Source organism: Marinobacter sp. EVN1 (assembly GCF_000475375.1).
GTDB classification, from domain to species: domain Bacteria; phylum Pseudomonadota; class Gammaproteobacteria; order Pseudomonadales; family Oleiphilaceae; genus Marinobacter; species Marinobacter nauticus.
Genome location: NZ_AXCB01000070.1, coordinates 225570 through 282572 on the forward strand (window position 1 = coordinate 225570; position 57003 = coordinate 282572).

Below are 57003 nucleotides of genomic sequence, written 5' to 3' on the forward strand. Positions count from 1 at the left end.
CTTTATCCACAACGTGTTGTACGAAAACTATCTGAAGGACCATCCTGCTCCGGAAGACTGTGAGTTCTACATGTGTGGACCCCCAATCATGAACGCGTCTGTGATCAAGATGTTGAAAGATCTTGGTGTAGAGGACGAGAACATCATGCTGGATGACTTCGGAGGTTAATCAGACCGCATGACATCCCGCATGTTTCGACCCGCCAGGGTAGCCGTGGTCAGCGTCTTTATGGCGCTGGCTCTGGCCACCCTGGCGGGTTGTTCGTTTCAGGAAGAAGAAAAAGTCTGGGAGATCTCTGGCGGGATTTTCGGGACGACCTATCACATTAACGTCGTATTGCCAGAAGATGAGCAACGGCTTCAGACTCTGGCCAAGGGCATCGAGAGCACGCTGGATCAGGTGGACAATGCCATGTCGACCTGGAAGCCGGATTCCGAGCTGTCTCAACTGAACAGTCTGCGGGACCAGTCGGAGTGGATTGAGCTTTCGCCGGCATTGTTCGAGGTTATCCGGCGGTCAGTCGAGATTGCTGAACTGACGGGTGGGGCGTTCGACGTGACCATTGGCCCGGTAGTGAATCTCTGGGGGTTTGGGCCCAAGGCGCGGCCTGAACAGATACCCTCCGACGATGAACTGAACACCGTACTTGGTGGCACCGGTTGGGAGCACCTGGAGTTCGATGAATTGGCCAGTGCCATTCGCAGCGAGAAACCCCAGTACATTGATCTGTCGGGTATTGCCAAGGGCTATGGCGTGGATGCGGTGGCCCGTTACCTCGACAGTGAAGGTGTTGGCGCTTACCTTGTGGAAGTGGGCGGCGAAGTGCGTACCAATGGACGCAAGCCGGACGGTACCGCCTGGCGTCTGGCTATTGAGCAACCGATAGAGCAGGGCCGGGAAGTAAATAGTGTGGTGGCGCTGGATGCTCAGGCCATGGCCACGTCCGGCGATTATCGTAACTATTACGAATCGAACGGCCAGCGGTACTCCCATACAATAGACCCTGAGACGGGAAAGCCGATTGGTCATCGACTGGCATCGGTTACGGTTATTGCAGATGACTGTATGACGGCAGATGCTCTGGCAACCGGCTTTAATGTGATGGGTTTTGACAAGGCCATGGGCCTGGCAACCCGTGAAAACATTCCCGCATTTTTTATTGTGAGGGGAGACAACGGCTTTGAAACCCATCAAACACCGGCGTTCTCGTCTTACCTTGTCCAGTAAAGGAGGGCAGTAATGGGTACCTTTCTTTTGGTGTTGTTTATTGTGGTGCTGCTGATTGCCGGTATGTCGATCGGTGTGATTTTCGGTCGAAAGCCGATCAGCGGAACCTGCGGTGGTATTGGCGCTCTGGGAATCAGTACTTCCTGTGAGATTTGCGGGGGCAATACCCAGAAATGCGAAGAGAGCCGGAGCGGCTCGGATGAGCCAGTAAAAGCGGAAGACCTGGCATACGATGCCACCAAGGCCGACAAATAACCGCTCCAGGCCAACAATACATTAATAACTATAGCTACGCTTTCAGAGTGTAGATAAGGAGTCAGTGCGCGCATGGCAGAGCATCATTACGACGTGGTGGTTATTGGCGCCGGTCCTTCGGGAGAAGGGGCGGCAATGAATGCGGCGAAGCACAACAGGCGCGTCGCCATCATTGAAGACAAGCCTACGGTTGGCGGTAACTGCACCCACTGGGGCACCATTCCGTCCAAGGCACTGCGTCACTCGGTCAAGCAGATCATCACCTTCAACACCAACCAGATGTTCCGGGACATTGGTGAACCGCGCTGGTTCTCTTTTCCGCGGGTATTGCAGAACGCCCAGAAGGTGATTGGCAAACAGGTGAAGCTGCGCACTCAGTTCTATTCCCGTAACCGGGTAGACCTTATCAACGGCCGTGCCGCATTTGTCGACAAGCACCGGTTGGAAATCCGTGGCAACAAGTCTGTGGAAACCATCCATTTCAAGCAGGCCATCATTGCCACCGGTTCCCGCCCGTACCTGCCGCCCGATGTCGACTTCCGTCATCATCGGATCTACAACTCAGACTCCATTCTGAATCTGTCCCACACCCCGCGTACCCTGATTATCTACGGTGCCGGTGTCATTGGTTCGGAATACGCCTCCATCTTTGCTGGACTGGGTGTGAAGGTAGACCTGATCAACCCGGGCAGTCGCTTGCTGTCGTTCCTGGATGATGAAATTTCCGATGCCCTGAGTTACCACCTGCGTAACAACGGTGTATTGGTTCGCCACAATGAGCAGTATGAATCCGTGAAAGGTGACGATCACGGCGTTGTACTGTCACTGCAATCCGGCAAGAAGATTCGGGCCGATGCCTTCCTGTGGTGTAATGGCCGTAGCGGCAATACCGAGAATCTGGGGCTTGAGAACGTGGGCCTGACACCGAACAGCCGGGGCCAGCTGGCGGTAGACGAGCATTACCGTACGGAAGTCGAGCATATCTATGCTGCCGGCGATGTGATTGGCTGGCCAAGCCTGGCCAGTGCCGCTTACGACCAGGGGAGGGCGGCCTCGTCTGACATTACCCAGGACGAGTATTTCCGCTTTGTGGACGACGTGCCTACCGGCATTTATACCATTCCGGAAATCAGCTCAGTTGGTAAAACCGAGCGCGAACTGACCGAAGCCAAAGTGCCATACGATGTCGGCCAGGCGTTCTTCAAGGATCTGGCGCGGGCGCAGATTACCGGCGAAGCTGTGGGCATGCTGAAGATTCTGTTCCACCGGGAAACCCGGGAAATTCTGGGGATACACTGCTTTGGTGACCAGGCCGCTGAGATCGTTCACATCGGCCAGGCCATTATGAACCAGGAAGGGGAAGCCAATTCCCTGAACTACTTCATCAATACCACCTTCAACTATCCGACCATGGCGGAAGCCTATCGGGTAGCTGCCCTGAACGGCCTGAACCGTATCTTCTGATCAGACCGTTGCCCACCAGAGCCCTGCATCAGGCGGGTTCTGGTGAGGTTTCCCGGATCGGCAGGTTCAACACCGCCTTGGCCCGGTTGTCGAAAAACATACGGGTGCTGGTGGGGTAATCGGTGATAATACTGTCGACCCCCATCTCTTCCAGAAGCAGCATGTCGTGGATACGGTTAACCGTCCAGGTAGAGACATGCATGTTCCGCCGATGTGCCGTCTCGACCATGCCTTTGGTCAGTATTTTCCAGTTCACGCAGAAATATTCGCAGCCCAGCCGGGTGGCCAGGTTCAGTGGCTTGGGAAACTTGCGCTCGGCCACCAGGCCGATGCGTATGTTTTTGTCGCGCCGCCGGATTTCTCGCAGAAACCAGGGATCGGACGAGGTGATGGCGGCCGTCTGGTACAAATCCCGGCGCTGGATGATCTCGGTCAGGCGATTGCACAGGATGTTCAGCCTGTGCCGTGCATCCTTTTTCACTTCCAGTTGAAGGTGCTCAATGTCATCAAACTGATCGAGCAGATTCTCCAGCGAGGGAATGCCGGTTTTCCGGGACCATGAGCTGGTATTGCGGCGCGCATCCATCTCGGCCAGTTCGGCGGCGGTATACTTGCCGACACTGCCTTTCTGGCCGGTGGTGCGGTCCACGGTCAGATCGTGCACCAGTACCGGGATGCCGTCTTTAGACAGCACCAGATCCAGCTCAAAATGCCGGATACCATGCCGGTGGGCATGGATGAAGCCAGGCATGGTGTTTTCCGGAGCCTCTCCTTTGGCTCCACGGTGACCATAAACGATCATTCTGCTGTAGTTTCCCTGAGGCGTTGGTAGATGGCCTGGCGTTTCTTCCAGGTCTCGTGGCACAGGCGAATATCTTCCAGGTAGGCTGGCAGTTCGCTCATCAAAAGCGCCTGCGGGCCGTCTACCAGAGCTTTCTCCGGTTTCGGGTGGAAGTCCACCAATACCATGTTTGCACCGGCAATGACGCCCTGTGCAGTTGCGTGCATCACATCAAGAATACCATCCGGTGACTGGTCCCGGCTGCCCACGGAGTGTGATGGGTCCACACACACCGGCATGCGGGTCAGGCGTTTTACCGCAGGCACATGGGCAAAATCCACCATATTGCGGTGGGGCAGGCCGGCCTCGGTTTTCATACCGCGTAAACAGAAGATGACGTTGGCGTTGCCCTCGCTGGCCAGATACTCGGCTGCGTTCAGGGATTCATTCAGGGTGATACCGAAACCACGCTTGAGGAGCACCGGGTAGGTGCTCTGCCGGCCAATGGCCTTGAGCAGTTCGAAGTTCTGGGTGTTGCGGGTGCCTACCTGCAGCATCACGCCGGTTGGCCGCCCGAGTTTTTCCAGGCAGGTGTCGATTTCCTCGATATGGCTTTCATGGGTGATTTCCATGGCAATCACCTTGATGCCATGCTTGCCTGCTTTCTCGAACACCCAGGGCAGGCAGCCCTTGCCGTGGCCCTGGAAGGAGTAGGGGTTGGTGCGCGGCTTGTAGGCACCCATTCGGGTACATACCTCACCGTTGTCTTCCAGCGCCTGCAGCATCATTTCCACATGCTCGGGTACGTCCACCGCGCAAAGGCCGGCGAAAATGTTCAGGTTGTTCTGGCTGAACTCCACGCCGTTATAAGTAAACCCACTCTGGCGTTGGTCATCCTTGTGGCGCCCAAGAATCCGGTAATCCTCGGAAATCCGGATGGCGCGCTCCACCGCCGGCAGGGCTTCAATTTCTGCTTTTTCCAGGGATTTGGTGTCGCCCAGCAGGTAGATTTCGGTCAGTCGCTGGCTGGCACCCTGAATTTCGTGTACCCGGATACTGACGCCCGGAAGGTTTTCCAGGTATTCCATGGTCTGGCGATAGGCTTCACTATCGAGCGCGGTGTTGGGGTGAAGAATGGCTAACATGGAATCTCCTTGAATCAGGATGCGGATTCTTCCGCCCGGTGCCGGGCCTGCATGAACTCGCGATGATTAAGATGCAGCAGGTCTGCCATGCGGCGAATAAGGTGTTCCTCGTATTTGTCGATACGGCCGTCGGCAAAGGCAACCCGCCAGATACTCTCCAACAGGGACTGCTTCTGTTGCTGATCCAGATGATCGTTAATCTGCCCGGTAAACTGATACAACGATGTGGCGTCTTCGGCGTGGGCGAGGGCATCGTGCAGGATTTCCTCAGCCTCTTCCCGGGTAATCTGGTGAGCCTTCACCGCACAGTCGACAATGGTCTTCAGTTCCCGCTCATCTTCCTGGTTATCGACCCGTGACAGTTGCACCATCAGGGCGGTGGCTGCCACGGCCAGTTGATGTGTATCCGGCTCGACCGGTTCTGACTCGGCAACGGAAAACAGTTTCTTCAGGCGTTCGATCATGGTCAGTTACTTCGTTTCAACAAATGTCAGGCCGCCTGCGCAAGCTGGCGGACCCGGTGCTCCAGTTCGATCTGGTCTGCCGCAAAACGGCGAATGCCATCAGCCAGCTTTTCGGTGGCCATGGCGTCTTCGTTGGATTCCCATCGGAACTGCTTCTCGTTAATCTGGCCCGGCTTGTCGGGCGAGGAAGCCGTCTCCGGGTTGAGTTTCCTGGCCAGAGTGCCCTGATCATCCTTCAGCTCCTGCAGCAGTGCCGGACTAATGGTGAGCCGGTCGCAGCCGGCCAGCATTTCGATTTCGCCGGTGTTGCGGAAGCTGGCACCCATCACTACGGTATTGAAGCCATTGGCCTTGTAGTAATTGTAGATGCGTGAAACCGAAAGTACGCCAGGATCTTCCTCGGCCGGATAGCTGTCGCGCCCGGAGCTGGCCAGGTGCCAGTCGAGGATACGGCCCACGAACGGTGAGATCAGATGGGCGCCGGCCTGGGCACACGCCACTGCTTGCACAAAAGAGAAAAGCAGCGTCAGGTTGCAACGGATGCCTTCCTTCTCAAGCTGCTCTGCTGCGCGGATACCCTCCCAGGTGGAGGCAATCTTGATCAGAACACGACTGGTATCCACACCCTGGCGGTCGTAAAAATCCACCAGCCGGCGGGCACGTTCCAGAGTGGCTGAGGTGTCGAAGGACAACCGGGCATCTACCTCGGTGGAGACCACGCCCGGAATCAGCCCGAGAATTTCCTTGCCGGCCAGCACCGCCAACATGTCTGTTGCGACCGTCAGCTGTTCGGCATCCGAGCCACCGTGTTGTGCAGCATGGGCCACGGCCTTTTCCAGCATGGGCCGATACGCCTCAGAGGCCGCGGCCTTCAGCAACAGAGAAGGGTTGGTGGTGGCGTCTTCCGGGCGCCACTGCCGGATAGCGTCGATATCGCCGGTGTCGGCCACAACCGTGGTCATGGTTTTAAGCTGTTCGAGTTTGCTGTTCATTCGTCCTGTCATCCCGATGGTTCGGTGTTATTCGGGCATTCATCCACAATGCCCTTTTAACTCCTACAATAACGGCAGCTTACGACAGTAACAAGACAACAAAAGGTATGGTGGCGATCAGGTTTCCAAACTGGGTTCCGGTTCTCTGACTTTCGCCAGCGCCTGTTCGACCACTTCCAGCCCGGAGCCGGGTTTGTTGGCATTCTCGCTCAGGTGACGGCGGAATTGCCGGCCGCCCGGCTGCCCGAGGAACAGGCCCATGATATGGCGGGTAATGTGGGTGAGGTACACGCCCCGGTCCAGCTCCTGCTGAATGAACGGGAACATGGCCCGGAGCGCCTCATGGCGACTGGTAACGGCCGGTGGCTCGCCGAAAAGCTCAGCGTCTACCTCGGCCAGCAGCCAGGGATTGTGGTAGGCCTCTCGCCCCAGCATCACACCATCGGTGTGGGCCAGGTGCTCGTGGCATTCCCCGAAGGTTTTGATGCCGCCGTTGATGATGATTTCCAGGTGCGGATAGGCCTGTTTCAGACGATACACCCAGTCGTATTTGAGCGGTGGAATATCGCGGTTCTCCTTCGGGCTCAAGCCTTCAAGAACGGCGATGCGGGCATGCACAATGAACGTTTTGCAGCCGGCTGCTGACACGGTTTCAATAAACTCGCACAGCTCCTCCCAGGATTCCCGGCCGTTAATGCCGATGCGGTGCTTTACCGTAACCGGAAGGTCGGTGGCCTCAATCATTGCGGCCACGCCCTCTGCTACCTTGTCTGGATGACCCATCAGGCAGGCGCCGATCATGTTGTTCTGCACCCGGTCGCTGGGGCAACCCACGTTCAGGTTAACCTCGCTGAATCCGAACTGTTGCGCCAGCCGCGCGCAATGGGCCAACTCGTTAGCGTCGCTGCCGCCGAGCTGAAGCGCCAGCGGATACTCTGAAACATCGTGGCGCAGAAAACGCTCGGTATCGCCATGGATGAGCGCACCTGTGGTGACCATTTCCGTATAAAGCAGCGCCCGCTTGCTGAGGATGCGGGCCAGGTAACGAAAGTGCGGGGTGGTCCAGTCCATCATGGGGGCAACGCAGAAGCGACGGGACAGGGCCTTGGTGGTGGCTTGTTCAGAAGTCATCGTATTCCGGATACAGAAAAATTCGGAGTGGAGTCTAACACGAAATATTATCAGCCCTGCCTCCGTAGTATCCTAAATCCGGCTCTCTATACCTGCATGGAGTAATCCAATTTATCGGAACGACTGGATGATACTGCCACCGCCAAGATCCCCAGCCAGCTTCTTTCGGGCCCTCTGGTTCTGTTTGGTTGCTGTGGTGGCTGGTACCCTGACACTCTCTCAGGCAAATGCCACGCCATGGACGTTCTCGCTCCAGCAAGGTCGGATGGACCTGGCGCTGCCTGACTATGAAATCGCCGGCTGGACAGCGACGGGCATTCACGCAGATATCGTCAATTCCGTTGAAGCAAGTAACAAGCAGGTCGGCGTTACCTTCCGCCCGGGGTCCCGGCTGACAATAGCCCGCATTGCCCGGCAATCCGGAAGCACCCCCGCAGAGTTAATTGATGTCCAGCTGAATCTCGCGGATACCGAGGTAACCGTTGATCTTGGCGCCCCGGGTGCTATGCCGGAACGCACCCGCATCTCCGGAAATGTGCGCATCGACGTAGCGGAAGTCCGCCACCCGAGCCTGAAGCCCCAACGCTGGTGGTTTCAGGGCAAGGCGAGCGGAACGCTGGCAGATCTGGAACTTGAAGGGACGCTGAATGCCAGCTCCGGCCTGACAGCCAATCTCGTCTTGCGTAGCGGGTCGGAGAGCAACTTTACAGCCGACATCCGCACGACCATGGCTGCGCAGAAAGCCGGAGAGGCGCTTGCGGCCACGCTCCTGAACTGGCCGGAATTGCTCTCGCTGGACAACGGTGAACTGACACTTCAGGCAAATCTCAGGGTGGAGTCCAATCAACCACTGGCGGCGGATGCCTGGTTGGATTTTAAGGATGTGTCCGGGGTAATGGACCGTACGGCGCTCACCAACCTGAGTGGGCGCCTGTTGTTTGCCCTGGAAGCGGACACATTAACCGCCGCCCTGCGAGACATCCGGATAGGCGAAGTCGATTCCGGAATCGGCATTGGGCCGATTCAGCTCCTGGCGGATTACGAAGCGAACCTGGCTGCGCCGCTCAGGGGGCAGCTTGCCGTTCAGCAGGCGACAGCCGAGTTTCTGGGTGGCCGGCTTCGCGTAGCGCCGCGCACTGTGGACCTCTCGAATCGTCCCTGGCATGTTCCCATTGATGTCTACGATCTTTCGCTGGAGCGACTGCTGCAGGCGTATCCGGCAGAGGGCTTCTCAGGCACTGGCACCTTGACAGGCCGCATTCCGGTAGCGGTGACCGACGCTGGTGTGCGAGTAGACGAGGGCGCACTAAGGGCGGTATCGCCCGGTGGCAAACTCATCATGCCGGCCGAGCGACTGCAGGCCATGTTGGGTAGCAGCGATGCCATGGATCTGGTGGTGCAAGCTTTGCAAAACTTTCACTATTCGGTGCTGGAGAGCACGATAGACTACGATGAAGAGGGAAAATTGGCGCTCGGTCTGAGGCTGGAAGGTGAGAATCCGGATCTTCGTGGCGGGCAGCCGGTTGTGCTCAACATCAATCTTGAAGAGGATATCCCCGCCCTGTTAACCAGCCTTCAGCTGAGTGGCAGAGTGAACGAAGCCGTGACCGAAAGGGTTCGGGAACGGTTACAACAATCCGGGCAGGAGGCAGTGCCATGACAAATCTATGGCGTTGGTGCCGGCCACTGGCGGCCAGAACATTGCTGGTTTTAATGTTGCCGCTGGCGCTATTTGCGTGCACACCCACTGTGCAGATGGCGGCACCAAAAGAACCGATTACCGTCAACCTGAACGTAAAGATTCAGCACGAGATCTACGTGAAGGTGGACAAAGAAGTAGACGAACTGTTCAGCGAACAGGGGCTGTTCTGAGTAACACCGGACAATGCCAACGGCTGACCAAGGGGTTGAGTATGAAACGACTGATACAACTGGGCGCCTTTGTGTTGGCGCTCGCCGTAGCAATACCGGCGCTGGCCATGGGGCTGGAAGAAGCGAAACAGAAACTGGACACGGCTAAACAGCAGGGCCTGGTGGGGGAAACGCCAACCGGCTACCTGGACGTAGTGCGCGCAGAAGGCGATGCCCAGGCTGTGGTGAAAGCCATTAACCAGGCCCGCAGGGGCGAATACACCCGCATTGCCGAAAAACACGACATTCCGGTGACTCAGGTAGAGACGGTGGCCGGTCAGAAAGCCATTGAAAGAACGCCTGCAGGCCAGTTTGTGTTGATCAACGGCAAATGGGTGAAGAAGTAAGTCTCAATCGGCCGCTGGTGCCTGTTGCCGAATGGGAGTGGAACCGGTGCTGGCCGACCAGAGTGGATAGGGAATACCTGCCAGCCGATTCATCACAAAGGCATGGACCAACAGCAACGCCACCCCCGCCATGAGCACTGGCAACTGCGCCGGATTGGGCATCAGGCCCAGGGAAACGATCAGTGCCGTGGCACCGGCCGGGGGGTGAGCAACCCGAAACACCACCATCAGGCAGCTGGTAAGTCCCAGCGACAATGCCGCCGCACCCACCCTGGGCAGATCAACGCCGGTCATGAATGCCGAAGCCTGACCCTGCAGCCCGAAAATATACAGAGCCAGCAAGCCCATCAGAGCGCCGATCAGGTGCCCGCAGAGTGTGTTTCTGGGAGACGCCGGTTGCGCCATGGGCACATAGAACAGAATAAAAGCCGTGGCACCGAGGGAGGGGAAAATGAAAGCCTCCTGCGTAACCAGCGCCACAAACGACACCAAAGCAATACTGAACCCGCCATTAACCAGGTTGAACACCGCCATCACCGTGGTACGGCTGTACGTGCTCGCCAGGCGCTCCAGGTGCAGCGCCTGAACCAGGCCTTTGGCCAGTTGCCAGCGGAGTTGCTCGTTCCTGCGTCCCATACTGCCTGTTCATGCCCTTATTTGGTGCGTTAAAGGGGGCGGGATGATAGGCAGTGACGGATATCAAGGCAAACAGGGATTTTCGATAATGGTTAAGAGCTTGATGAATAACCCGAGCTTTTATCAGAAAGAAAACGCATAAAAATACCGGGTTCCCTTTCCGCTAATAACACCGTATTTTCTGGGAAACCGTTGAACAAAGAGTGCGGCATGGGAAGCAACTGGCTGATAGGCATCGATCTGGGGGGCACCAAAACCGAAGTCATCCTGATGGACCGGCATAGCCAGGAGCATTATCGCCAACGCTTACCGACCAGCGTCGGCAACTATCAAGCCACCCTGCAAACCATCCACGCCCTGGTACAAAAGGCCGAAGCCCACGCCGGCACCACCGGAATACCCGTGGGCATAGGCATACCCGGCAGCGTTTCGGGCAAAACCGGCCGCATTAAAAACGCCAACTCCACCTGGCTGAACGGCCAGCCCATGCAGCAACACCTTCGTGAACTCCTGCAACGGCCCGTAACCCTGACCAACGATGCTAACTGCCTGGCGCTTTCCGAAGCCACAGACGGAGCAGGGCGCAACCACCACACGGTATTCGCCGCCATACTAGGCACGGGCTGTGGCGCAGGCATCACCGTGAACGGCCAGCTGCTGACCGGCCCCAACGGCGTAGCCGGCGAATGGGGCCATAACCCGTTACCCTGGACACCGGAAGCTGAACTGCAACAGCGCCCCTGCTTTTGTGGCCGGTATGGCTGCAACGAAACCTTTCTTTCCGGAACCGGGTTGTCACTCACTCACAAACTGCACACGGGACAGCAACTGCCCGCCCACACCATTGTTGCAAACGCACGAAATAGCGACCCGCAAGCCACCGAAACCCTGAAGCAATATCTGGAGCACCTGGCCCGGGGCCTGGCCGCCGTTATCAACGTGCTGGATCCGGACATCGTCGTGCTGGGTGGCGGCATGAGTAATGCGGAACAGATCTATCGGAGACTGCCGGAAAAGCTTTCGAGCTATGTGTTTGGGGGTGAGTGTGATACGTCGATTGTGAAAGCCGCCCATGGAGATTCCAGTGGGGTGAGGGGGGCGGCTTGGTTGTCCGATTTGCTATAGGCTATCGCAACCTGCAGAGGAAATTGGCGGCATCCATATGGCAATGATCGCTGATTGAACCCTTCAATGAGAATAGCTTGGGAGATCTCCGAAATTCGAAAAGGCGGTATAGCTGAAACTGGCTTTGGAAGTCGGACGAAAACGAAACTTCATTGCGAGATGCATAAAACGGAGTTTCTTTCGCAAATGCCGTAGTTTTGACCTCAATGAATCGTTCTTTCCCAGATGTTTCGAACGATAGGATATCGTAACCCAGTCCGTCTCCCTTAGATTGAGAAGCGTGTTCTATACGATTTGCTAAAGTGATTTCGCCCGCAGATCTGAGGCGATACTCTTCGTATTCAAGTACCAGTAACTCGCCCGCGTTTCCTAGAGCTGAGTTTCTGGCCTCCTGCGCAACATAGTCTCTTCGGGAGGCTGCGCGCTGTGGATGGTACGCGGATGATGGCTCCCTGATTTCTGCAGATGTCGACGGTGCCTCAACGACAAGTCTAGAAAACTCTACTGAGCTCGGAACGGTTGCTGGCTGTTCGACAGCTGCTTGGGAGATACGATCGAATTCTGGATGTGAAGCAATCCAGTCCTCAACGTAAATCGCGAGCGCTTCTTGATAGTTACTTCTGGGTTTGTAGCCAGGTATCCAAAAGCAATTCAAATCCCGGAGTACTGCGCTAATGTTCTGGTGCTTCAGCTCAACAGCAGCATTGCTGCGATTATTGAGGTTCTCTAGTAGCTTTCGGCGGTGGGCACTTTTGTTATACAGCTGACCTGCAAGCTCGAGGGTCAACATCTTCATGTAATCTGCCACTGTAAGTGCTATTTCTTCGTTGCTCCAACGATCTGCCCTTGGCATAAAGAATCCTCTAAGACTGCAAGCTCAAGTAGGTGGAGCTATCTTGACCGAGTAATATTCATATGACAATTCGCGAAATAAAACGCTCTCAGTTATTCCAAGCCAAGCTGCTTTCTCATTGAGTCGACCGCGGAGGTCGCGTTAATGACCGTTGTTACATACAACATAAACGCCCAAAAATTCTTCACCCAATACCAGTCCCTGACCTTCGAACAGGTCCATAGCCACTGGCTCCCTCATTTGGATAATGTAACCGGCCTCGCGCTGGATGTGGGCGCCGGCAGTGGCCGCGATGCGCTGGCATTGGCGGAGCTTGGCTGGGACGTGGTGGCGGTGGAACCCGCTGTAGAGTTGCGCCGGCTGGGCGAGTCGGCAACGGCTCACCGCAGTATCCAGTGGGTGGATGATGCCCTGCCGGATCTGAGCGAGATCCGCAAACTCAGTTACCGGTTTGATCTGGTGCTAGTGTCTGCCGTTTGGATGCACCTGCCCCCCATACACCGGGAGCGGGCGTTCTGGATTCTGACTGAGCTGCTGGCGCCGTCCGGCATGCTGGTGATCACCCTGCGCCATGGGCCGGGGGATGGTGAACGGCAGTTTTATGAAGTCACCAAGGCCGAGCTGGACAGCTTTGCTCTTCGTCGCGCGGTTATGTCGGTGCCTTTGGCGGATTCACCTCGGGCCGATCAGTTAAACCGTTCCGATGTGTGGTGGGAGACCGCCGTTTACCTGGCTGCAGACAAACCTTCCAGTTAAAGCATAAGCTGTTTCACCAACTCCCCCGCCGAAACCTCCCTGCACCCACTTACATTCTGTCCGCTCCATAACGGTGAAAAATCACCGGATCCTGCGGCTTCAGCCGCTGCCCTGAGTGGTGCGATGGCGTTGGTTGCCAGTGGAAATGCCGGTGCGAGCTCTGATATTGGCCCGAGTTCTCGCATTACCCGGTTAACAATGCCCCGTGCAGGGCCTCCGGAAAACAGGTTTGTCAGGGCGGTATGCCTGGCCTGCGGGCTTTTGAGTGCCTGCCGGTGCAGGGGGCGGGTGGTTGCCTCGGGACACAGCATAAACGCCGTGCCAATCTGCGCTGCCGCTGCGCCAAGCTTCAACGCGGCCTGTACTCCCTCTGCAGTTGCAATGCCACCGGCCGCGATAACGGGAATGTTCACGGCGTCCACAATCTGAGGCAACAGGGCGAAGGTGCCCATTTGTGTGGTCATGTCCTTCGTAAGAAAAATCCCTCGATGACCGCCCGCTTCCAACCCTTGGGCGATAATTGCGTCTGCGCCGTGTTGTTGCAGCCAGATGGCTTCCTCCACAGTCGTGGCGGTAGAGAATATCTTTGCCCCGGCTTGCCGGACTCTATCCAGCAATGCCGGCTCTGGTAGCCCGAAGTGGAAGCTCACCACTGCCGGGCGGGAGGCTTCAACAATAGCTGCGGATTCTTCGTTGAAAGGCATGCGGCCGGGGCCGTTGCTGATGGTGGCTGGATCTATCTCGAATTCTTGGTAATAGGGCGCCAGTGCCTGCCTCCATCCGGCCTCCTGCGAGTCATTCGGGGCGTGCGGTGTATGGGCGAAAAAATTGAGGTTATAGGGGCCACCCTGGGTGGCTTCATTCAGTGCCTGAAGTTCTGTTTTCAGTGCATCGGGGCCGAGCATGGCGCAGGGCAGAGAACCGAGGCCGCCGGCGTTGGTAACCGCGGCTGCCAGGCGGTAATCCTGAACGCCAGCCATGGGGGCCTGGATGATGGGTTTTTCTACGTGCAGTATGTCCAACAGTGGATGCGGCCATGATCGGGGCATAATGTGGGATCCTTAAAGGCGGTTTTCCGATGCTCAGTCAGCTTTTGCTGTGTTGATGTCGACGGAGGGACTCCAGTACTTCGGCTTTGATTCCTTCGCGTTCAAGTTGTTCGAGCACCTTGGCGAGTTGATCAGCGAGCACAGCATGTCGCTGGTTAAGGTAGTGGTAGAACGTAAAAGTCGTCACGGGCTTTCGGATCGGCTTTAGCCGATGCCAATGTTCGTTTGTCAGCGGTGATATGCCCTCAACATCCGAGACGAAAGCCACGTCAACTCTCCCTAGCTCCAGAAGGGAGCGGACCTGATCGTAATCGTCTGCAAGGATAGGCTCCATGCCGAGCTCTCTGGCTTTGTCCTCGGCGATGATGGCCCCCCGGAGTACAGATACCCGAAGAGGTTGATTCTTGGGTGAGTGTGGCAGGTCGTGGGTTTCTGTCTCCCGGACAACGGCCAGAAGCTTGCCCTGGAGAAGAGGGAACTCAACCCTCACGAGGTTTGGGTAATTCGATGCGACGGCATCAACCCGGTAGAGGTCGCCATCCAGGCCGCCATTGTCGGCCAGCAGAAGAGCGCGTTTGGTGGGCACCTCCATCACGGAGACACCGACACCCAAACGTTGGTAGGCGATTTCCAGGATTTGCCTTGCGGCTGTTGCGCTGGGCACACCCTCAATGGTTGCCAGTCTGACTTCTGCCGGCAACCCGTTGGCCGTCGTATGGGGCGCAACGAATGCCAGAGAGGCAAGCACTGCGATCAGTAATCGGCGTATTGCTTCCATAGTCTTTCCCCTCGGCTCCTTTCAAGGGTGTCCCTACATGTTAGTTCCGATCTGGACGTCTGGCTGTTTTTTTCGGTTACTGAACTTTGCGACCAGTGTATTCCGAGAAGTCCGGCTTCTGTGGCTGGTGCTGGTCGTCGGTCATATAGGCAGAGGTCAGCACGAACTCTGCGGTGGCCCGGTTGCAGGCAACGGGGATGTTCCAGAGGGCGGCTATGCGCAGCAGGGCCTTGATGTCAGGGTCGTGGGGCTGAGGTTCGAGAGGGTCCCAGAAGAATACCAGCAGGTCGATTTCACCTTCAGCAATCTTGGCGCCGATCTGTTGGTCGCCCCCCAAAGGCCCGCTCAGCAGACAGTTGAGATCGGTTCGTCCGAGGCTTTCACTCAGTAGCCGGCCAGTGGTGCCGGTGGCGTACAAACGCAACGGGGCAAGGCGGGTGCGGTTCTCGTTCGCCCAGTCCACCAGTTCCTTCTTCTTGTTGTCGTGTGCCACCAGGGCAACGGATTTTACGGCCATGTTGCGTCCTTAATCTGTGAGGTTCCGTCAAAAGGGGCAGAGTGTTTCATAAACGCGTGGCCCGGGAAATAGGACGATGGCGGCATCACACCGGCACCGGCTACGTCAATAGCCAAACACGGGGCATTGGCCGGCATTGAAGGCATGGAGGATTATGCTGGCCGGGGGTACGCTGGCGGGATAACAAGGATTTGCGGAGCGTGTGGTATGGCGGGTGGTAATGTACAGAAGAAGTCTGCGAGGAAGGTATACATCACCGGTGGTGCCAGCGGAATTGGCTTTGAACTGGCGCGGTCTTATCTGCGTTCAGGGGGAGAGGTTACCCTGTTTGATATCCAGCCCATGGAATCCGCTGTGGAGGGGTTGGCAGCCATAGCGGGGCCGGCATCCATTCGAACATTCGCCATGGATGTGACCAAACCGGGCGGAGTGAGAGAGGCCTTTGCCTCCGCGGCGGAGTCTTCACCGCCAGATCTGGTCATTCACTGCGCGGGAATCGCCATTGCGGCCGATTTTGAGGCCATAGACGACGATGCCTATGCCCGGGTGATCAACATCAACCTGGTAGGTACGCGCAATGTGGTGGCCGGTGTCCTGCCCCATTTGAAAGCAGGTTCGCAGCTGGTTCTGGTTGCATCCATGGCCGGATTGGTGGGGTGTTATGGCTACGCGGCTTATTGTGCTTCCAAATACGGAGTGGTGGGGTTAGCTGAGGTGTTGCGCATCGAGCTGGCAACGCGGGGCATTGATGTCTCTGTGGTGTGCCCTCCGGAAGTGGAAACGCCGATGGTAGAGGCGGAGCGCTTGAATCGCCCCAGGCAAACCGAAGCGCTGAAGTTGATGGCCGGCACCTTGCCTTTGAATGTCGCCGTGGCGCAGATCCGCAAAGGTATCGATCGCCGTCGGTTTATGATTATTCCGGGTTGGCGGGCCAGGGGGCTTTGGTTTACCAACAAGCTGCTCCCGGGGTACTGGACGCGAACGCTGGCCGACTATCTTGTCAGCAGGTCGTCGCATTCGTAGGTTGTTGATGCAGGTGATCATTTTTTGGCCGTTTGATGTATGACCTTTGTCAAGCCCATGGTACCCTAGGCACCTTCTTTCTTTGCTGCCTGTTTGGCTTGTTGGTTGCGCTGCCTCCATGACGTTTTTCAGAGTTCTGACGGTTCTTTCACTCCTTTTCCATGTGCCGGTTTTATCCGCCGAGAGTCCGAGAAATGTTGGATTTTACTATGGCCACGAGTCACCGATAGGGCCACTTTTTGCCTACGACTGGCTGGTGTTGCAACCGGATCAGGCCACAGATGCCCGGCTGTCTCTGCTTTCCCGGGGAGGGACTGCGCCCCTGGCGTACGTTGCGGTTGACGAGATTGCCAAATCTCACGCGCTTTTCCCGCAAGTAGATCCGGCCTGGATCGTTGGTCGCAACAAGGCCTGGGGGAGCGTGATTCTGGATATCCGCAAACCCGAAGTCCGGCGGTTTCTCGTGGATAAGCGCGTTGTGCCGGCGTTGACGCGAGGCTTTGAAGGGGTTTTTCTCGACACGCTCGATAGTCACCTGATGGTGGAAGCCGGCAAGGTAGACGCATTGAGCTTCGCGCAAGCGCAGGCTGATCTGATTGCCGATATCCGAGATAGGTACCCTGAAGCTGTCATGATTATTAACCGCGGCTTTCATCTGCCGGTCCGGGCGCTTGATCAGGTGGATGCGCTGGCGTTCGAGTCCTACTTCGAGGGCTTTGATCCAGAGTCGGGTCGCTATCGGCCGGTTCCTGAGGAACATCGGGAATGGCTGGATGCTCGTATTGCCGAGTGGTCGGCTCGATATCCCGAAAAGCCCGTTATTGCCATTGATTACACAGCGACGCCACAGTTGGCTCAAAAAACGGCCCATCGTCTTCGCGATCGGGGCCTTTTGCCGGTGGTCAGCAACCAGGCGCTGGATCGATTAGGCCCGACGTCGCCAGAGACGATACGCCGACAAGTGCTGGTGTTGCATGACCTGCCGCCGCAGCAAGCGGATCAGAGTCAGGCCCACAGCCGTCTGGGCGTTATTCTGGAATACCTCGGGTTTGTACCGGTATACCGCTCTGCTCTGGAACCTCCCTTATCCGAACCCGTGCTCGACCGGTATCACGGCGTGGTTGTCTGGTGGGAAGCGGGCACGGCTCATAACCGCCTGTGTCAGTGGCTGGGTAATAGCGTCCGAGACCAGTTGCCGTTGGTTTTAATGGGGTTAATGCCCGCAGCTCCTGCCTGCCAGCGACTCGTTTCTGGCCAGCGCATGCGGGTCCCGGAGGGGATGCTGCAGGTTTCTGCAGTTCAGGAGACGGTTGGCAGGTTTGAAGGTAGCCGTCTGCCGGCGCGGGTTCCTCTGGCGATGCCGCCCGCCATGGATACCTATGAGCCATGGATTCTGATAGAGGACAAGAACGCGCGATCCTACTCCCCGGTATTTATTCGCCCGGAAGGGGGCGTTGCGCTGAGCCCGTTTTTGTTTGAGCCAGGGCCAGACAATGCGGCGTATTGGCTGTTTGACCCGGTACGGTTTATGGCCGATGCATTGAAGCCGGAGATTCACCCTGGCGTGGATGCAACGACGGAAGCCGGTCGACGCATCGTCACGGCCCACATCGACGGCGATGGAGCGGTTTCCCGGGCTAACCTGCCTGGAACCCCGCAAGCCATCAAGGTGATCCTGGACAAGATCATCCGCCACTATCCCATTCCCCATACGGTTTCCGTCATCGAAGCGGAAGTCTCGGAGCGCGGGGTCTATCCGGCAGAGAGTCGGGAGGCGTTGGAGACTACGAGGCAGATTTTCCGGGAGCCGAATGTCGAGGTGGCTTCTCATACGTTCAGTCACCCGTTTTTCTGGCGCATGATGGAAGGTGGGGAAGCGCCGACGGCCGAACAGGCCGCCTACGGATATGCCATGGAAGTGCCGGGTTACGAACCGGATCTGAAAAGGGAAATCCCGGGTTCGGTGGCCTTTGTTAACGAGCTGACTCCTGACGATAAAGCGGTTCGTGTCTTTCTGTGGAGTGGTGATGCCCGGCCCGGTAAAACGGCGTTGCGAATGGTGAGGGAGTTGGGTCTGGTCAACGTCAACGGTGGCAATACCCGGCCGTTGAAATATGATTCTACCCTCGCGGCGGTCTGGCCGGATGCCCGCCTGGTGGGGGACGAGCTGCAGGTTCATGCGCCCGTGCTGAACGAAAATGTCTACACCGATCTCTGGACAGGCCCGTTCTATGGTTATCGTAACGCCCGGGAGAGCTTCGACCTGCTGGATGCCCCATACCGGTTGAAACCCAGCGGGATCTATTATCACTTTTACTCCGGCACCTACCCGGAGTCGATCAAGGCCCTTCATGAGGTCTATCAGCATGCGCTGGACAAACCAAATTCACCGCTATACCTGAGCGAATACGCAACGCGGGTCCAGGCCCGCTATTACAGCGTTACGACCAGGGACGACGATGGCGTATACCGCTGGAAAGGGGTATACACGCCAACGACCGTAACACTGCCCGATTCTCTGTATCCGGATATGAAAAATAGCACCGGAGTTGCCGGTTTCATCAGGCATGGTCAGCGACATTACGTTCACCTCACAGGCCCCGGCGCAGCGCTGGCGGTGAGTGAGGTCGCCCCTCAGGGCGTATATCTGGAGTCTGCCAATGCCAGGTTGACCCGTTGGGAGCGCGAGCAGGTTTCCGGGGCGACTTCGCGCGTTACTGTCTCGGCAAATGGCCATGTGCCGGTGGAGTTCCGTTTTGGTGGCGCTGAATCCTGTCGAGTGGTAAGTGAGCACCCGGCCACCCGCCTGAGCCCGGTGGCTTTCAGGTTGTCCGGTAAAGCGGTGTCGAACGTTGTGGTGGAGTGTAGCTGAGTGAGGCGAAGCTCTTCCCGTCCCAATCTGTTTGGGGTTCAGGCGTTGGCGGTGATGGGCGTGCTGGCCATTGCGTTGCTGTACGTAGTACACCCGAGGGAGGCGTTTTTTGACCAGATCGGCAGCCTTGAGGAGCCGGATGCGCTCTCCCTGGCTTACCTCACCGTGTTGCTGAATTCTGATTCCGATAATAAAGAGTTGCGCTATCGGCTTGCACAGATGCAATCGGATGTTGGTGAATCCGAACAGGCCATGGCAACGTTGAGACCCTTGCTCCATGAGCCGACAGTGTCGCCGAAAGCCGTGGAGCTGGCCTTGACATTGGCCATTCAGAAACTGGCGGCAGCGACTGATGAGCCTACCCGCGCTGAGCGAAAGGCTGACCTGCTGGTTCTGGTTGAGCGGCTGATTGGGGGCGCAGGTGCCCATCCCCGAGTACACAGAAGCGTAGAGACGGTGCTAGGTTGGCTCACGCCGGGTGAGCAACTGAGTTTGCTGCCGACGTTGATCTCATCAGCGGAGGGGCAAGACCGGTTGTGGTTAGTGATGTCGCTAGGACATGCTCAGGTCGCTGCAGGGAACCCGGCAGACGCTGCGGAAACCCTTGCCGGAATTATCGACCAGTTACCCGCTGAGGAGCAGGGCAAAGCGGCCAGGGAACTGGTGCGACTATACCTTGCCTCAGGTCAACCCGTCCGCGCGCTGGATACCTTTCAGGCCCGGAATCTGATGTCTCCGGGAGCCGCGGGACTGCAAGAGGCCATTCAGTTGGCCCGATTGGCGGGCAAAGACGGTCTCGAACGACAATGGCTAGAGTCGTTGATGCGACAGTATACGGCCGATATCACCGAACTCCGTCGTTTGCGAGCCCTGCAGTTGGGCCAGGGAGATCTGGCCCAGGCGGCAATGACGGCTGAGCGCGTTGCCGGGATGCCGGCGGCCGTGGTTGAGGATCGAATCTGGGCCGCAAGGGTGTGGGAGTGGCGAGGGCAGCCGGAGAAAGCCCTGGCCCGCTGGCAGTCGCTTTATCTTTCTGCCGGTCACCCCGAGGCACTGCAGCGCGCAACAGCGCTTGCTCAGGAACTGTTTCGTTGGCCTGAACTGGTGAAAACCCTCGAGACGGCGAGGGCAAGAGGCGAGCTTGGGGCCGATGGTTACCTTGTGCTTGGTGATGCCTATACCAGAGCGGTGGAACTGGACAAGGCGGTTGCGGTGCTTGAGGAAGCACAGCGAAAGTATCCCTCCGTCGCCGGGTTCAAGGACCGCCTGTATCAGTTGTACGTTAACAACAATCGTTATCTCGACGCCATTGCCCTGTTTGAGCGGCAGGATGTGCTCAGTGAGGGAGACCGATTGGTTCTGGCCAATCTGTATTGGCGAACCCGGCGCGTAGAGCGGGCGTTCGAAACCCTGTCGGTATCGTTCCAGAATCCGGATTTCGCTGCAGAGGCAGAGCTGATGCGGCTGGATCTTCTGACTATGCTGGGGGATGTCGACAAGATTCGGGCTGAGTATTCGCAATTGATGGCTGGTTCCTGGCGGCAGCATGGACCTGGTGTGGCGGATCGGCTGATCGGCCTGGCCGCGCAGTTCGGGGATTATGAGCGTGTTGCGGAACTCGCCCGTTACCGGTTTCAACGTACCGGGAATGCCCGTTACATTCCCATTCTTGCCGATGCACAGGCGAATACGGGGCAGTGGGAGGCGTTGGAGCGTACGCTGGCACAGTGGCGGTCAGACCCGGCCCACCGTCAGGATGGCCTTTACTGGACATTCCGGGGGCGACTGTTTGAGCAGCGGGGCAAGGCTGGTGACGCAGAGAAGGCCTATCGACAGGCGCTGCGTCTGAATCCTGGAAGCGAGGACATCCTCAGCGCGTGGGGCTGGCTGTTGGTGGCAGAACCTCAGCGCAAGAGCGATAAGCTGAATGCCATTCTGACAGAACTGTCATCACAATCCGGGCAGCGACAGTATGCGTTGCTTGCGTATGGATACTCGGCACTTGGGCAGGATAAGCGGTCCAGGTATTGGTTACAGAAGTGGCGAACGGAGAATGCCGTTGAGCCCCGCGCCCTTGAGGAGCAGGCGGGTCTCGCCCAGAGTCTTGGCGATCAGGCGAGTGCTTTTCATCTCAGACGTCTCGCCGCTCGACAGGTTCCTCGACGCGTCGAGCCAAGAACCCCGTCACGGCAAAGAAGCCCTGATGAGTTGTCCTCCGGATACAGGGCGCAACCGGTGTTTGGTTCCGAGAACCGTGCTGCCCAGTTGGGCTGGCAGCAGGAGCGCATCAGCGACATGGCTGTGAATCATTGGTTCGGCGCGTGGGACTACAGTTCGGAACGCTATCGGCTGACCGGGCGAGCGGCCCGCGTTGATACCAGCGACGACACGAGATTCACGAAGGCTCCCGAACCGTCCAGCGAGGCCATGATTGAACTTCAGAATAACGCCACAGATTGGTTGTTTACCGCTGGGCTTGGGCACGTGGGGCGTCTTGACGGCGATGAACTGAGTACCAGGTTTGAGGCCCGGTTCCAACCACTGGGCCGGTGGCAGATGGCAGTGGGGTATCATTCGGGAGAGCGCTCGACCGATTCGGCAGAAGCTTGGTGGCTGGTTTCCAGGGACAGCACTTCGTTTGAGGGCCTTTACCAGCCAGACAGCCGAACAACCGTTGGGGCGCGGTTAGCATCACTGTCATTTGATGCCGGTTCACAAAGCAGTGTGGCGGAGGGACAACGGCTCGAGGTGTTCGGTAGTCATCTCGTGGCTCGCCGTTATCCGGACTGGAGTGTACGGGCGGAATATGTGTTGCAGGATCTGAATCGACTAGAGCGCCTGGAAGGCGCAGTGCAATCGCTGTTTGAACGACCACTCCAGACCGGTGAATTGCTCACCGAACACTACGAGCGCGTGTCTGTCGGTATGCGGTGGCAAGAGCATTCACCTCACTCGTTGCTCGAGCAACAGGCTCAGCCAGGCTGGTTCCTGGATGTGAACACCGGCTATGTTCTTTCCACCGATACCGTCGAGTACGGGCTTGGCGGCGGTGTAAGCTGGTCGCTATTCGGGGATGACGAGATCGCGCTATCTGCCGGTTATGCGTCGGATAGTCTGAGTGGAGACAGCTCGCTGGACGCACGTGTTACCTATACCTTGTTTTTCAAAACTGCGGGAGAAAACCGATGATTCTTTTTCGACCTCTGCTGCTGGGGCTACTGTTTGTCGCCCTGAGCGGTTGTTCTACCCTGATCACGGAATCGGGTGACACGCCTGTCAGCCTGGCGGAGCAAGTGGCGGTTGTGCCTTTTGTGAATCTCTCGGAGACCCCTCAGGCTGGTGACCGGGCCGCCAGTATCGCGGTTGCCATTCTGCGGGCGGAGGGGGCTGGCCGGGTAGAGCTGTACTTGCCCGAAGACCAGAACCCACTGATGTATGAGAGTCAGGCTCGTCAGGCTGAAGCGATGGACATGGCGGATCGGGACGGGGCTGATCTTATCGTCACGGGAACGGTGGAAGAATGGCGTTATAAGGCGGGTTTCGACAGCGAACCCGCGGTTGGCGTGACAATGATTGTCAGACGCTCTGGCAGTAACGCTATCGTCTGGTCCGGAACAGCAGCTCGCACGGGATGGGGGCGGGAGAGTCTCGGAACGGTTGGGCGTGAGGTGCTTCAGGATCTCATTGATGCCATGCCTTTGGTTCGCGGCGAAGACTGATACTGATGCAGGACACCCGGGCAACTACGACAGTGGCACAATCGGGGCCCGCCACCGAGGTGCATGGCTGGCTGAAATGGCTGGAAGTCGTTCTGGTCACAGGTCTGTTTCTCGCGGCAGGCTTCTGGCTGCGACCTGACGACCCGCTCCACGTTGGCAATACGTTTGCGTGGCCGGTTCTGGCGCCCTTGTTGATTGGCCTGCGCTACGGCTTTTTCCCGGCTCTGATGTCGAGTCTGTTGGTGCTGCTTGTGGCTGGGTGGCACTATGACAAGGCCGCTGCCACGGCCTACCCGTGGGGATGGGCCGCCGGCATGCTGGCATGTGGGCTGCTGGCCGGGGAGTTTCGGGACTACTGGGAACGTCAATTGCGCCGGGCCAACGCAGTTAACGAATACAGTCTCCAGCGCCTGGAAGAATTTACCCGCAACTTCTACCTGATGAAGGTGTCCCATGATCGTCTCGAGCAACAGTTAGCCGGGAGCTCCGGCAGCCTGAGGGAAGCGCTGAGACGACTGTATGGCGAACTGTCCCAGACCCGCACCGAGGGTTTGAATGAAGAAAGCGCGGCCCTGATGTTGCGGGTTCTGGCTCGATACGGCCAGCTCCAGACGGCCGCCATACTGGCAGTGGAAGGAAACCGAAACATTGAACCGAAGGCGCTGGCAACGGTTGGTGACTATGAGGCGGTTTCGGAGTCCGATCCGCTGATTCGATATGCCATGCAGGAAAGAACACTGGTGTCGGTGCAGACAGAGTTCCGCAAACACCTGAAAAAACTGGATACCGATCTGCTGGTTGTGATCCCCCTCATTAGTTCTACCGATGACCTGGTGGCGCTCTGTGTGGTGGAGTCCATTCCATTCTTCAGTTTCCAGAACCGGACGCTTCGTTTGATGGCGATTCTTGCCGGGCATATGGCGGATATGCTGTGCCAACGGGATCAGACGATGGCAGGTTCTCATGAGTGGCAGAGCCTGTGTTCCCAGGCGCGTCGCGCTGCTAGAGATGCAGAGGCCTTTGGCTTGCCTTCCGTGCTGCTTAAGCTGCAGGTGAACGAGCAGGATCTGGCAACCCTCGCGGACAGGATGACCGGCTTGCTGCGGGGGCTTGATGTGATTGCCGTTAACCGAGCGAACGAGAGCCCCAGCGTGGTCCTGTTGATGCCACTGACCGATGAATTGGGGCTTGCCGGGTATCTGCATCGACTGGAACTGGATATCCGGGAAAATGCGGGCCGTTCACTGTGGGATTTTGCCAGTCAGCAGTCACTGGTGGTAAAGACGGAAGCCCAGGTCGCCGAGTGGCTGGCTCGCGAAGGTGGCGCGATTGACTAGCTACTGGTTGTTACCGTTTGGACTGGTCTCAGAATTGGGCGGTGCGGTTGCACTGTTTACCGGTGAGGATTCGGTTCGGGCAGTGGGTGGTTATGTCGTTGCCCATGCTTTGTCCTGCGTGGTGTTTACGCTTGCTCTGCTGGTCCTCATGCCTCAACGTTACCGAAAACAGCGCTGGCGGCCCGCAGTCTTTCTGTTTTCGCTGCAGTTTGCGATTCCCCTGGTGGGCAGTCTTGGCGTGTTTGTCGGTATTCTGCTCGCGCTGTATCTCCCGCGCTCGAACCGAGAGCTCCCGTGGCAGCAGGTGCCCATCCCTGAGTTGCCTTTCAGGCCTACCGATATGGGCAGTCAGGTTGTCTATACCGAGGGTGGTTTGCGCCAGGTTCTGAGAGAGGCGAGTGATCCGGGTAAACGCCTGAAAGCTTTGTTGGCCAGCCGACAGATGGAAGGCCGGGAGGGAGTTGATATTCTCCGGGAGGCACTCAAGGATCCGGTTGATGATGTCCGGCTGCTGGCGTATTCCATGCTGGAGCAGAAGGAAAAGGCACTGGTGCAGGAGGCTGAGCGCCTGCAGAGCCAGGTGACGGAAGCCGCTGACCCCAAAGCGCTCGAGCGCATGAATCGCCGTCTGGCACAAACCTGGTGGGAAACCGCCTATCTTGGATTGGCTCAGGGCAGTCTCAGGCAGTACTACCTGGAAAAGTCGCGGGACCTCCTGGTGAAACTGGTTGCCACCTATGACGAGCCCTCGGACTGGCAGCTCCTGGGGCGGGTGGAACTGGCGTTGGGGCGGCCCGAAGAAGCACGTGATGCCTTCGAAGTCGCTATTGATAATGGCGCCCGTCAGGAACACATTCTGCCTTATCTTGCTGAAATCGCGTTTCTGGCCAAGGACTACCAGCGGGTCAGGTTCTATCTGGCCCGGTGCGCCCATGGTCACAATCATCCGGCGATCACTCCTCTTCTCGAAGCCTGGTTATGAGTTTGTTCAAACGAAAGCAGCCGTATATCGCGGACATCGCATTGCTGTTAGAAGGCACCTATCCGTTTATACGGGGAGGCGTGTCTTCCTGGGTACACCAGATGATCTCGGGACTTCCGGAATACCGGTTTGCCCTGGTTTTTCTGGGGGGCGATCCCAGCCATTACGGAAAGCAGCAATACACCCTGCCGGATAATGTCACCCATCTGGAGTGCCACTACCTGATGGACACCCAGGTTCGGGAAAAGCCGAGGCCGAGGGACGGAAACAAGCGGGCCTTCCAGAGTCAGCGGCGGCTGCACGAGAGTTTCAAGGCCAATGAGGCGGTGCCCGAGGAGGTGCTCACGCAGGTATTCAGAGACCTGGGTGAGACAGGGGGGATTACCCGCAAGGATTTTTTGTACAGCCGGGAGAGCTGGCAGGTCATTGAAGACAGTTTCCGTGCCTATTGCATCGAACCCTCTTTTGTTGACTATTTCTGGACGATCCGGACGATGCACGCGCCGCTGTTTACGCTGGCAGAGATTGCGAAGAACATGCCAAGGGTAAAGATGGTGCACTCTATCTCAACCGGGTATGCCGGTCTGCTCGGTGCAATGGTGAGCGACCGATACCGTATACCTTACCTGATCAGTGAGCATGGCATTTACACCAAAGAACGAAAGATCGATCTATCCCAGGCACAATGGATTGACGATCCGGAGGATCAGGTGAGTGCGGCACTTAATGACCAGTTGGGCTATATCCGGCGTCTCTGGATACGCTTCTTCGAGGTGGTGGGAAGGCTGGCTTACCAGAAGGCCGACAGCATTGTCTCGCTGTATTCCGGTAACCAGGCTCGCCAGCACCAGGACGGGGCTTCGCCGGAAAAAACCTGCATTATCCCGAACGGGATCGATCCTGAGCGTTTCAGGGAACCACGGGAGCAGCGGTCGGAGGCCATTCCCAAGGTGCTTGGGCTGGTTGGCCGCGTCGTCCCGATCAAGGACATTAAAACCTTCATTCGGGCGATGAGAAGTGTCTCGGAACAAGTGCCCGAGGCTGAGGGGTGGATCGTCGGGCCAGAGGATGAAGACCCCGCCTATGTCGCTGAGTGTCGCAATCTTGTGACCAGCCTGGGATTGGAAGGCCGCGTTAAATTCCTGGGTTTTCAGAATGTCAGCGAGATTTTGCCCCAACTGGGTTTGATGGTGCTTACCTCGATCTCCGAGGCGCTGCCGTTGGTCATACTTGAGGCCAATGCCGCGGGGCTGCCGTGCCTTGCCACGGATGTCGGCGCCTGCCGTGAACTCATTGAGGGAATGAGTGAGGAGGATCGGGCTTTGGGTGCCTCGGGCGCTGTCGTTCCGATCGCCGACCCTGAAGCGACAGCCAGGGAAGCGATTCATCTGCTGACGGACAGTGAGGCCTGGCGGGCAGCCCAGGCCGCGGGGTTGGAGCGGGTATCACGCTATTACACTTTGGACAGTATGTTTGATCAATACCGCCGCCTCTATGAGGCGTCGTTAGAGCCGGCGAGTGGGGGAAAGCGCTAGTGGCGGGTATCGGTTTTGAGCTGAGGCGAATACTCCGGCGGGAAAGCTTTGTGAACCTCCTGGGTGCCTATGGTCTGGCGGGCATCATCAGTTCGGGGCCCTGGGTACTGTCGGTACTCGGGGTTATGATCATAGGGGTGCTGAGTTTTGCGCTCGAGGCAAACCAGGGATTCGTGGTCCAGTTTCTGGTGTCGGTCACCTATCTGATGGCGTTCTCGCTGATTCTCTCCGGGGTATTTCAGCACGTTTTCACGCGTTGGGTCGCAGACAGGCTCTACGAGTCCAAGCGTAATCTGATACTGCCCAACCTCATGGGGGTTATCTGGGTCTCAACCGCCGCGTCTTTCATGCTCGGCGTTGTTGCTGCTATCTGGTTTATGCCGGGCACCAGTTATCTATACCGGCTCCTGATGCTGGCGAATTTTGTGGTGCTGTGTAACCTCTGGCCGGTTACTATCTTTCTCTCCAGCATGAAGTCCTATCGTCGTATTGTTGTTGTTTTCGCGCTTGGGTATCTGGTCGCTATCGTTGCCTCGGTGCAGCTGCGTGATTTCGGCATTGAAGGGTTTTTGCTCGGATTGCTGCTGGGCCACAGCCTTTTGTTTTTCAGTTTCTTTTACACCATCATCCGCCAGTACCCGGGTACCACGCTCATCCGGTTTGACTTCGCCAGGCGTGCCCAGATCTTTCCCACCCTGATCTTTACCGGGCTGCTCTTCAATGCTGCGGTATGGGCCGACAAGCTGATCTTCTGGTTCGTGCCGGAAACCTCAGAGCCGATTATCGGGCTTTTGAGAGCGTCGATTATCTATGACATTCCCATTTTTCTTGCCTACCTTTCGATCATCCCCGGTATGGCTGTTTTTCTGGTGCGAATGGAAACCGATTTTTCCGAAGCATACGACCGGTTTTATAACGCCGTCCGTGAGGGCGATACCCTGGAGCGAATCAACCGTTTTCGGGATGACATGGTTCTGGTCGCCAGAAACGGCATTTATGAGATCATCAAAGTGCAGGGAATGACGGTGATCATTCTGTTCCTGTGGGGAGAGGAGATTCTCTCCGCCCTGGGTATCTCCACACTGTACCTTCCACTGTTCCACATTTTCCTGATTGCGGTGGCCATGCAGTTGATTCTTCTTGCGATACAGAATGTGCTGTTTTACCTCGATGCCCGGGGGATAAACCTGATTCTTTGCGCCCTGTTCCTCGGTACCAATATCGTGTTCACGCTGATCACCATTGAGTTGGGCGCCGCCTTTTACGGATACGGCTATGCGGCGGCTACCCTGGTCTCAGCTCTGGTTGGACTGGCGCTGCTGTCCCGCAAGTTCGATGAACTTGAGTACGAAACCTTCATGCTACAGGGGCGTTAACACACTTGTGTAAGGGCATCATTCAGGTCCTGTATCAGATCGGCTGCATCCTCAAGCCCCACTGACAGGCGCAGCATGCCATCGCCAATGCCCCGTTTGAGGCGCTCTTCCCCGCTCAGGCCGTGATGGCTGGTGGCGCTCGGTTGGCTCACCAGGCTTTCTACTCCGCCCAGGCTGGTGGCAAGCAGGAAGACTTTCAGGGAATCCGCCACTTTTTCGGCTGCCTGCTGGCCACCGTCCACTTCAATACTGAGCATGCCGCCGAAGCCGGTCATCTGCTGTTTGGCCAGGTCGTGGCCTTCGAAGGAAGGCAGGCCGGGGTAGTGTACTTTGGTGACTTTCGGATGTTGTTCCATCGCTTGAGCGACTGCCATGGCGTTCTCGTTGTGTTGGCGCACTCGTAATGGCAGCGTGCGCAAGCTGCGGGAGAGCAGGGCGGCGGTTTCCGGGGCAATCAGCTGGCCCAGGTTCTTGCGCCAGGCGACCACGGGTCTTGCCAGGCTTGCAGAGGTCATCAGGGCACCGGCGGTCAGGTCGCTGTGGCCACCCAGGTATTTTGTGGCGCTGTGCAAGACCAGGTCTGCGCCCAGTTCCAGCGGTTTCTGGTTGATGGGGCTGGCGAACGTATTGTCCACCGCCACCAGTGCGCCGTGCTGGTGGGCCGTTTCAGCGATGGCGCGAATGTCCAGGATCGCCATGTTCGGGTTGGCCGGGGTTTCGAAATAGACCAGCTTGCCCGGTTCGTTCAGTGTTTCCGCCAGTTGGTTCTGCTCTTCACGGAACAGGAAGGTCACTGGAATGCCCAGCGCCTGGCAGTGATTCTTCAGTAGTTCCTGTGTGCCCCCATAAAGATCGCCTACGCACACAATCCCATTACGGCCATGGGCCAGCAGGGTTGCCGAAATTGCCGCCATGCCGGAGGCGAACCCCAATGCTGCTTCAGCATTTTCGAGCCCGGCCAGTCCCTGTTCCAGTTCCTGGATGCTCGGGTTGGTGCCCCAGCGAGTGTACAGGTTACCGTCGCTTCGCCCCTCAATCACATCCAGCAAGTCTGCCGTGTTTTCAAACCGGTAGGTGGTGGTGTTGTAAACCGGCGAGTAGGGGCTGCCGAAGGCATCCTTATGGCGGCGATTGTGGATGATGCGAGTCGCGGGGCCTTGGTTGTTCGGGGTGGTCATGGTGGTTCCTACGCATTTGGTGGCCGGAGAGTGAGCTGCATTGTAGACTGTTGCGTATCCTGACGATAACCGAGTTGCTCAACCGAAAGAAGGAAGACGCTTTGTCCATCAAATTGACCCAGTTCAGCCACGGTGCCGGATGTGGCTGCAAGATTGCTCCGGACGTTCTGGACCGCATCCTTCACACTGATGCTCCCGAATTTCACGATCCGCGACTGCTGGTGGGCAACAGCAGCCGAGACGATGCTGCGGTTGCCGATGTGGGTAACGGCCTTGGCATTATCAGCACCACCGATTTCTTTATGCCGGTGGTGGACGACCCGTTCGATTTCGGCCGTATTGCTGCCACCAATGCCATTAGCGATGTCTATGCCATGGGCGGAAAGCCCGTGATGGCTATTGCCATTCTGGGCTGGCCGGTCAATGAGCTGGAACCGGAAATTGCCGCCAAGGTAATCGATGGTGGGCGTGCCGTGTGTGCCGAGGCAGGTATCGCCCTGGCCGGTGGCCACAGCATCGATTCACCGGAGCCGATATTCGGGCTGGCGGTGACTGGCCAGGTGGCTGTTGACCGTATTATCCGAAACGATACCGCTCAAGCGGGCGATTTGCTGTATCTCACCAAGCCACTGGGCGTCGGCATTCTCACCAGTGCTTCCAAGAAAGGTAAGGTTACTCCTGAAGACCTGGCCGTGGCGGTGGAGAACATGGCGACCCTCAATAAGGTTGGCGAAGTGTTTGCTGAGGTGGATGGTGTCAATGCCATGACCGATGTAACCGGCTTTGGTCTTGCCGGGCACTTGCTGGAAATCTGCCGGGGCAGCGGCTTGAAGGCAACGGTAAGTCGCAAGGCTGTGCCTGTGCTGCCAAACCTGAAGCCCTATATTGATGCCGATTGCATCCCTGGTGGCACCCACCGCAACGCGGCGGCGTTCGGCAAGGCGATTTCCGGTATGACCGACGCCGACAAACTGTTGTTCTGTGATCCGCAAACCAGCGGTGGCTTGATGGTTAGCGTGGCCGAAAAGAGCCGGGAAGCCTTTGAGGCCCTCGCCCGAAAGCATGGGCTGGATCTGCAGCCTCTGGGGCGTCTTGAAGCCGCGGGGTCCGACGAAAGCCTGGTGTTTATCGAAGACTGATCCCGTCGCACTATAAAGCCGCACCGGAGGTTCTCCGCTGCGGCTTTTGTTTTTTCTGGACAAAGCTATCAGCGAAACACCAGTGGCAGGTAGTTAAATCCACCCGTGGGAAACATCGCCCGCTCAGGCTTTTGGCCCTCTGCCGGCGCTATAGCTTCGATCTGCTTCAACAACTCCTCCATGAAGATCCTGAGTTCCATTCGTGCAAGGGGGGCGCCGGGACAGACATGGATGCCGGCGCCATAGAGCAGGTTCCTGGCTGCGTTCTGACGTGGGCAGAACTGGTCCGGGTTACCGAAAACATCTTCGTCCCGGTTGGCAGATGCCCAGAGAAGGGTGATTTTCTCGCCGGCGGGAATGGTTCTGCCGCCTATCTCGACCTCTCTGGTGGTCACTCGGCGGTTGGAAATGAGAGGGGCGTCCATTCGCAGGATTTCGTCAATGGCTTCAGAAAGCTTCTCTGGCGCGGCCTTAAGGTCATTCAGAAGCTCGGGATGATGGGCCAGATAGTTGGTCAGTATCGAGATGCTCGCAGAAATGGTCGCGAGTTCGCCGACTGTCCAGTTGCGTAAGAGGCTGACCAGCTCTTCGTCGGTCATGGGTTGGCCATTGATTTGCTCACGCATTAACCGGGTGGTGACATCATCTGGTGCAGGCTCATGGGGCTGGCGCCGGGAATCCAGAAGGTCTCGGATGTACCCGTCAAACTCTTCAGCAACGTCGGCCATGGCGGCACGGTCGCGGGCGAGGGTTGCCCGGTGATTTTTCATCACCCACTCGGCCAGCGGTTGATGCAGGCTATCCGGCCAGCCCATAAACGCGCACTGAATCTGTAGCGCAAAGGGGCGGCTTAGAGCATTGACCACATCCAGCGGCTTGTTTTTGTCCAGGGTCTGTACCAGCGCCCGGGCCACATCCCGGCATACCGGTTCAAAGCGCGCCATGGGCTCCGGCGCAAAATAGGGTTCGATGGCCTTGCGGTAGGGGGTATGTTCGGGCGGGTCCATGCCATTCGGTACGGACAAGTGGGCGGAGACGGCGTTGCTGAAGGTGTGGTGATCCTCCAGTACCTGCATGACATCGGCATGGCGAAACAACGTCCACTGCTGGTAATCACTCCAGGCCACCGGGCATTCCTTGCGCATGGCATCGTAGGCGCGGATCTGGTCCTTCTGAACCTCGGCTGATCTGGGGTCCCAGTCTTCGTGGTGCTGCTCTGCCATACGGCCTCCTGATCTGTCGGTTAGCATTGGGGAAATGCTACCACCGGAGGCCGTTCTGCCTTTGGAGAAATATCAAGTCCTGATATTTGTAAAGGAAAGTGCTTATGGGTTTCGGGTAACGCCAATCACTTTCAGGTGGATGGGCTTACGACCTTTCATGGGCCATTCGATGCTGCTGCCAATGCTCAGCCCCAGCATGGCGGCGCCGGCCGGTGCCAGTATCGAGACTTTGTGATCAGCGTCGCCTACCTCATGGGGGTATACCAACTCCACTTCGTGCTCCTCGCCGGTGTCTTCGTTCAGAAAGCGCACTCGGGCGTTCATGGTCACCACGCCCTCCGGCATCTCGGCCAGCGGTTTCATGTCGGCACGGCTGAGTTCGTCCTCCAGCCCATCGGCTACGTCAGACTGGCCGGCGACCCGCTCAAGCAAGGTGCTGAGGCGGTTGTAATCTTCTTCTGCAACAGTGATAGGTGGCAATTCAGCCATAGGAATCTCCAGGTAAACAATCGATTGTTGGTTAGGCGCTGAATCCGGATGGGAAAGAGGAGGATTCAGCGAAATCAGAGGCGGATGGCAGCCCTGCCGGTGTTCCCGAAGGAGGACCGCAGTGCCAGAGAAATCGTGTAATTGCCTGAACGAAGAGTGTTCACGGGAATTGCACTTCGCCTTTAGAGTTGAAGAAACTCTGAATTTACCCCCGGGTGAGGGAAATGGCAACTGCGAACTTGCCGAAGATCTGTGCTAGTGTCTTGCACCTGTGAACGGGCTGGTGTCTGGTAGTCGGGAGGTGGTGATGCCAATGGTGGTTCAGGCTTTGATTCCTGTCTTCGTGCTGATCATGCTGGGCCATGGCTTGCGCCGCGTGGATTTTCCCGGAGGTGATTTCTGGCCCCGTGCGGAGCGCTTCACCTATTACGTGCTGTTTCCTGCCATGCTGGTGTTCAAGCTTGGGCAGGCCCGGCTGCCTCCTTCCGCCTACGGTGATACGGCGATGCTGATTGTCGCCATGCTGCTGGCTATGACGCTGGTGCTGGTGGCTGCACAGTGGCTCTGGGGCTGGTCCGGGCCGGTGTTTTCATCGGTATACCAGGGTGCTATCCGCTTCAATTCCTATGTGGGCCTGGCTGCGGGTGGCATGCTCCTGGGCGATGATGGCCTCTCGCTCACGGCCATCGCCGTGGCCATTATGGTGCCGCTGTTGAACCTGCTGTGTATTCTGATGTTCGCGATGGTAGCAGGACGAGAGCGAATCAATCTGGCGGCGGTGATTCGGGCGATTGTCACCAACCCGTTGATCGTCGGCTCGGTTATTGGTGTGCTCTGGAGCTATTTCCAGGTAGGGTTTCATCCCTTGCTGGCGGGCATACTGGAGCCGTTGAGTAATCTGGCGCTGCCGATGGGGCTGATGTGCGTGGGAGCTGGCTTGCAGCTCAGTGCCCTGCGTGGCGGTTCGGTTCCGTTTATTGTCTCCTCGGCTCTTAAACTGGTGGCGTTTCCACTGATGACCGCGGGCCTGGCCTGGATGCTCGGGCTGGAGGGGCTGCTGGTGCAAGTGGCGGTGCTGTTGGCGGCCTTGCCTACTGCCACGTCCGCCTACATCCTGGCGCGCCAGCTTGGCGGGGACGCGCCGCTGATGGCAGGGATCATCAGCGGGCAAACCCTGTTGGCGATGGTCTCTATTCCGGTGCTACTGAGCCTGCTCTGGTAAGCACTTGAGAACCGCATCGGCCACAGATTGCTGAAACTCGATGTAGCCTGCCGGTGTCGATTCAATGTCGGTTGCCAGCGGGTCCCAGGTGCTGAAGGTGACGTTCAGCCCTTCGGTAATGGAACGCCACCATTGGCGGTTGAATTGGGGTTCGGTCAGCAGGCACGGGTGATTGGCAGCTTCGAGCTTGGCCTGAACATCGGCGATGTGTCGGGCGCCAGGGGAAAGTTCCGGGTTCAGGGTCAGAACGCCTTCCAGCGTCAGCCCATAGTGCTCGGCGTAGCGGGTAAAGGCATCGTGATAGGCGAACAGGCTGATGTCATCCAGGCCGGCAAAGCTCGCTCGAATACTCTGCTCTTTGTTGAGCAGTTCGGTTTGAAAACGCTCCAGGTTGGCATTCAGTTCCTCGGGGTTTACGCCCTCAAGTTCGCTCAGTACATTCCGGATGCCTTTCGCCATGTCCAGTGCCAGCATCGGGTCTACCCATATATGTGGGTCTTCGCCGTCGCCGTGATCGTGGTGATGGACATCGGGTTCGTCATGATGCCCGTGATCATCGTGCTCTTCATGCTCAGGCTCATGGTTGTGCTCATCATGATGCTCGTCGTGCTCAGATTCAGCGCCTTCGCTTTCCAGGAAAGCCACCGACCGGCCAGCGAATTCCTTGCCACCGAGCAGACGGTTGAGGAAGGTTTCCATATCCGGGCCGACCCAGAAGATGACATCCGCCTGTTCCAGGGCACGCCGCTGAGAGGGCTTCATGCTGTAGTTATGGGGGCTGGAGCCGGGTGGTACCAGCGTTGATACCTCCACGCTGTCACCCGCGACAGCTTTGACCAGAAGTTCGACAGGTTTAATGGACGCAACCACATTGGTTGCGGCGGCGGGTGTTGCTATAGCCAGGGCTGAGAGTGCAAGGGCCAGGCGGGTGACATTCTGTGGCATGGTGTATCGAATCCTGCGTGCATGTGAAACGTTATAATATAACAGTTTGTGTCGGGGATGCAAAAGCCGCCCATGCGAAACCTCAGGATGGCCGCTATAATGCGCCCTTTATAAATCGGCCACTTATTTTCAGGATGGTTTCATGACAGTACGCACCCGAATTGCCCCGTCGCCCACCGGCGATCCACACGTTGGTACCGCCTACGTGGCCCTGTTTAACCTTTGCTTTGCCCGTCAGCACGGCGGCCAGTTCATTCTGCGCATCGAAGACACCGATCAGGCCCGCAGTACCGCTGAATCCGAGCAGGACATTCTGACTGCGTTGCGTTGGCTGGGTCTGAATTGGGACGAGGGTCCCGATGTTGGCGGCCCCCACGGCCCGTATCGCCAGTCTGAGCGCAAGCACATGTATGGTCAGTATGCTGAGGATCTGGTCACCGCTGGCCATGCGTTCTATTGCTTCCGTACACCGGAAGAGCTGGATGCCATCCGCGAAGAGCGTAAGGCTCAGGGCCTGAATCCCGGCATCAAGGGCGATCTGGAGCTGCCGGAAGACGAGGTGAAGCGCCGTCTGGATGCGGGTGATCCGTACGTTATCCGCATGAAAGTGCCCGATGAAGGCGTGTGTGAAATTCAGGATATGCTCCGGGGTACCATTGAGATCGATTGGGCCCAGGTGGACTGCCAGATTCTGTTGAAGTCTGATGGGATGCCCACCTATCACCTGGCCAACGTGGTTGATGACCATTTGATGGGCATTACCCACGTGCTGAGAGGTGAGGAATGGATCAATTCCGCGCCCAAGCACAAGCTGCTGTACCAGTACTTCGGCTGGGATATGCCGGAGCTGTGTCACCTGCCGCTGCTCCGCAACCCGGACAAGAGCAAACTGTCCAAGCGCAAGAACCCCACCAGCATCAACTTCTACGAGCGTATGGGCTTCTTGCCGGAGGCTGTGACCAACTACCTGGGCCGTATGGGCTGGTCCATGCCGGACGAGCGTGAGAAATTCACACTGGATGAGATGATCGAGAACTTCGATATCCAGCGCGTGTCCCTGGGTGGCCCCGTGTTTGACGTGGAAAAACTGCGTTGGCTCAACGGCCAGTGGATTCGTGAGGAGCTGAGCGACGAGCAGTTCATGGCGCGGATGCAACAGTGGTGGTTTAACCAGGACGACTTGAAAGCCCTGGTGCCCCATATCAAGGGCAGGGCAGAAGTGTTTTCCGATGTGGCGCCAATGGCCCAGTTCATGTTCAGCGGCATGCTGAATCTGAAGCCGGAGGACTTTTCCCATAACAAGCTGGATGAGAGCCAGGTCAAACGGGTGCTGCAGTTCGCCCTTTGGAAGCTGGAAGCTCAGCGCCACTGGAGCAAGGACACCATCTTTGCCGACATCAAGGCGTTGGCGAAAGCCATGGACCTGAAGATGGGCGATTTCATGTTCTCGATCTTTGTGGCCATTGCCGGAACGCCCAATTCCTGGTCAGTCATGGACTCCATGGCGTTGCTTGGCCCGGACATGACCCGCTCCCGTTTGCGTCATGCCCTTGAGGTTATGGGCGGCTTTTCCAAGAAAGAGACCAAGAAAGTGGAGAAGGAATACGCCGCTCTGGGTGTTTGATGAGCGGTTTGTTGGTTAATTGAACGATGAGAACAGGGATGTTCAAAAAACTTTAAAAAAAGCGGAATCGGGTGTTGACGCCCCAAGGGCGGATCCTTAATATACGCATCCGTTGAGGGGCCATAGCTCAGCTGGGAGAGCGCAACACTGGCAGTGTTGAGGTCAGCGGTTCGATCCCGCTTGGCTCCACCAATTTCTAGTCCCCTTCGTCTAGTGGCCTAGGACTCCGCCCTTTCACGGCGGCAACAGGGGTTCGAACCCCCTAGGGGACGCCAATTAGGCTTGACGGTTTAGTCCACCGGATAGCCATCAAAAAAACCGCCTTCGGGCGGTTTTTTTGTGTCTGAACGAATGAGCAGCGGGATTCGCGCCGTTTAGGGCGCCAATCCCGGATGGTCGGTTCAGACTCGTATGGCGATAGCGCCTTTGCCCACTCCCTCGTAGGCTTTTACCCGGATTTCCTCTCCGGAGAACTCCGCTTTCAGTTTGTCCGCAATGTGAGCGGCAATCAGCTCTACGGTTGTGTCCGTTTCCAGCATGTATACTCGGTGCTCAGGCAGTGTCAGGGCAAACTCCCCCTGGTTGGCCTCATATTCGAAGGTGATGTAGGCAACGCCATCATCACCTACGAACCGGCGAGCCACGTCTTCTTCCGTGCCCACATAAATATCCCGCCAGAGCTTGGCCCAGCGTTCTTCCAGGTCGTAGGCCCGGTGCCCGTTGCGGTCGATGCGGATGGGGGATCGATGCCCATGGGCAATGCGCTGACAGTTGCCCAGATGTTTTTTCAGGCCATGAACGTAGTGGTAGTAAGCGCCCTCAATGATTTCTTCGCGCAGGTTGATGTCGACGGAGATGACATTACCGGGCAGAACGGCTTTAAGCTCTTTTTCCAGCAGGGCGGCCACGGCAGACGGGACGACCCGGTCCGAGGACAGCCAGACAACGGCTTCGTCCGGCGAGCTGTGCTCGATGTGACCGCCGCCAGAGAGTGCCCAGCGGAAAGTGTTGGGCGTGTCCTCGCTCCATTGCAGGCCTTCGTATCCGCGGGGAATCACCAACCGGTGGTCCACGCGTTCGTCAATCACCCTTTTGATGGTGCGCTTGACGTTGCTGAAGTCAAAGACCATACCCTGTTCGTCCAGTTCTCCTCCCAGCACCACATCGGCAATCCAGCTTTCGCCAACCAGGCCTCGAGCGGGATCCAGATAGGCGAAATCAATCACAGTGAGGTTGTCGACAAAGAGATGGTTCATGGAGGGTCCGGCGTGGTCAGGTTGCATGATGGCGGAATTCTAGCAAAAATCGCTGCATTCAGCAGTTTCAGGGGGAGCATCATAAACGCGAATCATAGCATCAAGGATCCGCAGTTTCCGGCATTGGTGCTGGCAGCCGGCCAGGCGAGACGAATGGGGTGTTACAAGCAGGCCTTGAAACTGCCAGGTGGCGATTCATTGCTGGGGCACGCCATTAGTCAGGCGCGGCAGCTATCGGCGCAGACGTGGGTGGTTACGGGCGCAGGCTACCCTCTGGTGCGCTTTCGCTGCAATCGGCAACCGGCGCACTGGGTGGTTAACGAGCGTTGGCGGGAGGGCTTGTCGACGTCGTTGATTGCCGGCCTGCAGGCGCTTTCTCCCGCTGCTTTGGGTGTGTTTGTGCTGTTGGCAGACCAGCCCTTACTGGATACCGAAGGGCTCCGACGGCTGTCCGCAAACGCCCGGCGGAAGCCAGAGGTGCCCTGGGCAGCCAGTTATGGCAAGCGGGTAGGCGTGCCAGCCTGGATTCCGAAATCGCTCTGGGGAGATCTGTTATTGCTTAAGGGCGATGCGGGGGCGGGGGTGGTTCTGAACCGGGCCGGAACCCGTCCGGTTGAAATAGCCGGGGTGCAACAAGACGTTGACACCCCTCAGGACTGGCAGCAGGTCCGTGGGCAATTAGCCGAACAGGCCGGATAACCAGGCGATTCCTACGCTGAAAATACCCAGACTGATGGCCAGGCCAACGGTATAGATGCGCGAGTTGGCCGAGCGCTGCTGAGACACGTACAGATCGATGGTGCGCTGGGCAATGTCCTCGGCGGTCTCCCGGGAAATCTCGTGGGCCTGCTGAATGGCTTCTGACTGCAGGGTTTGCCAGAACTCGGTGTCGATGGTCTGTACGCTGGTGATGTGATCCTTCAACTCCGCCATGTGCTCGGAGGTGAACCCGGCGTTTTTGGAGAGTTCTTTTTTCAGGGAGGTAAGTTCGCGGCCCAGGTTCAGGTTCACTTCGGCCGCCACTTCGTCTCGCAGATTGCGGGTGCGTTCATCCAGCATCTTGCTGAGTGACTCCAGGCGCTCCTCAATGGTGGCTTCCTGCTTGCTGCGGGTTTCGTCCAGCGCACGCTTGAGGTGATCGAACTGCTCGTCGAAAAGGGAGCTGAGCAGTTCATGCAGCCGGTTGTTGATATGAGTCTTGACCGCCGAGCGGGCAATCTGCTCAATCAGGTCGCTGGTCAGAGGCACCACATTCGGGGCGCTGTGACCGTTCAGGCTGCTTTCTGCTTTCGGCGACAGTTGCACAGAGGCGTCCTCCGGAAAGTCCATGGGTTCGTCATCTGGCTCTTGCAGGTCATGGCCGTTCATTTCAACAGGTGCTTCCGGCACGTTCCCCTGCTCGACGTCACTGGCCAGCTGCTCCAGCATCAGGTTGAGGCCTTCGTTGTGAGGCGGCTTGGTAAGGATGTTGTACACGCCAAAGTTGCGCGCTTCCTCCATAAAGGACGAGGATTTCTTGGAGGTGCACATGATGATCGGAATGCCGGCCGTTTCCGGATTGTTCTTGATGGCCTTGGTGGCTTCCACGCCATTCATGCCGGGCATAAGGTGATCCATAAAGATCACGTCTGGCCGGTCGTGGCTTTTCAGGAAGTCCAGCGCTTCTTCTGCCGATCCTGCCATGTTCACTTCCATGTCCCGACTCTCGAGCAGTTTGCTTAGCGCAAACCTGGCAACTTTGGAGTCGTCCACCAGCAGAGCATTTTTGATTGCCATGTCACTACCTCAACCTGTTACTGCAAACGCGTGGGTGCTGCGACCGGGTGATTACCAGCCTTCCAGTTGCGGGCACTGGGTTGCCCGATAACTCTTTTCCCGATAACAGACACCGGGTTCCGTGGTGCGGGCGGTAAACACTTCGCCGGCCGCGGTTGTCAGGCGAACCTGTCCATAGGGTTCACCATGGCGGAAAGTGGCCTCGATGGAGCTGCCGTTAGGGTTGCGCAGCAGGCCTTTGCCGTGGAACTTGCCTTCCATGTACTGGCCATCGTATTTCTTTCCGTCAGCAAAGACTTCCGAGCCCTTGCCATGAAATTCGCCGTTGGAGAATTCGCCCTCGTAGGAGCGTCCGTCCGGGTAGGTGAGGGCGCCCTGGCCGTGGAATTCATCATTCCGAAAGCCACCAACGTACAGCATGCCATCGGCGGTGGTCAGGGAACCATGGCCATTCATGCGGCCCTGCTCCCAGTTTCCGGTCAATATGTCGCCGTTGGCCAGGGTAAGCGTGCCCTTGCCGTGGAACTGATCGTTCTTGAACTGGCCGGTATAAGTCGTGCCGTCTGCGGAGCGCCAGCGCCCCTCACCGTGCCGTTCGCCTTGTTTCCAGTCGCCCTCGTAGCGGCTTCCATCGGCGTACCAGGCGGTACCGGAACCATCAAACTCGGCGTCCACGAAGTGGCCTTCATAACGCAGGCCGGTGCTATCTTCCCAGGTGCCATCACCAGTGGTGACGCCGCCGCGCCATTCACCATTCTTGTAGCTTACCGTGGTGAAGGCTTCCAGTTTGCCGACCAGCGTGAGTTCGTCGCCGGCCTCCAGTGCCACGGAATTGCTCCAGGACTGGTATCCTGGCTTTTCGATAGTGATGTCATAGCGGCCGGGGTCCAGCTCCAGGTCCAGGCGGGTGGCGCCATAGGATTTGCCGTTGATCGTAACCTGATCGCCCACCACGTTGGAGCGTAACACCAAGGTGCCGGTTTTCGGAGGCTCGGGCGCCGGTTTTGTCTCCGGCACGTCGCGTTGGGAACGCATAGCCGAAACCGGTTCGGCCATGGCCAGCATTTCCGGGTTTTCGGGCATTGGTTCAACGGTGAACGGTTCGCTGTTTGCTGCTGTTTCGGTCTGTTCGCCGGTGGCCTGAAGCGCGTTGTCGACGGGCTGCGGCGTCTCCGGAGTGTCTACCAATGGTGTCTCGCGGGTATCAGCAAACAGCGGCTCTTCAGCCTCAGGTGCCGGTGTTTCGGCTTCAATCCGGGTTGTGGGTGCTGTCGCGGCTGAGGTTTCCGGCGCGGTGGCATGTTCCACGGTTTGCGCCAGAGCCGGAGCAGTGGTGTCGGTGGTGACCAGATCCTTGCGAACCGATGCAAATCCGGCGGTAACCAGAAGCATGAGTGCAAGTGCATTGATGAACAGCAGCGGCCTGAAATCGACCATGACAAAACCTCGTGATCCAAGTGTTCCGGATGCTTTGTTATGGATTCATCTTAACCACTGTCTGCAACGTTATGTAACAGAAAGTGTCTGAACTTGATCAGAATGCCGGTCGTATCACACTTTGTCCGGAAGCTGATCATGGTTAAGTTGCTCCCAGGACTTCATGTAAACATCGGCTTCATATTGATAGGGTGACCGGAACGGGGTCAGCACAAAATCGAAAATCAGGAAAAAGGAGCCGATCGACAGCCAGGCGATCATCAGGGTGCTGATGGTCGTGGCCTGTTCCTCCGGATTGGAGTTGACGAACTCCTGCAGTAAAGGGATCAGGTCGCCGGCCATGACCACCGGATTGAAGCTGGCCAGCACAAAGGGCAGCCAGAAGGCAATGAAGATGGGGAAAAAGCCGTAAGACCACAGCACACGCCGTAACAGGTAGATAGCAACTTCCCGCCAGAATCGCTGTCGAATCTCGGGAACTTTGCGGATTCGCTCGAGATACTGGCGCCGTTCGGCCCACCAGGCGGCAACTTCAGGGGCGTCGATGTGGGATTTTTCTGGGCTGCGGTCTGTCATGGATTGGCAGGCTACCTTGTTGAGTCCGTTCCGTGCATGATATCCGATACTACGTGTTACCCTGTAATTCTCCAATTGTTCTATACACAGGATTTTTTAATGGCTGCAGTGACTGACAACGCAATCCATCCGGCTTTTGAGAAACTTCGCAGTCACCGGATCGGCACCCTGAACCTTGAGGTTGAGGAGTATCGCCACAAAAAGACCGGTGCACGCCATCTACACCTGGCAGCGGACAACGACGAGAACGTATTCTTCGTTGCCTTGCGAACGTTCCCGATGGATTCGACCGGTGTCGCCCACATCCTGGAGCATACCGCCCTGTGCGGCAGTGAGCGTTATCCGGTGCGTGATCCGTTCTTCATGATGATTCGCCGCTCCCTGAACACTTTCATGAATGCGTTCACCAGCAGCGACTGGACCGCTTATCCCTTTGCCAGCATGAACCGAAAGGACTTCGACAATCTGCTGTCGGTATACCTGGATTCCGTGTTCTTCTCCAAGCTGGACCCGCTGGATTTTGCACAGGAAGGTCATCGCCTGGAATTTGACAAGCCGGATGACCCATCCAGCGACCTGGTCTACCGGGGTGTGGTCTACAACGAGATGAAAGGGGCGATGAGTGCACCTACCTCCCAGCTCTGGCAGAACCTGACCAGCCATCTGTTCCCGACCACCACTTATCACTACAACAGCGGCGGCGAGCCGGATCATATTGTCGATCTGAGTTATGACGACTTGGTGAAGTTCTATCGCCACCACTACCACCCGAGTAACGCGATTTTTGCGACCTACGGCAATATCCCGGCCCGGGAGCACCACGAGAAGTTTGAAGAGCTGGCGCTGAAACGGTTCGATCGGCTGGATATTGAACTGCCGGTGAAAGACGAGAAGCGCATGTTCGCGCCGGTCCGGGTAGAGCAGGGCTATGCGGTAAATGAAGGTGAGGGCACCGACAACAAGACCCACATTGTGATGGGGTGGTTGCTGGGCCACAGCTTCGACCTGCAGGAAAATCTTGAAGGCCAGTTATTGTCTGCCGTCTTGCTGGAAAACAGCGCATCGCCGTTGATGCGGGCGCTGGAAACCACAGACCTGGGCCATGCGCCGTCTCCCATGTGCGGGCTGGAGGATTCCAACCGGGAAATGACCTTCGTTTGCGGTATTGAGGGCAGCGAGCCGGAGCGCCGGGCGGATCTGGAACAGCTGATTGAGTCTACGCTGCAGAAGGTGGTGGATGACGGTGTCAGCCAGGAGCGCCTCGAGGCCATCCTGCATCAGCTGGAACTGCACCAGCGGGAGATTGCCGGAGACCAGTTCCCCTACGGCTTGCAACTGATCATGAGCGCGATTGCCCCCATGGTTCATGGTGGTGATCCGGTGGAACTGCTGGATCTCGAGCCGGTATTGGCGACATTGAGGGAAAAGATCAAGGATCCCGAGTATGTGCCCGGGCTGATCCGGCGCAAGTTGCTGGAGAACCCGCACCGGGTAACCCTGACCTTGCGCCCGGATGAAAAACTCGAAGGCCGTCGTCAGCAGGCCATCAAGAAAGCCCTTGCCCGGCGCAAGGCGGAGCTGTCCGACGATGATATCAGCCATATTGTGCAGCGTGCTCAGGCACTGGAAGATCGCCAGATGCGCAAGGATGATGATTCCATACTGCCCAAGGTTGGGCTGGATGATGTGCCGCTGCAGATGCCGGAGCCGGAGGGACGGTACGATGCCGAAACCGGTGCGACCGTTTATTCCCGAGGCACTAATGGCCTGGTGTATCAGCAGGTGGTGCTACCGCTGCCGGCTCTGAGCAAAGACGAACTGTTGCTGTTGCCTTATTACACCACTCTGATTTCCGAAGTGGGGTGTGGAGAGCTGGATTACTTGCAAATGCAGGATCGTATTTCTGCGGAATCTGGCGGCATCGGCGCTTCTTTTACTGCCAAGGGGCAGATTGATGATGTTCAGGCCATGACCGGCTATCTGATTTTCAGTGGCAAGGCGCTGAGCCGAAACAGCAAAGCGCTGACCCGCCTGCTGAAGGATGTCTACACCGGGGCCCGTTTTGACGAAAAAGAGCGTGTTCGTGAGATCATTGCCCAGATCCGGGCTCGCCGTGAGCAGGCGGTGACGGGAAGCGGGCATGCCCTGGCCATGGGCGCAGCGGCTCAGGGCGTCAGTTCCGGTGCCTGGTTGTCGTACCGTCTGGGTGGTCTGGCTGGAATTCGTGGTACCAAGGAGCTTGATCAGCAGCTCAAAGATGAAGCCGGCCTGGCCGATTTCTGTGGCAAGCTGGCCGCGCTGCACAACCGTATTCGCAGCCAGAACCGCCAGTTCCTGCTGATTGGTGAGGACGACCAGTTGTCGCCCATGCTGGATGAGTTGGGCACTTGCTGGAGCGGAGTGTCTGCAGAGGGTGAGGGTAACTGGTCCATGGAGCCGGTCAGCTACAACACCCGGGAGGCCTGGCTGACATCTACCCAGGTCAATTTCTGTGCCAAAGCCTATCCGACGGTTGCGGTGGATCATCCCGATGCGGCTGCGCTGACGGTACTGGGAGGCTTTCTCCGGAACGGTTATCTGCACCGGGCCATCCGTGAAAAAGGCGGGGCCTACGGTGGTGGCGCCGGCCAGGACAGCGTGAATGGTGTTTTCCGGTTCTTCTCCTATCGCGATCCCCGCCTTGCGGAAACCCTGGATGACTTCGATGCAGCGCTGAACTGGTTGTACAGCGAAGCGCATGAGCACCAGGCTCTGGAAGAGGCGATCCTGGGTGTGATCGGTCAACTCGACCGGCCCCGCTCGCCAGCCGGAGCGGCTCGCCATGCTTACCACAACAAGCTGTTCGGGCGCACGCCGGAGCAGCGAGCACGTTTCCGAGAGAGGGTTCTTGGTGTCACTCTGGACGAGCTTAAGCGCGTGGCCAAGACCTGGCTTGCGCCTGAAAAGGCCAATGTGGCCGTGGTGACAAGCCCCGACAACCGTGCGGTTGTGGAAGGGCTTGGCATGGACATTCAGGAACTTTGATCTGACTGGCAGAGGGCCATTGGCTCTCTGCCGGGTTTCCTGCCTCAGCGGTGCCGCTTCAGGCCCGTTGTCACCATGATTCTGGTCGAGATTTCCTCAACGGAATACGCCGTAGTATTCAGATAGGGAATCCGCTCCCGCTTGTACATTAATTCGATTTCTTCAATCTCATGCATGCATTGTTGCAGCGACGAGTAGCGGGAGTTTGGCCGGCGCTCGTTACGAATGGTGGCAAGGCGTTCCGGTTCGATGGTCAGGCCAAACAGTTTTTCCTTATGGGGCCGGAGCGCGGCGGGCATCTTCTGGTCGTCCAGATCTTCTTCGGTAATCGGATAGTTGGCGGCCTTGATGCCATACTGCAGGGCCAGGTACAGGCAAGTGGGCGTTTTACCGCTGCGGGATGCTCCGATCAGAATCAGGTCGGCCTCGTCGTAATGCCGGGTGCGGGCACCGTCGTCATTGTCCAGCGCAAAGTTGACTGCGTGGATCCGACGCTCGTAGCTGCCCGCGTTATTGATGGAGTGGGATTTGCCTACGGAGTAGGAGGACGACGAGTTGAGTTCCTGCTCCAGAGGGTTCAGGAAGGTTCCGAAGATATCTACCATAAAGCCGTCGGCCCGGCTGATGATTTCCCTGATGCCGCCATTAACGATGGTGTCGAATACCAGCGGCCGTTCCCCATCGATTTCCGACGCTTTGTTGATGCGGCTGACAAGATCCCGGGCCTTCTCCTCATCGTCGATATAGGGCACGGTAACCCGCTCAAACTCGATTTTTTCAAACTGCGCCAAAAGGGCATGGCCGAGCGCTTCTGCCGTAAGGCCAGTGCCATCAGAGATAAAAAACGCCGTTCTTTTCATGGTCGTATCCGGTCTGGTTTGAACTTGTTCCCGGGAGTCTTTGGTTGCCTCCCTAGGTAATTTCCGCAGCTTACAGTATCATACACGCCAGATTCGAGACTCCGCGCTACACAGACTCAAGGGAGACACGCTTTGGAAGATTACATTATCTGGTTTGACCACCTGGGAATGTCCGACGTAGACCGGGTTGGAGGCAAGAATGCTTCCCTCGGTGAAATGATCAGTAATCTCGCCAATGCTGGTGTTACCGTCCCTGGCGGTTTCGCTACCACTGCTCATGCTTACCGTGAATTCCTGGCCACCGACGGCCTGAAAGACCGCATTGACGAAGCCCTGGATGCCCTGGATGTCAACGACGTTAACGAACTGGCGCGGGTTGGCTCCCAGATTCGCCAGTGGGTAATCGACACCGCGTTTCCGGAAGTGCTGGATAACGCCTTGAAAGAAGCCTATGCCAAGCTTCAGGCCGGTAATGACCAGATGGCTGTCGCGGTGCGTTCTTCCGCCACCGCGGAGGACCTTCCTGATGCCTCTTTCGCCGGCCAGCAGGAAACCTTCCTGAACGTGGTGGGCCTGGAGCAGGTTCGTACCTCGGTGAAAGAGGTGTTTGCCTCGCTGTTCAATGACCGGGCGATCTCCTATCGCGTGCACCATGGTTTTGATCACAAGCTGGTAGCGTTGTCTGCCGGTATCCAGAAGATGGTTCGCAGTGAAACCGCTTCCAGCGGTGTTATGTTCACCCTGGATACCGAGTCCGGTTTCCGCGATGTCGTGTTTATTACCTCCTCATACGGCCTCGGTGAAACCGTGGTGCAGGGTGCCGTGAACCCTGACGAATTCTACGTACACAAGCCGACCCTGGAAGCCGGACGTCCGTCGGTATTGCGCCGTAACCTCGGCAGCAAGGCCATCAAGATGGTTTACCATTCCGAACCGGGTGAAGGTAAGTTTGTTGAAACCGTGAAGGTAGAGCAGGAAGACCGTAATCGTTTTTCCATCACCGATGCGGAAGTGGAAGAACTGGCCAAGCAGGCCATGATTATTGAAAAGCATTACCAGCGCCCGATGGACATTGAGTGGGCCAAAGATGGTGATGACGGCAAGATCTACATCGTTCAGGCCCGGCCGGAAACGGTCAAGAGTCGTGCAGCTGCCAATGTGATGGAACGTTATCTGCTGAAGGAAACCGGCAAAGTACTGGTGGAAGGTCGCAGTATCGGCCACAAGATCGGCAGTGGCCCGGTGAAGATCATCACCAGCATTAACGAAATGGACCGGGTACAGGCCGGCGACGTGCTCGTCACCGATATGACCGACCCGGACTGGGAGCCGGTGATGAAGCGGGCTTCGGCCATTGTTACCGACCGTGGCGGCCGTACCTGCCACGCCGCCATTATTGCCCGGGAGTTGGGTATTCCGGCGGTTGTGGGCTGTGGCGATGCCACCGAGGTGCTCAAGGACGGTCAGGACGTGACCGTCTCCTGCGCCGAAGGTGACACCGGTATGATCTACGAGGGTGCTCTGGACTTCGAGCTGCGTGAGAATACCGTGGACTCCATGCCCAACATTCCGTTCAAGATTATGATGAACGTGGGTAACCCGGACCGCGCCTTTGACTTCCAGGCGCTGCCCAATGAAGGTGTGGGCCTGGCCCGCCTTGAGTTCATCATTAACCGGATGATCGGCGTGCACCCGAAAGCGCTGTTGAACTTCGATGGCCTGCCCCGTGATATCAAACAGACCGTGGAAAAGCGCATTTCCGGCTATGCCTCACCGGTGGATTTCTACGTGGACAAGCTGGTGGAAGGTATTTCCACCCTGGCAGCGGCGTTCGCTCCGAAGAAAGTGATTGTGCGTTTGTCCGACTTCAAATCCAATGAGTACGCCAATCTGATTGGTGGCACCCTGTACGAGCCGGACGAAGAAAACCCGATGCTGGGCTTCCGTGGTGCATCGCGCTATATCTCCGATACCTTCCGCGACTGTTTCGAGCTTGAGTGTCGGGCTCTGAAGAAGGTCCGTAATGAAATGGGCCTGACCAACGTTGAAGTGATGGTGCCGTTCGTACGGACTGTCGGCGAAGCCGAACAGGTGGTGAATCTGCTGGCGGAAAACGGCCTGAAGCGCGGTGAGAACGGCCTGCGGGTCATCATGATGTGTGAACTGCCGGCCAATGCCATTCTGGCGGAGCAGTTCCTGGAGCACTTTGATGGCTTCTCCATCGGTTCCAACGATCTGACTCAGCTGACGCTCGGTCTTGACCGGGATTCCGGTATCATTGCCCACCTGTTCGATGAGCGTAACGATGCGGTGAAGGCGCTCTTGTCCAACGCTATCCAGGCCTGCAAGAAAACCGGTAAGTATATCGGCATCTGTGGTCAGGGCCCGTCAGATCATCCGGATCTGGCCAAGTGGCTGATGGATGAGGGCATTGATACTGTGTCTCTGAACCCGGATTCGGTACTCGATACCTGGTTCTTCCTGGCCGACGAGAAGATCGACTGATCACCAACACTTGGGAATGGGAAAAGGAGAGCGACAACGTGAGCAAGATTATTACTCCGGATCTGTGTGACGAATTTCCGGAAGTGCAGGTGGTCGAACCTGGCTTCAACAATTACGGTGGCGTGCGCCAGTTCGGCGGTGAGATCGTGACCGTGAAGTGTTTTGAAGACAACTCAGTGGTGAAAGAGCAGGTTGGTCTGCCCGGTAACGGCCGCGTGATGGTGGTTGACGGTGGCGCGTCCAAGCGCAATGCCCTGCTGGGGGATATGCTGGCCGAGAAAGCCGCGGAAAACGGCTGGGCTGGCCTGATCATCTATGGCTGCATCCGTGATGTAGATGAGATTGGGCAGACTAATCTGGGCGTTCAGGCTCTGGGTACCGTACCGCGCAAGACTGAAAAGCGTGGTATCGGTGATCTGAATATCCCGGTGACATTCCACGGTGTGACGTTCAAGCCCGGGCAGTACGTGTATGCCGATAACAATGGCATCATCGTCTCCGAGAAGCCGCTGGTTTAAGCCGCGGCCTCGGCACAGACAAAAACGGCGGCCTTTGGGCCGCCGTTTTTTATTGGGTTACTTCTATGATGTTGATCCCGAGCAGATAACCATCACCATCAGGCTCACAACGCACCACCTCGCCGAGCGTCTCCAGGGGCGGGAACTGATCTCCAGCGGACTCCATTCGGGTTCTCAGCTCCTCGCCAATCCTGAACGGTCGTTCCACTGCTACTTGCATACCGGCGGCACTGAGATCCCGGCAGATACCGGTGTGGATTTCACCATCGTTACCGATAATCGTGATGGTGCTGTTCACCTGCATACGATGGAAGTCGCGCTTCTCAGAGTAATCTTTCATCACCTTTACGCCCAGTTGTCGGTTTTTCTTGTCGGTTTGAGCATGGGAATGATCAGGGCCAGCAGTACGCCGCCAAACACGAGGCCCGCGCCCAGAAGCATGAAATCAGATTCTTTGCTGGCCTCAAGACGCTCATTTTCCGCTGTCAGTACTTCCAGATCATTCCGCAGTTTCTGGTTTTCTTCGCGCAATTCACGGTTACGACGCTCAAGATTGATGGAGTCAGCGGCAATATTCTTGATGCGTTGTAGTTCAGTTTGCAGGTCTTCCGCCCGATTGGAAAGATTATTCTCGGCATTCTGCAGAGAATTTCGTTCTTCGGTAACGGCGGCCAGTTGCTGACGAGCTTCAGTCAGCTCAGATTGGGTTTCGTCCAGTTGACGACTGACCCGACGAAGCTGATCAGCTGCGATCGGTTCGTTACTCAGGTATTGGCTCGCAACCCAGCCTTCCGTCCCTTTCGGCGTGCGTACGCGGGTGTAATTGTCACCGGTCTCCAGCACCTCCAGTGGCGTGCCACTGGGGAGGGCATTTTCGATGATACGGTACTGCGTGCCGGCGCCCGAGCGCACAGGCAGGTAGAGTTGATCATCGACCCAGACGGTGCGCGCCTGCGCAACGGAAACGGAGCTGACAATAAGCACAAGGCTGAAAAGGAGACGGAGCGGTGTCACGGAGTACGTTCCCTGATAGTGATATTACTGATGATTTAAACCCGCAATTCTGTCACAAGGTGGCCGCTATTCAAGCACCACAGCGTTACAATCCGCTCATGCTGGCGGCCGCTTTGTTCAGGGCAGCACTACCTTGTAGGGTTTGACGATTACTTTTTCATACACGCCGGCATCGACATAGGGATCGGCATCGGCCCAGGCCTGAGCTTTCTCCAGCGATTCGAACTCAGCGATGACCAGGCTGCCACTGAAGCCTGCTTCGCCCGGATCGGGCGAATCAATGGCCGGATGGGGGCCAGCTACCAGTAACCGGCCTTCGGCCTTGAGCTGTTCCAGTCGGGCCAGGTGGGCAGGCCGGGCTTCTTTGCGCAGGGGCAGGCTGTTGGCAATGTCTTCGCTGATGATGGCGTAATACATGGGTTCTCCGATCGGTGATCAGCTGAGGTTAGGGGCACTGCCTGAAGGCTGATACACTGGTGCCCGTTTCGTTATTCAGGATTGTTCGTGACTATACCCCAAGACTCCAGAACGTGCATTGATCTGCATTGCCATAGCACAGCATCCGATGGCGCGCTGTCTCCAGAGGCCCTGATAGCCAGAGCCGTTGAGCAGGGGGTTAGCCATCTGGCATTGACCGATCATGACACCATCGCAGGTCTCGAGGTGGCGAGAGGTGCGGCGTCAGGTTCCGGTTTGTCCCTGATTAACGGCGTGGAGCTTTCCTGTGTCTGGCGCAGTCATACCATTCATGTGGTCGGGCTCGATTTTGACGAACGTGATCCTGCGTTTCTCGCCGCACTTGAGCGCCAGAACGAAAACCGCTGGCAGCGGGCTCGGATGATCGCCGACAGGCTAAGCCGCCTGAACGTAGACCAGCTTCTTGAGCGGGCGACGAAAGTGGCCGGAGGGGACGTGCCCGGGCGCCCGCATTTTGCCGAAGTTCTGGTGGAAGACGGTGTTGTACCCAAGGTGGCGCACGCGTTTAAACGGTATCTGGGAACTGGCAAGCCAGGAGATGTAAAGGCGTGTTGGCCGGAGTTGCCGGAGGTGGTGCAATGGATCGTGGCGGCCGGCGGGATTGCTGTGCTGGCGCATCCCAGGAAATATCGTCTCACAGCAACCCGTTTACGGGCATTAACTGCGGATTTCGGCCGTGCCGGAGGGCAGGGCATTGAGGTGTCAGTGTCGGGCCAATCCAGTGGCGATCTGGGTTTTGTGGCCGAGCTGGCGCGGCGGGAAAAACTCTGGGCCTCTCAAGGCAGTGATTTTCACTTCCCGGGAGCTCCCTGGTGTGAGCTGGGGCGCATAATGAAAATGCCAGAGGGGCTGGAGCCCGTCTGGCATCATTTTCGGCAACCGATTGAAGCCTGAGGCTTCAATCCGGCGCGTGGAACAACAGGTAGAGGTCGGTCAGCGAGTCCGGGATGGCCTCTGCCATCTTGGCTGACAGCTTCTCGTCATTCCGGACTTTCTGGAAGTCCTCGTCCTCAAACAGGCCAGACAGTGTCAGCATCGGCACCATGAGGTCAGCGACTTCATCCTCATCCGCAGCTTGCAGCCAGGCCTCCTCATGCTCGAGGAAGGTATCGACGAAGCCCGCACACCAGTTTTCCAGAGCATTCATCGGGTCGCCGTCTTCCGGCTCCGGCAGCTCCAGTGGCTGGCCCATATCCAGGGCGTGGGCCATATCCCGTGCAAGCTCATTTACACAATGGGTAAACGTGTCGGGAATGCCGGTATCCGGCAACTGATCTGTGCCTGTGGCAAGGCGGAAGAGGTCTTCCGCCTTCAGGCTGACCGGCCCGATCACGCTGGCACACACCACGCCATGGAACCCGAAAAAGTCCAGGGCATGATCTCCCCAGGGTTCTGCGAACAGAATGTCTTCCAGCGCTTCGATGTCCGAGTTGCTCAGCATGATCAGTTGCTCCCGGCCTGCTTGGCCTCTTCTGCCTTTTTGGCTTCTTCGGCCGCGCGTTGGCGCTTGCGGACCTCTCTTGGGTCATTATAGGCCCGGCCCGGAGTCACCGGGATAGCTTCCGATGCACTGGCTTCCTGAGTCTCTTCTTTCTGCTCCGCTGGCTTTTCGCTGGCCGGAGCTGGCTCGGCTTTTACGGGCTCTGCAGGCTGCTCCGGTTTGTCAGCGGGTTTTTCGCTGTTGGATTCGGCCTGCTTCTCGGGCGCGGTATCTACTTCAGGCTCGGCTTTAGCGGCCTCGGTCTTCTGTTCTGGCGCCTTATCGGCTTTATCCTCGGCAGCCTTCTGATCAGAAGCCGCGTCGGTTTCCGGCTCAGCCGCCTTCGGTGAGTCAGCCTTGGCTTGCCGGGGTGCCTTGGCCTCTGCCTTGACCGGTTCTTTGTCTTCGGCTTTGGCAGGCTCGGCGCTGGCCTTTTCTGCAGGCTGTTCGGCTTTCGTTCCGGTGACCTGCTCGGTACGCTGAGGCTTGGATGCCTGTTTCTGCTCGGCTTCTGCCGTCAAGCTCTCCTTGTCACCCTTGTCTTCAGCACCATCGGATTTTTCGGCGCTGTCCGCAGAGCGAGGCTTGCGCTGGCGGCCGGAGCTGCGGCCTCTGCGGCCGTCAGACTTCTCTTTGCGGCTGCTTTCATCCTTTGCTTCAGGCTTGTCTTCTGCTGACGGAGCCTCTTTTTGCTCGGCCTGTTCGGTTTTGGTCTCCGGCTTCTCGGCCATTTCCTGTTGTTCAGGCTTGCGGCTCTCTGGCGCAGCCTTGGCTTCAGGCGTTGTTGCGGTCGCTTGCTCGGCTTTATCTACGTGCGGCTCACTGGCTTTAGCGTCCACAGCAGCAGTCTTGTCAGCCGCTTTTTCCGGCTGGGTATCTTTCTGGTGCTTCTCGCTGCGTTCCGCTTTGCGTGCTGCTGGCGTAGATGCCGGAGTCTCGGCGGGGGAGCCGTCCCGGTTACGTTGCCGGCGTGGTTTGCGTTGCTTGTCGTCACCGCCCTGCTTGTCGTTGGAAGGTCCCTTCTGGGACTCCTGCTGTTCCCGGTTGTCCTGCGGGCCTTTCTGGTCACGCTGGGGACGGTTCCGGTTCTGGCCGCGACCCTGTGAGTCCTTGCGGTTGTCCCGGCGGTTGTCATTGCCCTTGCTGTCGCCAGAGCGGTCGTCCCGGTTGGAACGGTTCTGGCCACCGCGTTCACCACGATTCTGATCGTCACCACGGCCACCACGATTGCGGCCCCGGTTGTCGTCGCCACGGTTCTGCTGGCTACCCTGGCGGCGATCGTTGCCGCTGCGGTTGCCGCCGGAGCGTTGGTCATCGCGGGCAACGCGGGATTTGCGGCGATCCTGGCGGGCCTGGTTCCGACGCTCTTCACTCCGGTTGCGGTTGGTGTCGCGGCTGGCTTCCTGCTCCGGTTCTTCGCCCCGGAAGAAGCACGCGATCTTCTTGCCCAGTTTGCGGAACAGGCCTTCTTCCTGCTCAGCAGCAGCCGTTGGCGCAGCGGCTGTCGGTGCTGGGGCTGGCGCAGAGGGGCGGATAGCTTTCACGGCGGCCTGTTCGCGCACCGGTTTCTCGGCACTTGCAACTTCTACGGCTGCCTCTTCCTCGCGCTCGCTGTACTGTTGAGCTACCTGATGGCTGGAGACATGCTCTGGAGAGGTTTCGTCCTGACGCAGGCGCAGAATCTCGAAGTGCGGCGTTTCCATGTTGGGCACAGGTGCGACCACAACCGCTACGCCTTGACGGGCTTCAATGTCGGCCAGCTGCTTGCGTTTTTCGTTCAGCAGGAAGGTGGCCACAGAAACCGGCACCATGGCTCGTACTTCTGCGGTCTTCTCCTTGGAGGATTCTTCGTAGATCAGGCGCATGATGCTCAGCGCCAGAGATTCGATACCCCGGATGGTGCCCTGGCCTTCACAGCGTGGGCAAACCTCGCTGCGGGTCTCGCCCAGTGAGGGACGCAGACGCTGGCGTGACATTTCCAGCAGGCCGAAACGCGAGATCTTGCCAACCTGAACGCGGGCCCTGTCGAGTTCCAGCGCTTCACGCATCTTCTGCTCGACTTCCCGCTGGTGTTTGGCTGGCGTCATGTCGATGAAGTCGATAACGATCAGGCCGCCCATATCCCGCAGGCGTAGTTGCCGCGCGATTTCTTCGGCCGCTTCAAGGTTGGTCTGCAGGGCCGTTTCTTCAATATCCTGCCCCTTGGTGGCCCGGGATGAGTTGATGTCAATGGACACCAGGGCTTCGGTCGGGTCGATGACAATCGAGCCGCCGGAGGGCAGTTTCACTTCGCGCTGGAACGCCGTTTCGATCTGGCCTTCGATCTGGTAACGACTGAACAGAGGGATTTCGTCCTTGTACAGCTTGATCTTGTTCTCGAAGGTGGGCATGACCGCCCGAACGAAGCTCAACACGTCTTCGTAAACGTTATCGGCATCGATCAGGACTTCGCCGATATCCTGGCGGAGGTAATCGCGCACGGCGCGGATGATCACATTGCTTTCCTGGTGGATCAGGAAAGGCGCTTTGCGCTCGCCAGCCGCCTGGGTAATGGCTTCCCAGAACTGTACCAGGTAGTCGAGGTCCCACTGGAGCTCTTCGGTGGTGCGGCCAATACCGGCAGTACGCACAATAATGCCCATGGACTTCGGCACCTGGACACCGTTCATGGCCTCTTTCAACTGGGCTCGGTCATCGCCTTCAATCCGGCGTGAGATACCGCCTGCACGGGGATTATTCGGCATCAGCACCAGATAACGGCCAGCCAGGGAGATGAAGGTGGTCAGGGCGGCGCCCTTGTTGCCACGCTCTTCCTTGTCGACCTGAACGATCACTTCCTGACCTTCAGAGACAACATCCTTGATGTTGATTTTGCCCTCAATCTGCCCGGGCGATTTCTTGAAATACTCTTTGGAGATTTCCTTCAGGGGCAGGAAGCCGTGGCGCTCTGCGCCAAAGTCAACGAAAGCCGCTTCAAGGCTGGGTTCTACGCGGGTAATGCGGCCCTTGTAGATGTTGGCCTTTTTCTGTTCGCGGGTACTGGATTCGATATCAAGGTCGAACAGCCGTTGGCCGTCAACCAGCGCGACGCGCAACTCTTCGGGATGAGTTGCATTGATCAGCATTCTTTTCATGGAAAGAAAGGGTTCCTGTCGTTTGTTGGTGACAGAAAACCGGGGGGATTCGCATCAGCGAAGCAGGATGTGCGTGCCGCGGGCCCTTTACAGCAGGCAGGCCGGCGGCCAGACGGATCATACCCTTATGGGGTGCAATCCTGGGTGTCTGAGACCACCGCCGACATCCCGCCTGCCGGTGGGCAGGTCGAGGTCGAATAGGGTGAGAGTCTGTTGACGCATAATATCCGTTTCAGGTTCACACAAGCCCCTGGGTCTCACGTCGTATTGGTTTGCTGGACGGCCCGGGTTTGCGTGGCAATGATTCTTCGCGATGTCGCCCGACGGTTTTCCAGTCGGTTTTCCTCTCCCGGAGCAGGTAACAGCCTTTCTCGGTCTGGCCTGTGATTCCGGGAGTCTGTTTCCCGCTGCATCCGTTAATGATTGGTTTTGCAGCGTTCAAACTCTTAATCAGTATCGGTATACTGCTGCCGCTCCGGCTTCTGACCAGAGTTCGTCAGGCCGTAGACAAACGGCAGAGCACGCCGGAATATAACAGGTACGGCGTGGGCAGGCAACTCCTCAGTTGCGTCCGTCCCGGTATGCTGGGGCGGCCATACGATGCCGCAATTCATCAACGCAAGGGTTTACATGTCGCGCTCCCCCGATTCCCGTAAGACAAAGGGTCGTCGCCCTGCCACGGACAAAGCCCGTGGTGTCGGAAAATCTGCTGTCAAAGCGGGGTCTGAGCGTGCTCCGGGGAAGGTGGCGACAGAGGTTCAGTGGATTACCGTTGATGAGGATATGGCAGGGCAGCGGGTGGATAATTTCCTGCTTGCACGATTGCGGGGGGTGCCCAAAAGCATTGTCTACCGCATTGTCAGAAAGGGTGAGGTGCGGGTAAACAAGGGGCGTGTAAAGCCCGATACCCGTCTTAATCCGGGGGATGTGGTCAGAATTCCGCCGCTGGTGCAGCAGGCCAGGGCGGAGCAGCCCAAGCCCGGCAGTCGGGTGCAGGGGGTTATGGAGGCTGCGGTCGTTTTCGAAAACGATGAAATGCTGGTGGTGAACAAGCCCTCCGGTATAGCGGTTCATGGCGGAAGCGGACTGAGTTTCGGTTTGATTGAAGTGTTGCGGTCGGCCCGGCCGGAAGCCAGGTTCCTGGAGTTGGTTCATCGTCTGGATCGCGATACGTCTGGACTGGTAATGGTGGCTAAAAAGCGTTCTGCTTTGCGGTTTTTGCAGGATGAGCTGCGGCAGAAGCGGATTCGCAAGTATTACCACGCTCTGGTGGTCGGCAGTTGGCCGGAAAATGTTGATCGTGTTGCTGAGCCGCTGTTGCGTTTTGAGATGCCTAATGGCGAGCGTCGGGTTCGGGTCAGTGAGGAGGGCAAAAGTTCCCTGACTTTGTTTACCTGTTTGCAGCGATTTCAGGGGTATAGTCTTGTTGAGGCATCGCCGGTGACCGGCAGGACTCACCAGATTCGGGTACACAGTGCCTGGGCGGGTCATCCGATTGCGGGCGATGACAAGTATATGGATGATGCGAGCCTGAAAGCTTTCCGGGCCATTGGTGGGCAGCGCTTGATGTTGCACGCCAGGGCTCTTGAGTTTTCGCTTCCGGGTTCGGGTGAGCCCATGCGGCTGGAAGCAGTATACGACGGGCCCTTTTCCGGGGTGCTCGAAGAATTGACCAAGCGAAGCGGGAAGCGGTCTTGATGAAGGTAAAAGTCGTTATTTTTGACTGGGACGGAACGCTGATTGATTCAGTGGACCATATCGCTGACAGCCTGCACCAGGCGGCAACGGAGCTGGGGTATCCAGAGCTGGAGCGAGAGGCCTATCGCGACATTATTGGTCTGGGCATGATTGAGGCGCTGGAGAAGCTGTATCCGGGTCTGAGTCGTGAGGAGATGGTGCGTATTCGTGAAGGTTATGCCGGTTACTTCTTCAAGAAGGTGACCACGCCCCAGAATGTGTTCGACGGCATGGCCGATGTGGTTGCCGATCTCCGGGGTTCCGGGCGTGGGTGTTCGGTGGCGACTGGCAAGAGTCGGAGGGGTCTTGAATTGGCGTTGACCTCCAGTGGTCTGGGGTCGCATTTTGATATCACGCGCTGTGCGGATGAAACCCGGTCCAAGCCGCATCCGTTGATGCTGGAGGAAATCCTGGCGTTCTACGGCTATGAACCGGAAGAGGCTGTGATGATTGGCGATACCCGTTACGATCTGGAGATGGCTCAGCGTATTGGCATGCCCTCCATCGGTGTGGAGTGGGGGGTGCATAAGCGTGATGTGCTTGAGACCTATGATCCTCATGCAGTGGTGAATTCAGTGGCGGACCTCCGGAAGGTGTTGGGTCTGCGCTAACAGCAGGACGTTGCAAGTAAGGAATACGAATGAGCGAGTGGGATTCGGATAAGCAGTCGGAGTGGGGCGACAAGCCCGTTGAGTCAGAAGCCCGGGGCGCCCGAGGTGGCTTTTTTGGCAGCAGGAAGCCGTCGATGCCGCCGGAGACGGGGCGTGATTGGCGTCTGATTGAAAAGCTGGTGATGTCCTTGCAGGCGGAGCAGCGACGCAGTCGTCGTTGGGGTATTTTCTTCAAGCTGCTCACGTTCGGATATCTGTTTGCGCTGCTGTTCATGATTCGTGCGCCCTTCGGAGAAGGCGTCGGGGCCGCAGTGGGAAGCCATACCGCGCTGGTAGAGGTGAGTGGCCCGATTGCTGCTGATGAGCTGGCCAGTGCAGATAACCTGGTCGGGGCATTGCGTGCCGCGTTTGAGGCCGAGAGCTCGAAGGCGGTTGTGCTGCGGATTAACAGTCCGGGCGGCAGTCCGGTGCAGTCCGGCTATGTCTATGATGAGATCAAGCG

General features: G+C 57.6%; 52 protein-coding genes and 2 tRNA genes (2 of these 54 running past the window's edge). 30 read left to right on the top strand and 24 right to left on the bottom strand.

Going from position 1 to position 57003, the window contains the following annotated elements:
• From nqrF to sthA, 4 genes are all read left to right on the top strand, one after another.
• Positions 1–169, top strand: the end of a protein-coding gene (gene nqrF / locus Q674_RS38270) for an NADH:ubiquinone reductase (Na(+)-transporting) subunit F (protein WP_014421084.1). Its footprint begins 1058 nt before the window's first position; the window shows 169 of its 1227 coding nt (coding positions 1059–1227); its start codon lies off the left edge, out of view; it ends in the stop codon at positions 167–169.
• A 9-nt stretch (positions 170–178) separates the two neighbouring features.
• Positions 179–1228, top strand: a complete 1050-nt coding sequence (locus Q674_RS38275; RefSeq protein ID WP_031210459.1) for an FAD:protein FMN transferase — start codon at positions 179–181, stop codon at positions 1226–1228.
• Between the two features lie 12 nt (positions 1229–1240).
• Positions 1241–1483 (top strand): (Na+)-NQR maturation NqrM, encoded by a 243-nt coding sequence (nqrM, locus tag Q674_RS38280; protein WP_011785398.1) that lies wholly within the window; start codon positions 1241–1243, stop codon positions 1481–1483.
• Positions 1484–1555: 72 nt separating this feature from the next.
• Positions 1556–2947 carry a Si-specific NAD(P)(+) transhydrogenase gene (sthA, locus tag Q674_RS38285; RefSeq protein WP_011785397.1) on the top strand — a complete coding sequence of 464 codons (1392 nt, stop codon included), beginning with the start codon at positions 1556–1558 and terminating at the stop codon, positions 2945–2947.
• Positions 2948–2975: 28 nt separating this feature from the next.
• Here the strand turns inward: sthA and Q674_RS38290 are convergent, their stop codons facing one another.
• From Q674_RS38290 to dusA, 5 genes are all read right to left on the bottom strand, one after another.
• Positions 2976–3749, bottom strand: coding sequence for a glycerophosphodiester phosphodiesterase (locus Q674_RS38290; RefSeq protein ID WP_011785396.1), 774 nt, complete (start codon positions 3747–3749; stop codon positions 2976–2978).
• Positions 3746–4873: a 3-deoxy-7-phosphoheptulonate synthase gene (locus Q674_RS38295; RefSeq protein WP_014421087.1), complete on the bottom strand. Its 1128-nt coding sequence runs from the start codon at positions 4871–4873 to the stop codon at positions 3746–3748. Before Q674_RS38295 ends, Q674_RS38290 begins: the two co-directional genes overlap by 4 nt.
• A gap of 14 nt (positions 4874–4887) precedes the next feature.
• A complete protein-coding gene (locus Q674_RS38300; protein ID WP_011785394.1) occupies positions 4888–5337 on the bottom strand; it encodes a TerB family tellurite resistance protein in 450 nt (149 codons plus the stop codon).
• 26 nt (positions 5338–5363) lie between these two features.
• A complete protein-coding gene (gene tal, locus Q674_RS38305) occupies positions 5364–6329 on the bottom strand; it encodes a transaldolase (RefSeq protein ID WP_023009895.1) in 966 nt (321 codons plus the stop codon).
• Positions 6330–6446: 117 nt separating this feature from the next.
• Positions 6447–7460, bottom strand: coding sequence for a tRNA dihydrouridine(20/20a) synthase DusA (dusA, locus tag Q674_RS38310; RefSeq protein WP_023009896.1), 1014 nt, complete (start codon positions 7458–7460; stop codon positions 6447–6449).
• Positions 7461–7587: 127 nt separating this feature from the next.
• Between dusA and Q674_RS38315 the strand changes: the two genes are divergently transcribed.
• The 3 genes from Q674_RS38315 to Q674_RS38325 are packed head-to-tail and all read left to right on the top strand — an operon-like array spanning position 7588 to position 9718.
• Positions 7588–9120: a YdbH domain-containing protein gene (locus Q674_RS38315; protein WP_031210460.1), complete on the top strand. Its 1533-nt coding sequence runs from the start codon at positions 7588–7590 to the stop codon at positions 9118–9120.
• Positions 9117–9332 carry a YnbE family lipoprotein gene (locus tag Q674_RS38320; protein ID WP_022992281.1) on the top strand — a complete coding sequence of 72 codons (216 nt, stop codon included), beginning with the start codon at positions 9117–9119 and terminating at the stop codon, positions 9330–9332. The genes Q674_RS38315 and Q674_RS38320 overlap by 4 nt, the downstream gene beginning before the upstream one ends.
• A 41-nt stretch (positions 9333–9373) precedes the next feature.
• Positions 9374–9718, top strand: a complete 345-nt coding sequence (locus Q674_RS38325) for a YdbL family protein (protein ID WP_023009898.1) — start codon at positions 9374–9376, stop codon at positions 9716–9718.
• Positions 9719–9721: 3 nt separating this feature from the next.
• Here the strand turns inward: Q674_RS38325 and Q674_RS38330 are convergent, their stop codons facing one another.
• Positions 9722–10354, bottom strand: coding sequence for an HPP family protein (locus tag Q674_RS38330; RefSeq protein ID WP_023009899.1), 633 nt, complete (start codon positions 10352–10354; stop codon positions 9722–9724).
• A 210-nt stretch (positions 10355–10564) separates the two neighbouring features.
• Here Q674_RS38330 and Q674_RS38335 point away from each other — a divergent pair, with 210 nt between their 5' ends.
• Positions 10565–11479 carry an ROK family protein gene (locus Q674_RS38335; protein WP_023009900.1) on the top strand — a complete coding sequence of 305 codons (915 nt, stop codon included), beginning with the start codon at positions 10565–10567 and terminating at the stop codon, positions 11477–11479.
• A gap of 1 nt (position 11480) precedes the next feature.
• Here the strand turns inward: Q674_RS38335 and Q674_RS38340 are convergent, their stop codons facing one another.
• Positions 11481–12332 (bottom strand): DUF3883 domain-containing protein, encoded by an 852-nt coding sequence (locus tag Q674_RS38340; RefSeq protein WP_023009901.1) that lies wholly within the window; start codon positions 12330–12332, stop codon positions 11481–11483.
• Positions 12333–12476: 144 nt separating this feature from the next.
• Here Q674_RS38340 and Q674_RS38345 point away from each other — a divergent pair, with 144 nt between their 5' ends.
• A complete protein-coding gene (locus tag Q674_RS38345; RefSeq protein WP_023009902.1) occupies positions 12477–13088 on the top strand; it encodes a class I SAM-dependent methyltransferase in 612 nt (203 codons plus the stop codon).
• Here Q674_RS38345 and Q674_RS38350 read toward each other — a convergent pair.
• The 3 genes from Q674_RS38350 to Q674_RS38360 all read right to left on the bottom strand — a co-directional run bounded on the left by Q674_RS38350 (position 13085) and on the right by Q674_RS38360 (position 15432).
• Positions 13085–14137, bottom strand: a complete 1053-nt coding sequence (locus Q674_RS38350) for an NAD(P)H-dependent flavin oxidoreductase (protein WP_023009903.1) — start codon at positions 14135–14137, stop codon at positions 13085–13087. The two genes, Q674_RS38345 and Q674_RS38350, sit on opposite strands and share 4 nt — an antisense overlap.
• Before the next feature lie 37 nt (positions 14138–14174).
• Entirely contained in the window at positions 14175–14915 is a 741-nt protein-coding gene (locus Q674_RS38355; RefSeq protein ID WP_023009904.1) for a hypothetical protein, read from the bottom strand.
• Between the two features lie 76 nt (positions 14916–14991).
• Positions 14992–15432 (bottom strand): methylglyoxal synthase, encoded by a 441-nt coding sequence (locus tag Q674_RS38360; RefSeq protein WP_014421098.1) that lies wholly within the window; start codon positions 15430–15432, stop codon positions 14992–14994.
• Between the two features lie 207 nt (positions 15433–15639).
• On the opposite strand from Q674_RS38360, the gene Q674_RS38365 reads away from it, so the two are divergent.
• The 8 genes from Q674_RS38365 (at position 15640) to pelG (ending at position 28276) form a co-directional block, all read left to right on the top strand.
• A complete protein-coding gene (locus Q674_RS38365) occupies positions 15640–16455 on the top strand; it encodes an SDR family oxidoreductase (protein WP_023009905.1) in 816 nt (271 codons plus the stop codon).
• 256 nt (positions 16456–16711) lie between these two features.
• Positions 16712–19327, top strand: a complete 2616-nt coding sequence (locus Q674_RS38370; protein WP_227501258.1) for an endo alpha-1,4 polygalactosaminidase — start codon at positions 16712–16714, stop codon at positions 19325–19327.
• The gene (locus Q674_RS38375; protein WP_031210463.1) at positions 19328–22516 is read left to right on the top strand and encodes a tetratricopeptide repeat protein; all 3189 of its coding nucleotides are present in this window, start codon (positions 19328–19330) and stop codon (positions 22514–22516) included. It abuts the gene before it with no gap.
• The gene (locus Q674_RS38380) at positions 22513–23046 is read left to right on the top strand and encodes a hypothetical protein (protein WP_023009908.1); all 534 of its coding nucleotides are present in this window, start codon (positions 22513–22515) and stop codon (positions 23044–23046) included. Before Q674_RS38375 ends, Q674_RS38380 begins: the two co-directional genes overlap by 4 nt.
• Positions 23047–23051: 5 nt before the next feature.
• On the top strand, positions 23052–24383 hold the full coding sequence (locus Q674_RS38385; protein WP_023009909.1) for a PelD GGDEF domain-containing protein: 1332 nt from the start codon (positions 23052–23054) through the stop codon (positions 24381–24383).
• On the top strand, positions 24367–25365 hold the full coding sequence (locus Q674_RS38390) for a tetratricopeptide repeat protein (protein WP_226374412.1): 999 nt from the start codon (positions 24367–24369) through the stop codon (positions 25363–25365). The genes Q674_RS38385 and Q674_RS38390 overlap by 17 nt, the downstream gene beginning before the upstream one ends.
• Entirely contained in the window at positions 25362–26900 is a 1539-nt protein-coding gene (gene pelF, locus Q674_RS38395) for a GT4 family glycosyltransferase PelF (RefSeq protein WP_023009911.1), read from the top strand. Before Q674_RS38390 ends, pelF begins: the two co-directional genes overlap by 4 nt.
• Complete coding sequence (gene pelG, locus Q674_RS38400) at positions 26900–28276, top strand: exopolysaccharide Pel transporter PelG (RefSeq protein WP_023009912.1); 1377 nt, start codon at positions 26900–26902, stop codon at positions 28274–28276. Before pelF ends, pelG begins: the two co-directional genes overlap by 1 nt.
• On the opposite strand, the gene Q674_RS38405 is transcribed toward pelG, so the two are convergent.
• On the bottom strand, positions 28273–29454 hold the full coding sequence (locus Q674_RS38405) for a trans-sulfuration enzyme family protein (RefSeq protein WP_023009913.1): 1182 nt from the start codon (positions 29452–29454) through the stop codon (positions 28273–28275). The two genes, pelG and Q674_RS38405, sit on opposite strands and share 4 nt — an antisense overlap.
• A gap of 101 nt (positions 29455–29555) precedes the next feature.
• Between Q674_RS38405 and selD the strand changes: the two genes are divergently transcribed.
• Positions 29556–30593 carry a selenide, water dikinase SelD gene (gene selD / locus Q674_RS38410; RefSeq protein WP_014421107.1) on the top strand — a complete coding sequence of 346 codons (1038 nt, stop codon included), beginning with the start codon at positions 29556–29558 and terminating at the stop codon, positions 30591–30593.
• Positions 30594–30661: 68 nt separating this feature from the next.
• Here selD and Q674_RS38415 read toward each other — a convergent pair whose 3' ends face one another.
• Positions 30662–31816, bottom strand: coding sequence for a cytochrome P450 (locus tag Q674_RS38415; protein WP_023009915.1), 1155 nt, complete (start codon positions 31814–31816; stop codon positions 30662–30664).
• Between the two features lie 102 nt (positions 31817–31918).
• Complete coding sequence (gene rnk / locus Q674_RS38420) at positions 31919–32305, bottom strand: nucleoside diphosphate kinase regulator (RefSeq protein WP_023009916.1); 387 nt, start codon at positions 32303–32305, stop codon at positions 31919–31921.
• Between the two features lie 307 nt (positions 32306–32612).
• Here rnk and Q674_RS38425 point away from each other — a divergent pair, with 307 nt between their 5' ends.
• Positions 32613–33527, top strand: coding sequence for an AEC family transporter (locus Q674_RS38425; protein WP_023009917.1), 915 nt, complete (start codon positions 32613–32615; stop codon positions 33525–33527).
• Here Q674_RS38425 and Q674_RS38430 read toward each other — a convergent pair.
• Positions 33507–34472 carry a zinc ABC transporter substrate-binding protein gene (locus tag Q674_RS38430; RefSeq protein WP_023009918.1) on the bottom strand — a complete coding sequence of 322 codons (966 nt, stop codon included), beginning with the start codon at positions 34470–34472 and terminating at the stop codon, positions 33507–33509. The two genes, Q674_RS38425 and Q674_RS38430, sit on opposite strands and share 21 nt — an antisense overlap.
• Positions 34473–34614: 142 nt before the next feature.
• Here Q674_RS38430 and gltX point away from each other — a divergent pair, with 142 nt between their 5' ends.
• The 3 genes from gltX to Q674_RS38445 all read left to right on the top strand — a co-directional run bounded on the left by gltX (position 34615) and on the right by Q674_RS38445 (position 36371).
• Entirely contained in the window at positions 34615–36096 is a 1482-nt protein-coding gene (gene gltX, locus Q674_RS38435; protein ID WP_023009919.1) for a glutamate--tRNA ligase, read from the top strand.
• A gap of 116 nt (positions 36097–36212) precedes the next feature.
• Positions 36213–36288: transfer RNA gene (locus Q674_RS38440), tRNA-Ala, on the top strand.
• Between the two features lie 7 nt (positions 36289–36295).
• Positions 36296–36371: transfer RNA gene (locus Q674_RS38445), tRNA-Glu, on the top strand.
• Between the two features lie 126 nt (positions 36372–36497).
• On the opposite strand, the gene Q674_RS38450 is transcribed toward Q674_RS38445, so the two are convergent.
• A complete protein-coding gene (locus tag Q674_RS38450; protein WP_023009920.1) occupies positions 36498–37352 on the bottom strand; it encodes a 6-carboxytetrahydropterin synthase in 855 nt (284 codons plus the stop codon).
• On the opposite strand from Q674_RS38450, the gene Q674_RS0121020 reads away from it, so the two are divergent.
• The gene (locus Q674_RS0121020) at positions 37344–38051 is read left to right on the top strand and encodes an NTP transferase domain-containing protein (protein ID WP_081698958.1); all 708 of its coding nucleotides are present in this window, start codon (positions 37344–37346) and stop codon (positions 38049–38051) included. The two genes, Q674_RS38450 and Q674_RS0121020, sit on opposite strands and share 9 nt — an antisense overlap.
• Here Q674_RS0121020 and Q674_RS38455 read toward each other — a convergent pair.
• The 3 genes from Q674_RS38455 to Q674_RS38465 form a co-directional block, all read right to left on the bottom strand.
• Positions 38031–39128, bottom strand: coding sequence for a response regulator (locus tag Q674_RS38455; protein ID WP_023009922.1), 1098 nt, complete (start codon positions 39126–39128; stop codon positions 38031–38033). The genes Q674_RS0121020 and Q674_RS38455 overlap by 21 nt on opposite strands.
• A 51-nt stretch (positions 39129–39179) precedes the next feature.
• Positions 39180–40565 carry an MORN repeat-containing protein gene (locus Q674_RS38460; RefSeq protein ID WP_023009923.1) on the bottom strand — a complete coding sequence of 462 codons (1386 nt, stop codon included), beginning with the start codon at positions 40563–40565 and terminating at the stop codon, positions 39180–39182.
• 114 nt (positions 40566–40679) lie between these two features.
• Positions 40680–41141, bottom strand: a complete 462-nt coding sequence (locus Q674_RS38465) for a hypothetical protein (protein WP_023009924.1) — start codon at positions 41139–41141, stop codon at positions 40680–40682.
• A gap of 99 nt (positions 41142–41240) precedes the next feature.
• On the opposite strand from Q674_RS38465, the gene Q674_RS38470 reads away from it, so the two are divergent.
• Entirely contained in the window at positions 41241–44165 is a 2925-nt protein-coding gene (locus tag Q674_RS38470; protein ID WP_023009925.1) for an insulinase family protein, read from the top strand.
• Between the two features lie 44 nt (positions 44166–44209).
• Here Q674_RS38470 and Q674_RS38475 read toward each other — a convergent pair whose 3' ends face one another.
• Entirely contained in the window at positions 44210–45025 is an 816-nt protein-coding gene (locus tag Q674_RS38475; RefSeq protein ID WP_011785359.1) for a pyruvate, water dikinase regulatory protein, read from the bottom strand.
• Positions 45026–45157: 132 nt separating this feature from the next.
• Between Q674_RS38475 and ppsA the strand changes: the two genes are divergently transcribed.
• Both ppsA and rraA read left to right on the top strand, forming a co-directional pair.
• Entirely contained in the window at positions 45158–47530 is a 2373-nt protein-coding gene (gene ppsA, locus Q674_RS38480) for a phosphoenolpyruvate synthase (protein WP_014421120.1), read from the top strand.
• Between the two features lie 38 nt (positions 47531–47568).
• Positions 47569–48048: a ribonuclease E activity regulator RraA gene (gene rraA / locus Q674_RS38485; protein WP_023009926.1), complete on the top strand. Its 480-nt coding sequence runs from the start codon at positions 47569–47571 to the stop codon at positions 48046–48048.
• Positions 48049–48097: 49 nt separating this feature from the next.
• Here rraA and Q674_RS38490 read toward each other — a convergent pair whose 3' ends face one another.
• The 3 genes from Q674_RS38490 to Q674_RS38500 form a co-directional block, all read right to left on the bottom strand.
• Positions 48098–48388, bottom strand: coding sequence for a PilZ domain-containing protein (locus Q674_RS38490; protein ID WP_023009927.1), 291 nt, complete (start codon positions 48386–48388; stop codon positions 48098–48100).
• Positions 48389–48393: 5 nt separating this feature from the next.
• Entirely contained in the window at positions 48394–49062 is a 669-nt protein-coding gene (locus Q674_RS38495) for a TIGR04211 family SH3 domain-containing protein (protein WP_014421123.1), read from the bottom strand.
• Positions 49063–49179: 117 nt separating this feature from the next.
• Positions 49180–49479 (bottom strand): YciI family protein, encoded by a 300-nt coding sequence (locus tag Q674_RS38500; protein ID WP_011785354.1) that lies wholly within the window; start codon positions 49477–49479, stop codon positions 49180–49182.
• Positions 49480–49566: 87 nt separating this feature from the next.
• Here Q674_RS38500 and Q674_RS38505 point away from each other — a divergent pair, with 87 nt between their 5' ends.
• Complete coding sequence (locus tag Q674_RS38505; protein WP_031210468.1) at positions 49567–50433, top strand: PHP domain-containing protein; 867 nt, start codon at positions 49567–49569, stop codon at positions 50431–50433.
• 4 nt (positions 50434–50437) lie between these two features.
• Here the strand turns inward: Q674_RS38505 and Q674_RS38510 are convergent, their stop codons facing one another.
• Both Q674_RS38510 and rne read right to left on the bottom strand, forming a co-directional pair.
• Positions 50438–50980 (bottom strand): YecA family protein, encoded by a 543-nt coding sequence (locus tag Q674_RS38510; RefSeq protein ID WP_014421126.1) that lies wholly within the window; start codon positions 50978–50980, stop codon positions 50438–50440.
• Positions 50981–50982: 2 nt separating this feature from the next.
• A complete protein-coding gene (rne, locus tag Q674_RS38515) occupies positions 50983–54153 on the bottom strand; it encodes a ribonuclease E (RefSeq protein WP_023009929.1) in 3171 nt (1056 codons plus the stop codon).
• Positions 54154–54783: 630 nt separating this feature from the next.
• Here rne and rluC point away from each other — a divergent pair.
• The 3 genes in view from rluC to Q674_RS38530 are tightly spaced (at most 29 nt apart) and all read left to right on the top strand, a layout consistent with a single transcriptional unit that may run on beyond the window.
• Positions 54784–55851, top strand: a complete 1068-nt coding sequence (gene rluC / locus Q674_RS38520) for a 23S rRNA pseudouridine(955/2504/2580) synthase RluC (protein WP_051993069.1) — start codon at positions 54784–54786, stop codon at positions 55849–55851.
• Positions 55851–56501: an HAD family hydrolase gene (locus Q674_RS38525; protein WP_023009931.1), complete on the top strand. Its 651-nt coding sequence runs from the start codon at positions 55851–55853 to the stop codon at positions 56499–56501. Before rluC ends, Q674_RS38525 begins: the two co-directional genes overlap by 1 nt.
• A 29-nt stretch (positions 56502–56530) precedes the next feature.
• Positions 56531–57003: the beginning of a S49 family peptidase gene (locus Q674_RS38530; RefSeq protein ID WP_023009932.1), read on the top strand. 577 nt of this gene lie beyond the right edge of the window; the window shows 473 of its 1050 coding nt (coding positions 1–473); its start codon is at positions 56531–56533; its stop codon lies off the right edge, out of view.

Bases quoted from the DNA above. Each gene is read 5' to 3' on its own strand.
- Q674_RS38275 (WP_031210459.1), top strand. From the start codon at position 179: ATGACATCCCGCATGTTTCGACCCGCCAGGGTAGCCGTGGTCAGCGTC.
- nqrM (WP_011785398.1), top strand. From the start codon at position 1,241: ATGGGTACCTTTCTTTTGGTGTTGTTTATTGTGGTGCTGCTGATTGCC.
- sthA (WP_011785397.1), top strand. From the start codon at position 1,556: ATGGCAGAGCATCATTACGACGTGGTGGTTATTGGCGCCGGTCCTTCG.
- Q674_RS38290 (WP_011785396.1), bottom strand. From the start codon at position 3,749: ATGATCGTTTATGGTCACCGTGGAGCCAAAGGAGAGGCTCCGGAAAAC.
- Q674_RS38295 (WP_014421087.1), bottom strand. From the start codon at position 4,873: ATGTTAGCCATTCTTCACCCCAACACCGCGCTCGATAGTGAAGCCTAT.
- Q674_RS38300 (WP_011785394.1), bottom strand. From the start codon at position 5,337: ATGATCGAACGCCTGAAGAAACTGTTTTCCGTTGCCGAGTCAGAACCG.
- tal (WP_023009895.1), bottom strand. From the start codon at position 6,329: ATGAACAGCAAACTCGAACAGCTTAAAACCATGACCACGGTTGTGGCC.
- dusA (WP_023009896.1), bottom strand. From the start codon at position 7,460: ATGACTTCTGAACAAGCCACCACCAAGGCCCTGTCCCGTCGCTTCTGC.
- Q674_RS38315 (WP_031210460.1), top strand. From the start codon at position 7,588: ATGATACTGCCACCGCCAAGATCCCCAGCCAGCTTCTTTCGGGCCCTC.
- Q674_RS38320 (WP_022992281.1), top strand. From the start codon at position 9,117: ATGACAAATCTATGGCGTTGGTGCCGGCCACTGGCGGCCAGAACATTG.
- Q674_RS38325 (WP_023009898.1), top strand. From the start codon at position 9,374: ATGAAACGACTGATACAACTGGGCGCCTTTGTGTTGGCGCTCGCCGTA.
- Q674_RS38330 (WP_023009899.1), bottom strand. From the start codon at position 10,354: ATGGGACGCAGGAACGAGCAACTCCGCTGGCAACTGGCCAAAGGCCTG.
- Q674_RS38335 (WP_023009900.1), top strand. From the start codon at position 10,565: ATGGGAAGCAACTGGCTGATAGGCATCGATCTGGGGGGCACCAAAACC.
- Q674_RS38340 (WP_023009901.1), bottom strand. From the start codon at position 12,332: ATGCCAAGGGCAGATCGTTGGAGCAACGAAGAAATAGCACTTACAGTG.
- Q674_RS38345 (WP_023009902.1), top strand. From the start codon at position 12,477: ATGACCGTTGTTACATACAACATAAACGCCCAAAAATTCTTCACCCAA.
- Q674_RS38350 (WP_023009903.1), bottom strand. From the start codon at position 14,137: ATGCCCCGATCATGGCCGCATCCACTGTTGGACATACTGCACGTAGAA.
- Q674_RS38355 (WP_023009904.1), bottom strand. From the start codon at position 14,915: ATGGAAGCAATACGCCGATTACTGATCGCAGTGCTTGCCTCTCTGGCA.
- Q674_RS38360 (WP_014421098.1), bottom strand. From the start codon at position 15,432: ATGGCCGTAAAATCCGTTGCCCTGGTGGCACACGACAACAAGAAGAAG.
- Q674_RS38365 (WP_023009905.1), top strand. From the start codon at position 15,640: ATGGCGGGTGGTAATGTACAGAAGAAGTCTGCGAGGAAGGTATACATC.
- Q674_RS38380 (WP_023009908.1), top strand. From the start codon at position 22,513: ATGATTCTTTTTCGACCTCTGCTGCTGGGGCTACTGTTTGTCGCCCTG.
- Q674_RS38385 (WP_023009909.1), top strand. From the start codon at position 23,052: ATGCAGGACACCCGGGCAACTACGACAGTGGCACAATCGGGGCCCGCC.
- pelF (WP_023009911.1), top strand. From the start codon at position 25,362: ATGAGTTTGTTCAAACGAAAGCAGCCGTATATCGCGGACATCGCATTG.
- Q674_RS38405 (WP_023009913.1), bottom strand. From the start codon at position 29,454: ATGACCACCCCGAACAACCAAGGCCCCGCGACTCGCATCATCCACAAT.
- Q674_RS38415 (WP_023009915.1), bottom strand. From the start codon at position 31,816: ATGGCAGAGCAGCACCACGAAGACTGGGACCCCAGATCAGCCGAGGTT.
- rnk (WP_023009916.1), bottom strand. From the start codon at position 32,305: ATGGCTGAATTGCCACCTATCACTGTTGCAGAAGAAGATTACAACCGC.
- Q674_RS38425 (WP_023009917.1), top strand. From the start codon at position 32,613: ATGCCAATGGTGGTTCAGGCTTTGATTCCTGTCTTCGTGCTGATCATG.
- Q674_RS38430 (WP_023009918.1), bottom strand. From the start codon at position 34,472: ATGCCACAGAATGTCACCCGCCTGGCCCTTGCACTCTCAGCCCTGGCT.
- gltX (WP_023009919.1), top strand. From the start codon at position 34,615: ATGACAGTACGCACCCGAATTGCCCCGTCGCCCACCGGCGATCCACAC.
- Q674_RS0121020 (WP_081698958.1), top strand. From the start codon at position 37,344: ATGGTTCATGGAGGGTCCGGCGTGGTCAGGTTGCATGATGGCGGAATT.
- Q674_RS38450 (WP_023009920.1), bottom strand. From the start codon at position 37,352: ATGAACCATCTCTTTGTCGACAACCTCACTGTGATTGATTTCGCCTAT.
- Q674_RS38455 (WP_023009922.1), bottom strand. From the start codon at position 39,128: ATGGCAATCAAAAATGCTCTGCTGGTGGACGACTCCAAAGTTGCCAGG.
- Q674_RS38460 (WP_023009923.1), bottom strand. From the start codon at position 40,565: ATGGTCGATTTCAGGCCGCTGCTGTTCATCAATGCACTTGCACTCATG.
- Q674_RS38465 (WP_023009924.1), bottom strand. From the start codon at position 41,141: ATGACAGACCGCAGCCCAGAAAAATCCCACATCGACGCCCCTGAAGTT.
- Q674_RS38470 (WP_023009925.1), top strand. From the start codon at position 41,241: ATGGCTGCAGTGACTGACAACGCAATCCATCCGGCTTTTGAGAAACTT.
- Q674_RS38475 (WP_011785359.1), bottom strand. From the start codon at position 45,025: ATGAAAAGAACGGCGTTTTTTATCTCTGATGGCACTGGCCTTACGGCA.
- Q674_RS38490 (WP_023009927.1), bottom strand. From the start codon at position 48,388: ATGAAAGATTACTCTGAGAAGCGCGACTTCCATCGTATGCAGGTGAAC.
- Q674_RS38500 (WP_011785354.1), bottom strand. From the start codon at position 49,479: ATGTATTACGCCATCATCAGCGAAGACATTGCCAACAGCCTGCCCCTG.
- Q674_RS38510 (WP_014421126.1), bottom strand. From the start codon at position 50,980: ATGCTGAGCAACTCGGACATCGAAGCGCTGGAAGACATTCTGTTCGCA.
- rne (WP_023009929.1), bottom strand. From the start codon at position 54,153: ATGAAAAGAATGCTGATCAATGCAACTCATCCCGAAGAGTTGCGCGTC.
- rluC (WP_051993069.1), top strand. From the start codon at position 54,784: ATGTCGCGCTCCCCCGATTCCCGTAAGACAAAGGGTCGTCGCCCTGCC.
- Q674_RS38525 (WP_023009931.1), top strand. From the start codon at position 55,851: ATGAAGGTAAAAGTCGTTATTTTTGACTGGGACGGAACGCTGATTGAT.